At 59.7% G+C, this 57671-nt stretch carries 49 protein-coding genes (2 of these 49 running past the window's edge); 24 read left to right on the top strand and 25 right to left on the bottom strand.

Annotated elements, in window-relative coordinates:
• Together ruvX and HDF09_RS16115 are read left to right on the top strand one after the other, a co-directional pair.
• Nucleotides 1-143 carry the final stretch of a Holliday junction resolvase RuvX gene (ruvX, locus tag HDF09_RS16120; RefSeq protein ID WP_183768185.1) on the top strand. 352 nt of this gene lie to the left of the window's left edge, so only the last 143 of its 495 coding nucleotides appear in the window; its start codon lies off the left edge, out of view; it ends in the stop codon at nucleotides 141-143.
• 49 nt (nucleotides 144-192) lie between these two features.
• On the top strand, nucleotides 193-1359 hold the full coding sequence (locus tag HDF09_RS16115; RefSeq protein WP_183768183.1) for a glycerophosphodiester phosphodiesterase family protein: 1167 nt from the start codon (nucleotides 193-195) through the stop codon (nucleotides 1357-1359).
• A 442-nt stretch (nucleotides 1360-1801) separates the two neighbouring features.
• On the opposite strand, the gene ruvB is transcribed toward HDF09_RS16115, so the two are convergent.
• Nucleotides 1802-2869: a Holliday junction branch migration DNA helicase RuvB gene (ruvB, locus tag HDF09_RS16110; protein ID WP_183768181.1), complete on the bottom strand. Its 1068-nt coding sequence runs from the start codon at nucleotides 2867-2869 to the stop codon at nucleotides 1802-1804.
• Nucleotides 2870-3071: 202 nt separating this feature from the next.
• Nucleotides 3072-4418, bottom strand: coding sequence for a glycoside hydrolase family 27 protein (locus HDF09_RS16105; RefSeq protein WP_260181382.1), 1347 nt, complete (start codon nucleotides 4416-4418; stop codon nucleotides 3072-3074).
• Nucleotides 4419-4677: 259 nt separating this feature from the next.
• Between HDF09_RS16105 and HDF09_RS16100 the strand changes: the two genes are divergently transcribed.
• Nucleotides 4678-6363 (top strand): M28 family peptidase, encoded by a 1686-nt coding sequence (locus HDF09_RS16100; RefSeq protein WP_183768177.1) that lies wholly within the window; start codon nucleotides 4678-4680, stop codon nucleotides 6361-6363.
• Nucleotides 6364-6408: 45 nt separating this feature from the next.
• Here the strand turns inward: HDF09_RS16100 and HDF09_RS16095 are convergent, their stop codons facing one another.
• The gene (locus tag HDF09_RS16095) at nucleotides 6409-6585 is read right to left on the bottom strand and encodes a hypothetical protein (protein WP_183768175.1); all 177 of its coding nucleotides are present in this window, start codon (nucleotides 6583-6585) and stop codon (nucleotides 6409-6411) included.
• A gap of 108 nt (nucleotides 6586-6693) precedes the next feature.
• Here HDF09_RS16095 and HDF09_RS16090 point away from each other — a divergent pair, with 108 nt between their 5' ends.
• Nucleotides 6694-7116 (top strand): OsmC family protein, encoded by a 423-nt coding sequence (locus HDF09_RS16090; protein WP_183768173.1) that lies wholly within the window; start codon nucleotides 6694-6696, stop codon nucleotides 7114-7116.
• A gap of 212 nt (nucleotides 7117-7328) precedes the next feature.
• On the opposite strand, the gene HDF09_RS16085 is transcribed toward HDF09_RS16090, so the two are convergent.
• Nucleotides 7329-8282 (bottom strand): cation diffusion facilitator family transporter, encoded by a 954-nt coding sequence (locus HDF09_RS16085; protein ID WP_183768171.1) that lies wholly within the window; start codon nucleotides 8280-8282, stop codon nucleotides 7329-7331.
• A 208-nt stretch (nucleotides 8283-8490) separates the two neighbouring features.
• The gene (locus HDF09_RS16080; RefSeq protein ID WP_183768168.1) at nucleotides 8491-9015 is read right to left on the bottom strand and encodes a hypothetical protein; all 525 of its coding nucleotides are present in this window, start codon (nucleotides 9013-9015) and stop codon (nucleotides 8491-8493) included.
• A gap of 192 nt (nucleotides 9016-9207) precedes the next feature.
• On the opposite strand from HDF09_RS16080, the gene HDF09_RS16075 reads away from it, so the two are divergent.
• From HDF09_RS16075 to HDF09_RS16045, 7 genes are all read left to right on the top strand, one after another.
• Entirely contained in the window at nucleotides 9208-10803 is a 1596-nt protein-coding gene (locus HDF09_RS16075) for a hypothetical protein (RefSeq protein WP_260181381.1), read from the top strand.
• 112 nt (nucleotides 10804-10915) lie between these two features.
• Nucleotides 10916-11587 carry an ATP-dependent protease subunit HslV gene (gene hslV / locus HDF09_RS16070; RefSeq protein WP_406704861.1) on the top strand — a complete coding sequence of 224 codons (672 nt, stop codon included), beginning with the start codon at nucleotides 10916-10918 and terminating at the stop codon, nucleotides 11585-11587.
• 63 nt (nucleotides 11588-11650) lie between these two features.
• Complete coding sequence (hslU, locus tag HDF09_RS16065) at nucleotides 11651-13234, top strand: ATP-dependent protease ATPase subunit HslU (protein ID WP_183768164.1); 1584 nt, start codon at nucleotides 11651-11653, stop codon at nucleotides 13232-13234.
• 438 nt (nucleotides 13235-13672) lie between these two features.
• On the top strand, nucleotides 13673-15127 hold the full coding sequence (locus HDF09_RS16060; protein ID WP_183768162.1) for a glycoside hydrolase family 47 protein: 1455 nt from the start codon (nucleotides 13673-13675) through the stop codon (nucleotides 15125-15127).
• Between the two features lie 412 nt (nucleotides 15128-15539).
• Nucleotides 15540-16574 carry a hypothetical protein gene (locus tag HDF09_RS16055; protein ID WP_260181380.1) on the top strand — a complete coding sequence of 345 codons (1035 nt, stop codon included), beginning with the start codon at nucleotides 15540-15542 and terminating at the stop codon, nucleotides 16572-16574.
• Nucleotides 16465-17025 (top strand): hypothetical protein, encoded by a 561-nt coding sequence (locus tag HDF09_RS16050; RefSeq protein WP_183768672.1) that lies wholly within the window; start codon nucleotides 16465-16467, stop codon nucleotides 17023-17025. The genes HDF09_RS16055 and HDF09_RS16050 overlap by 110 nt, the downstream gene beginning before the upstream one ends.
• A 442-nt stretch (nucleotides 17026-17467) precedes the next feature.
• On the top strand, nucleotides 17468-18790 hold the full coding sequence (locus HDF09_RS16045; protein ID WP_183768160.1) for a GGDEF domain-containing protein: 1323 nt from the start codon (nucleotides 17468-17470) through the stop codon (nucleotides 18788-18790).
• A gap of 194 nt (nucleotides 18791-18984) precedes the next feature.
• Here the strand turns inward: HDF09_RS16045 and HDF09_RS16040 are convergent, their stop codons facing one another.
• The 4 genes from HDF09_RS16040 to HDF09_RS16025 all read right to left on the bottom strand — a co-directional run bounded on the left by HDF09_RS16040 (nucleotide 18985) and on the right by HDF09_RS16025 (nucleotide 22703).
• Complete coding sequence (locus HDF09_RS16040; protein ID WP_183768158.1) at nucleotides 18985-19386, bottom strand: hypothetical protein; 402 nt, start codon at nucleotides 19384-19386, stop codon at nucleotides 18985-18987.
• Between the two features lie 130 nt (nucleotides 19387-19516).
• Nucleotides 19517-20515 carry a transaldolase gene (locus tag HDF09_RS16035; RefSeq protein ID WP_183768156.1) on the bottom strand — a complete coding sequence of 333 codons (999 nt, stop codon included), beginning with the start codon at nucleotides 20513-20515 and terminating at the stop codon, nucleotides 19517-19519.
• 77 nt (nucleotides 20516-20592) lie between these two features.
• On the bottom strand, nucleotides 20593-21441 hold the full coding sequence (locus tag HDF09_RS16030) for a fumarylacetoacetate hydrolase family protein (protein WP_260181378.1): 849 nt from the start codon (nucleotides 21439-21441) through the stop codon (nucleotides 20593-20595).
• Nucleotides 21442-21449: 8 nt separating this feature from the next.
• Nucleotides 21450-22703 (bottom strand): fibronectin type III domain-containing protein, encoded by a 1254-nt coding sequence (locus HDF09_RS16025; RefSeq protein WP_183768154.1) that lies wholly within the window; start codon nucleotides 22701-22703, stop codon nucleotides 21450-21452.
• A gap of 214 nt (nucleotides 22704-22917) precedes the next feature.
• Between HDF09_RS16025 and HDF09_RS16020 the strand changes: the two genes are divergently transcribed.
• Nucleotides 22918-23763, top strand: coding sequence for a helix-turn-helix domain-containing protein (locus HDF09_RS16020; protein WP_183768152.1), 846 nt, complete (start codon nucleotides 22918-22920; stop codon nucleotides 23761-23763).
• 61 nt (nucleotides 23764-23824) lie between these two features.
• On the opposite strand, the gene HDF09_RS16015 is transcribed toward HDF09_RS16020, so the two are convergent.
• From HDF09_RS16015 to HDF09_RS15995, 5 genes are all read right to left on the bottom strand, one after another.
• Nucleotides 23825-24949, bottom strand: a complete 1125-nt coding sequence (locus HDF09_RS16015; RefSeq protein WP_311719728.1) for an A/G-specific adenine glycosylase — start codon at nucleotides 24947-24949, stop codon at nucleotides 23825-23827.
• Between the two features lie 153 nt (nucleotides 24950-25102).
• Nucleotides 25103-25738, bottom strand: coding sequence for a YdeI/OmpD-associated family protein (locus HDF09_RS16010; protein ID WP_183768148.1), 636 nt, complete (start codon nucleotides 25736-25738; stop codon nucleotides 25103-25105).
• A gap of 65 nt (nucleotides 25739-25803) precedes the next feature.
• Complete coding sequence (locus HDF09_RS16005; protein WP_183768146.1) at nucleotides 25804-26022, bottom strand: DUF7336 domain-containing protein; 219 nt, start codon at nucleotides 26020-26022, stop codon at nucleotides 25804-25806.
• A gap of 77 nt (nucleotides 26023-26099) precedes the next feature.
• Nucleotides 26100-27863, bottom strand: coding sequence for a L,D-transpeptidase family protein (locus HDF09_RS16000; RefSeq protein WP_183768144.1), 1764 nt, complete (start codon nucleotides 27861-27863; stop codon nucleotides 26100-26102).
• Between the two features lie 296 nt (nucleotides 27864-28159).
• Complete coding sequence (locus HDF09_RS15995) at nucleotides 28160-29362, bottom strand: hypothetical protein (RefSeq protein ID WP_183768142.1); 1203 nt, start codon at nucleotides 29360-29362, stop codon at nucleotides 28160-28162.
• 147 nt (nucleotides 29363-29509) lie between these two features.
• Here HDF09_RS15995 and HDF09_RS15990 point away from each other — a divergent pair, with 147 nt between their 5' ends.
• On the top strand, nucleotides 29510-29947 hold the full coding sequence (locus tag HDF09_RS15990; protein ID WP_183768140.1) for a DUF2251 domain-containing protein: 438 nt from the start codon (nucleotides 29510-29512) through the stop codon (nucleotides 29945-29947).
• A gap of 39 nt (nucleotides 29948-29986) precedes the next feature.
• Here the strand turns inward: HDF09_RS15990 and HDF09_RS15985 are convergent, their stop codons facing one another.
• Nucleotides 29987-30520: a 5' nucleotidase, NT5C type gene (locus HDF09_RS15985; protein WP_260181376.1), complete on the bottom strand. Its 534-nt coding sequence runs from the start codon at nucleotides 30518-30520 to the stop codon at nucleotides 29987-29989.
• 116 nt (nucleotides 30521-30636) lie between these two features.
• Here HDF09_RS15985 and HDF09_RS15980 point away from each other — a divergent pair, with 116 nt between their 5' ends.
• The 4 genes from HDF09_RS15980 (at nucleotide 30637) to HDF09_RS15965 (ending at nucleotide 37247) form a co-directional block, all read left to right on the top strand.
• Nucleotides 30637-32328, top strand: a complete 1692-nt coding sequence (locus HDF09_RS15980) for a M1 family metallopeptidase (protein ID WP_183768138.1) — start codon at nucleotides 30637-30639, stop codon at nucleotides 32326-32328.
• A gap of 101 nt (nucleotides 32329-32429) precedes the next feature.
• Complete coding sequence (locus HDF09_RS15975; RefSeq protein WP_183768136.1) at nucleotides 32430-33209, top strand: zinc ribbon domain-containing protein; 780 nt, start codon at nucleotides 32430-32432, stop codon at nucleotides 33207-33209.
• Nucleotides 33210-33473: 264 nt separating this feature from the next.
• On the top strand, nucleotides 33474-35144 hold the full coding sequence (locus HDF09_RS15970; protein WP_183768134.1) for a DHA2 family efflux MFS transporter permease subunit: 1671 nt from the start codon (nucleotides 33474-33476) through the stop codon (nucleotides 35142-35144).
• Between the two features lie 561 nt (nucleotides 35145-35705).
• On the top strand, nucleotides 35706-37247 hold the full coding sequence (locus tag HDF09_RS15965) for an outer membrane beta-barrel protein (RefSeq protein WP_183768132.1): 1542 nt from the start codon (nucleotides 35706-35708) through the stop codon (nucleotides 37245-37247).
• A gap of 106 nt (nucleotides 37248-37353) precedes the next feature.
• On the opposite strand, the gene HDF09_RS15960 is transcribed toward HDF09_RS15965, so the two are convergent.
• The 4 genes from HDF09_RS15960 to HDF09_RS15945 all read right to left on the bottom strand — a co-directional run bounded on the left by HDF09_RS15960 (nucleotide 37354) and on the right by HDF09_RS15945 (nucleotide 44156).
• Nucleotides 37354-38388 (bottom strand): aldo/keto reductase, encoded by a 1035-nt coding sequence (locus HDF09_RS15960; protein ID WP_183768131.1) that lies wholly within the window; start codon nucleotides 38386-38388, stop codon nucleotides 37354-37356.
• Nucleotides 38389-38466: 78 nt separating this feature from the next.
• Nucleotides 38467-40332, bottom strand: a complete 1866-nt coding sequence (locus HDF09_RS15955; protein ID WP_183768129.1) for a beta-L-arabinofuranosidase domain-containing protein — start codon at nucleotides 40330-40332, stop codon at nucleotides 38467-38469.
• Nucleotides 40333-40403: 71 nt separating this feature from the next.
• Entirely contained in the window at nucleotides 40404-41972 is a 1569-nt protein-coding gene (locus HDF09_RS15950) for a hypothetical protein (RefSeq protein WP_183768127.1), read from the bottom strand.
• 144 nt (nucleotides 41973-42116) lie between these two features.
• Nucleotides 42117-44156, bottom strand: coding sequence for an ATP-dependent DNA ligase (locus tag HDF09_RS15945; RefSeq protein ID WP_183768126.1), 2040 nt, complete (start codon nucleotides 44154-44156; stop codon nucleotides 42117-42119).
• A gap of 256 nt (nucleotides 44157-44412) precedes the next feature.
• On the opposite strand from HDF09_RS15945, the gene prfA reads away from it, so the two are divergent.
• The 5 genes from prfA to HDF09_RS15920 all read left to right on the top strand — a co-directional run bounded on the left by prfA (nucleotide 44413) and on the right by HDF09_RS15920 (nucleotide 48606).
• The gene (gene prfA / locus HDF09_RS15940) at nucleotides 44413-45489 is read left to right on the top strand and encodes a peptide chain release factor 1 (protein ID WP_183768124.1); all 1077 of its coding nucleotides are present in this window, start codon (nucleotides 44413-44415) and stop codon (nucleotides 45487-45489) included.
• Between the two features lie 116 nt (nucleotides 45490-45605).
• Nucleotides 45606-46463 carry a VOC family protein gene (locus HDF09_RS15935; protein ID WP_183768122.1) on the top strand — a complete coding sequence of 286 codons (858 nt, stop codon included), beginning with the start codon at nucleotides 45606-45608 and terminating at the stop codon, nucleotides 46461-46463.
• A gap of 35 nt (nucleotides 46464-46498) precedes the next feature.
• Nucleotides 46499-47314, top strand: a complete 816-nt coding sequence (locus tag HDF09_RS15930) for a hypothetical protein (protein ID WP_183768120.1) — start codon at nucleotides 46499-46501, stop codon at nucleotides 47312-47314.
• Nucleotides 47315-47321: 7 nt separating this feature from the next.
• Nucleotides 47322-48194 (top strand): peptide chain release factor N(5)-glutamine methyltransferase, encoded by an 873-nt coding sequence (gene prmC / locus HDF09_RS15925; protein ID WP_183768118.1) that lies wholly within the window; start codon nucleotides 47322-47324, stop codon nucleotides 48192-48194.
• 61 nt (nucleotides 48195-48255) lie between these two features.
• Nucleotides 48256-48606 (top strand): nuclear transport factor 2 family protein, encoded by a 351-nt coding sequence (locus tag HDF09_RS15920; protein WP_183768116.1) that lies wholly within the window; start codon nucleotides 48256-48258, stop codon nucleotides 48604-48606.
• A gap of 224 nt (nucleotides 48607-48830) precedes the next feature.
• On the opposite strand, the gene HDF09_RS15915 is transcribed toward HDF09_RS15920, so the two are convergent.
• The 4 genes from HDF09_RS15915 to HDF09_RS15900 all read right to left on the bottom strand — a co-directional run bounded on the left by HDF09_RS15915 (nucleotide 48831) and on the right by HDF09_RS15900 (nucleotide 53255).
• A complete protein-coding gene (locus HDF09_RS15915) occupies nucleotides 48831-50084 on the bottom strand; it encodes a molybdopterin-dependent oxidoreductase (RefSeq protein ID WP_183768114.1) in 1254 nt (417 codons plus the stop codon).
• Nucleotides 50081-51040, bottom strand: a complete 960-nt coding sequence (locus HDF09_RS15910; protein ID WP_260181373.1) for a cytochrome b/b6 domain-containing protein — start codon at nucleotides 51038-51040, stop codon at nucleotides 50081-50083. Before HDF09_RS15910 ends, HDF09_RS15915 begins: the two co-directional genes overlap by 4 nt.
• 113 nt (nucleotides 51041-51153) lie before the next feature.
• A complete protein-coding gene (locus tag HDF09_RS15905; RefSeq protein WP_183768112.1) occupies nucleotides 51154-51543 on the bottom strand; it encodes a hypothetical protein in 390 nt (129 codons plus the stop codon).
• A complete protein-coding gene (locus tag HDF09_RS15900) occupies nucleotides 51540-53255 on the bottom strand; it encodes an NAD(P)/FAD-dependent oxidoreductase (RefSeq protein ID WP_183768110.1) in 1716 nt (571 codons plus the stop codon). The genes HDF09_RS15905 and HDF09_RS15900 overlap by 4 nt, the downstream gene beginning before the upstream one ends.
• Before the next feature lie 160 nt (nucleotides 53256-53415).
• Between HDF09_RS15900 and HDF09_RS15895 the strand changes: the two genes are divergently transcribed.
• Nucleotides 53416-54468 (top strand): UbiA prenyltransferase family protein, encoded by a 1053-nt coding sequence (locus HDF09_RS15895; RefSeq protein WP_183768108.1) that lies wholly within the window; start codon nucleotides 53416-53418, stop codon nucleotides 54466-54468.
• The gene (locus HDF09_RS15890) at nucleotides 54465-56060 is read left to right on the top strand and encodes a glycosyltransferase family 39 protein (RefSeq protein WP_183768106.1); all 1596 of its coding nucleotides are present in this window, start codon (nucleotides 54465-54467) and stop codon (nucleotides 56058-56060) included. Before HDF09_RS15895 ends, HDF09_RS15890 begins: the two co-directional genes overlap by 4 nt.
• Nucleotide 56061: 1 nt before the next feature.
• Here the strand turns inward: HDF09_RS15890 and HDF09_RS15885 are convergent, their stop codons facing one another.
• Together HDF09_RS15885 and clpB are read right to left on the bottom strand one after the other, a co-directional pair.
• Nucleotides 56062-57387: a glycosyltransferase family 87 protein gene (locus HDF09_RS15885; RefSeq protein ID WP_183768104.1), complete on the bottom strand. Its 1326-nt coding sequence runs from the start codon at nucleotides 57385-57387 to the stop codon at nucleotides 56062-56064.
• Nucleotides 57388-57532: 145 nt separating this feature from the next.
• A protein-coding gene (gene clpB, locus HDF09_RS15880; protein WP_183768101.1) for an ATP-dependent chaperone ClpB crosses the window boundary here: on the bottom strand, nucleotides 57533-57671 show its 3' portion. The gene runs 2531 nt beyond the window's last position; 139 of the gene's 2670 nt are visible here — the last part of the coding sequence; its start codon lies off the right edge, out of view — the gene reads right to left on this strand; it ends in the stop codon at nucleotides 57533-57535.

The raw sequence follows: 57671 nt of genomic DNA, 5'->3' as shown, positions 1-57671 counted from the left end.
GCAAGTATGTCATCGATCAGGTCGCCGCAGTAGTCATCCTGCAGGGTTGGATGGAGGCCACAGCACAGGCTGCAGCAAAGGCAACCCTGCAGCAAAGCGACCTCAGAGACATCAACGATCAAGACCCTGCCGAAGGGGAATGACCATTCGCATTCACGCCCCGGCAACTTCAACCCACTATCATTGGTGGTCATGTTAACCTCGACGCGAACGGTTTTATCCGCAAGCCTCCTCCTCACCACCGCAACCCTCACCGCCCAGCAGCCCCCCATGCAAAATCCCTTCCTCGGACTCATGACCGCCGCCGACAAGCATGCCAGAGCGCACAACGCCCAGACGCCGGTGCTCTCCCCGCTCGATGCAACCCTCTTAGGCTCCAACCCACCGGTCAACGTGGCGGAGCTTCACAAAGCGCGTTTCAAGGTCGTTCCCTGGACCACCAACGATCCGGCGAAGATGCGCGCCCTCATCGATCTTCGCGTCGATGGCATCATCTCCGACCGTCCTGACCTCCTTCAACAGGTCGTGAAGGAGGAAGCCGCCGCACACCCCAGCGAAGCCGTTTACTTCAAGAGCTTCGACGTCTCGGCTCATCGCGGAGGCCGCGGTCTGCGCCCCGAAAACACGCTGCCCTCCTTTGAGGACGGACTTGATCATCTGAGCACCACGCTCGAGACCGACACCGGCGTTACAGCCGATCATGTGTCTCTGATATGGCACGATCAGTTCCTGAATCCAGAGTCGTGCCGTCGGGTGGATGGTGCCCCCTACACCCTCGAAAACCGCGTCTACACTCGCGACATCTCGCTCGCCGAAGCACAGAGCACCTTCATCTGCGACAAGCTGCATCCGCAGTTTCCCGACCAGAAGAACGATCCCGCGCTCTCGCCTGTAGCGGTAGCCTTCGCGAAACAGGAGCATCTCATCAGCCCCTATGTTCCGACCCACGCGGAACAACTCTTTCGCTTCACCCGCTTCTACGCCGGGTACTATCGCACTGGAGCGGGCAAGTCCCATCCCGAAGCGGCTGCGCGCGCGGCGAATGCGGAGAAGGTCCGCTTCAACCTCGAGACGAAGATCCTACCTTTGCCCAATGATCCAGCCGGGCCTAACCCGCCTCTAGTCAACGCCCACGCGGAACCAACGACCAATCACACAGTCGACCCGCAAACCTTTGTAAACACGCTGTGTGGGGCGATTGTGCGGAACCATATGGAGGCGCGAGCCGAGGTGCAGAGCTTTGACTTCCGGACCCTGATCCTGGTCGAGGAGCAGTTCCCGAAGATTCCCACCTACTACCTCACCGAATCGCCGAAGATGCTGAGCACGGAGTTCGTCCCGGCTGCCTTGCGGCAGTAATTTTGTGGTGCTGGTGCAGGATTTTTTTCTGCGTGGTGGTTATGGTGTTTTGCAGGGGTTTTTGCGGAATTGTGGTTGCGTAACGTGGTGTTTTGGCATGGTAAACGTGGTGTAGATCGTGGTGAATGTGTGGCTGGAAACACCACAAATTTTGCGACGAAAAATACGCCACGTTTTTGAACTTTATTTTTTGGTGCGCGTTGCAGTCGACTTCGAAAGGTTCTCTTGGATCTCTTGGGCAGACATCCCGCTGAAGTGCCAACAGATTATGGCGGTCAAAAACAAGATTCCGCCGATTGCGATTTGAACGAGTATCCCGGGCGCAAAGCTAGTGGAGAAAATGCCAGGGGGGCAAACAAACACTACCACTATAAGAACTCCCAACAGCTTAGCGACGCTGCGAAACTTACTTTTCATTTCATCTCACCACACGAAAGATAAGCTAGAAGAGGCTTAGTTTGCGGGGCATCTCGATGCCTAAGTGCTCGTAGGCCAGGCGCGTGGCTACTCGACCTCTTGGGGTGCGGTCCAGGAAGCCTATCTGGATGAGGAAGGGCTCGTAGACCTCCTCCAGCGCGTCCTGTTCTTCGGCCAGCGCTGCGGCCAGGGTGTTGAGGCCAACGGGGCCTCCATCGTACTTTTCGATGATGGTGCGGAGGAGACGACGGTCCAGCTCGTCGAAGCCGTGGGCATCTACTTCGAGGAGGGAGAGAGCTGCCTGCGCTGTGGGGCGGTCGATAACGCCTTTCGCTCGTACCTGCGCGTAGTCGCGGACTCGGCGTAACAGGCGATTGGCGATACGTGGAGTTCCGCGGGAGCGCATCGCGATCTCGGCAGCGCCGTCCTGATCGATGGGGACACCAAGGACTTCGGCGGAGCGCTCGACTACGAAGCGGAGCTGGTCGTCGGTGTAGAACTCGAGGCGCAGGAGGATGCCGAAGCGGCTGCGCAGTGGGGAGGATAGCAGGCCGGGGCGCGTGGTTGCGGCTACGAAGGTGAAGGGGCGAATCTCCATCACGTGGGTGCGGGCGGCGGGGCCCTGGCCGATGATGATGTCGAGCTTGTAGTCCTCTAACGCGGTGTAGAGCTTCTCCTCAAGGACGGGCTGGAGCCGGTGAATCTCGTCGAGGAAGAGGACCTGGCGTTCGCGCAGGTTGGTGAGGATGGCGGTGAGGTCGCCTTGAATCTGCAGCGCTGGGCCTGAGGTCTGCTGGTAGCCGACGCCCAGCTCGTTCGCGATGATGGTGGCTAGAGTCGTCTTACCCAAGCCGGGAGGGCCGAAGAGGAGGACGTGGTCGAGGGCTTCGCCGCGGGATTTTGCCGCTTCGAGGGCAATCGCGAGCTGCTCTTTGGCTTTTTCCTGACCGATGAACTCGGCGAGGCGCGTGGGGCGGAGCTTAAGTTCGAAGGCATCGTCGTCTTCGGCTTTGCCGGCGGAGACGAGACGCTCGGCTTCGGTCGATCGTGCTTGATTGAGATCGATCTTCGGTTTGTTTTTGAAGGAGTCCACTGAGGGCGATGGTACGGCGAAGGTGGTTTGGGATGCAAATGTTGCGGTGGACGCTTTGGGTGCGAAGCGGGGATGAGGACAACTGCAAATACAGGGATCTCTCCACTGCGCAACGGACGGTAAAACTGTCCGTTGCTTCGGTCGAGATGACGAGTTTTTTGGGGTTGATTGAGAAGGAGCAAGAGCAACTGCGGAAGAATGGCTAGTCGTGGAGGGAGTAGACGACGGAGCCGTGCGGGGGGAGATCGACCTGGAAGGAGTTCACCAGGCCTAGCTCTTTTCTCTGCCAGAGGTCGCGGACCTTGTACTGTGCCTTGTCGATGTAGCCGTACTCGGCAAAGGTCTTGTCGACGTAAACGGGCGCGTCGCTCAGATTGAAGATGGCGAGATAGTGCTTGTCTCCGCGGATGGAGTGCGAGGTCCAGGTGACGAGGGGTCCGTCCTCGGTGTTCTTCTCGCTGGCTGTAGAGTCGCGGTCCATGTCGATGACGGCCTGATTGGTGAGAAGCGACCTGAGCGCATCATCCATCTGGGTGAGATTTCCGCCGACAAAGAGGGGCGCGCGCGCGATGGCCCAGAGGGTGATCATGGTTCGTTGCTCGTCTTCGGTGAGCCTTGAGTTGCGTGGTTTGCCCTCGCCCGGGTTTGGGCGGAGCTGGCCGATAGGGAGCATGTCCGCATCCGGCCACGCTCCGGGTCTTGTCTGATCGGCCCACTTCGCGAGGATGGCGAACTGACCCTTTACGCTCTGCGACCATTCGGCCTCGGGGTCTTTGTCCCAGTGGTCCCATACGTCGGCTGAGATGCGCCACATCTGCGCGTTCTTTGCCACCTCGCCGGCGTGGTCGAGCGGCGTGGGGCCGGGGGAGAGGCTGAGGACCATGGGACGGCCGGATCGCTCGATGGCTTTATGGATCATGCGAATCTCGGCGCTCTTGTAGGGGTTTGCGATGCAGTCGACCTTGAGGTAGTCGACGCCCCAGGAGGCGTACTGCTTGATCAATGCGTCGTACCAGGCTTGTCCGGCGAGGTTGGCTTTGACGCCGAAGTTGTCCGGGTTCCAGGAGCAGGTATCGGTGGTGTCCGCGGCCATGCTGGCGCGGTAGCGGGTGGCGCCGATGTGCGTGTTGGCGAAGACGGTCTTTTTGGGTATGCCTCGGAGGATGTGGATTCCGAACCTGAGACCGTCGTCGTGGACGGTATCGCTGAGTGGTTTGAAGCCGTTGCCGATTGCCGAAGAGGGGAAGCGGTTGGGGGCGGGCTCGTACTGTCCCCGCAGATTGACGGTGTAGCGCAGAGCCTGCGGCATGGAGATGTTCTCGGGGTTCTGCAGGTACCAGCCTGCGTCGATGACGACGTACTGCCAGCCGAACTCCTTCAACTGCGCGGCTAGAACGACGGTGTTGGCGCGGAACTGGGACTCGTTGATGGCGGGACCGTAGGCGTCCCAGCTGTTCCATCCCATGGGCGGTGTAGGGGCTAGCGCTTTGTCCTGGGCGGTTGCCGGGATTGCGAGGAGAATCGCCAGAGCTGCGCTAAAACGCTTCATCACCATGCGAATAAACATATCAAAGTAGGAGCGAGGCTAGCTGCTGTCTCAGGGGCAGAGGCGCGAAGACAAATACAGGGATCCTTCGATTGCGTTGCTCAAAAAATGCCGTGAGCAACTTCGCTCAGGATGACGGTTCGATGACAACGGTAACGACGGCTTCAACATCGGCCTCAAGGAAGCAGAGCTGGATATCTTCATCGTGGAAGATGCGATTAGACTGGACGGATTCGTGAAGTCTTACGCCAGGAGTAGGAACGTGATCAAGATTCGCTTGGGCATCTGTGTGGCAGCCTCCGTTATTTCTTTCTCTACAACTCTGATCGCCCAGTCGATTCCGCCTGCGGTGAAGGCGGCGGAGGCCTCGATTGACGGCGAGAAGATTCGCGCGCAGGTGCGCTTTCTTTCGGACGACCTACTGGAGGGACGCGGGCCTGGGCTGCGCGGGAGCGAGATTGCGGCGAAGTATATTGCGACGCAGTTTGCGCTGTATGGGTTGAAGCCGGGTGGGGATAACGGGACTTTTCTGCAGCAGATTAATTTTGTTGGGATGAAGGTGATTCCGGAGAAGACGACGATGTCGCTAATTCCGAAGAAGCCTGCGGGCATGTCGATTGATCTGCATTCGATCGATCTGACGTACGCGGACGACTATACGGTGAGCAATCGGATGCTAACGCCTAGCGTGGATATCGATGCGCCGATTGTGTTTGTTGGCTATGGTGCGATTGCGCCGGAGTTTCAGTGGGACGACTATGCGGGCGTGGATGTGAAGGGGAAGGTGATTCTTTGCATCGTGGGTGATCCGCCATCGGATGATCCGAACTTCTTTGGTGGCGATGCGCTGACTTACTACGGGCGGTGGACTTACAAGTTCGAAGAGGCGGCGCGTAGGGGTGCGGTGGGGGCGCTGATTATTCATCGCACGGATCTGGCGAGCTATGGCTGGGATGTGGTAAAGAACTCGAATACGAGCGAGAAGACTTATCTGCGGGATGACAAGGATCCGCAGCTGGAGGCGGCTAGCTGGATTCAGCTGGATGTGGCGAATAAGATCTTTGCGGCGAGTGGGCTGGATGCGAATGCGGAGATTGTGGCGGCGGGCAAGCGCGGGTTCAAGGCGGTGGAGTTGCCGGTGCGGTTGCAGGCGCATGTGGAGAGCACGGTGCGGCCGTTCCAGTCGCCGAATGTGGTGGGGATTTTGCCCGGAGCCAATGCCGGGGGCAAAGACCAGGCGGTGATGTATACAGCGCACTACGATCACCTGGGGTTTGTGCCGGGGATGGCTGGGGACAATATCTATAACGGAGCGGCGGACAATGGCACGGGCTGCGGGATGCTGCTGGAGATGGCGCGGGCGTGGGCGCAGTCGGGGGTGAAGCTGCCGCACTCTCTGATCTTCGCTTCGGTGACGGCGGAGGAGCAGGGGCTGCTGGGGTCGGAGTATCTGGGGCAGCATCCGCCGGTTCCTGCGGGGCAGATTGCGCTGGATATTAATTACGACATGATTCTGCCGATCGGTGTGCCGCTGGAGACGAATGTGAATGGGGCGCAGAGGACTACGTTCTTCCCGACGGTGGAGGCTACGGCGAAGAGGTTTAATCTTGCGATTGTGCCGGACCCGAAGCCTTCAGCGGGGAGCTACTATCGCTCGGACCACTTCAGTTTGTCGCGGGTGGGGATTCCGGCGTTCTCGATTGAGACTGGGAATCTTTATGAAGGGCATGACGCGGCGTGGGGACACAAGCAGCATGAGGAGTTCACGGCGCATGACTATCACAACTTCAGCGACAACTTCCATGAGGATTGGGACTTCAGCGGGAATGCGAAGCTCGACCGCTTTGGCATGGAGCTGGGGTGGGAGGCTTTGAGCGCGCCGGCGATGATTCAGTGGAAGGCGAAGGATGAGTTCGAGGCGGCGCGGAAGGCTAGCCAGGGGAGGTAGGGCGCGCGTATGGCCTGAGGGGCTCTGCGGGGTTCAGGCTCTGGTTCAGTAGAAGTCGGCGCAGCTTAGGAAGTAGCCGCAGGTTCGGCAGATGAGCTTGCAGCGACTGTCTTCGAGGCGCGAGGAGCAGGTGGGGCAGAAACGGGAGTGGTGCTCGGTGGCGATGGGGCAGGCGGGTGGAGGCGGCCCGGCTGCGGCTTCGGAGGCTGAGATCGGCGGCATTTCGAGATGCTACCGCAAAAGAGATTTTTTCAAGGTCCTTTGGTTCAAGCCGCGCATCGAAGAAGGTACTGTTGACACGTAACAGTTGAAAACAAAAGGAGAACTACGATGGATCGCACTGGCAGCGCAGTATGGCATGGCAAGATTATGGACGGCACCGGCACCATTTCCACACAGAGCGGCACGTTGAAGAACACGCAGTACAGCTTCAAGACTCGTTTTGCTGATGGTGTTGGGACTAACCCTGAGGAGTTGATCGCGGCGGCACATGCGGGCTGCTTCACGATGGCTCTGAGCGGCCAGCTTACTGAGGCAGGCTTTACTCCCGACACCATTGAAACGACAGCGACGCTGACGCTCGATGTTCATGGGTCGCCTACAATCACCAAGATTCACCTGACCACGAAGGGGAAGATTCCTGGCATTGATAAGGCTAAGTTCGATGAGCTGGTGCACAATGCGGAGATCGGCTGCCCGGTGTCGAAGGTGTTGAAGGCCGCGACGATTACTGTCGACGCTACGCTGGTTTAGAGATTGGTGTCCTGCCGGACGGGCCTCCTACGCGGAGGGCGCCCACTTCGTGGGGCGTATACCTTCTCGGCGGGTTATCGGCATGGGTCCTCCCGTTGGTCGGAATCATCTTCCCTCCGACCAACGGGAGGAACAGTAATCTTCATTCGGCACAACAGGGTATACCCGTCACGAAGTGACCGCCCCGCGCGCAGCGGGCCCGTCCGGCAGGACTAGTGAGCGTGGCCGTGATGGTCATGCCCGTGGCTATGGGCGCCGATTGCCTCAAACTCTGGAGGCGCAGCGCAGCCATAGGTGGTCTCGCAGCCGGTGATTTCAAACTGGATCGTGGTGTGGGTGATGTGAAAGCGGTCGCGCAGAGCGCACTTGATGTCCGCGAGGATGCTGCTGCACTCGGACATGGGCATCTCGGCGATGGTGACGTGACTGGCAAGCGCGTGGGACTGTGAGCCGAGGCTCCAGACATGGAGGTCGTGAACGTTGAGGACGCCGCCTACCGAAGCCATGGCCTGACGGATCTCGCCGAGTTCAAGGTTGCGCGGAGTGCCTTCCAGCAGAATATTCAGCGTCTCGCGAATGATTCCGATGGAACTATAGAGGATCATGCCGGCGATGAGGATGGAGAGCACCGGGTCGATCCACGACATGTGGGTGAAGAAGATGGCAGCGCCGCCTGCGATGACCGCGGCGGTGGAGAGCGTGTCGCCGAGCATGTGCAGGAAGACGCTGCGGATGTTGACGTCGCCGGAGAACTTCCAGAGCAGGGTCGCGATGGTGCCGTTCATCAGCACACCGGCGGCGGCGACGTACATCATCAGCTTAGGCTGCACTTCGACGGGTGCGCTGAAACGGTGGATGGCGGCAAAGGCGATCCATAAAGAGAGCACGACGAGGGTTGCGGCGTTGACGAACGCGGCGAGGACACCGGCACGCTGGTATCCGAAGGTCTTCTGATCGGTTGCGGGACGTGCCTGAAAATAAACGGCTACGAAGGACAGCACAATGGCGAGCAGGTCGCTGACGTTGTGCCCGGCCTCGGAGATGAGGGCCAGGGAGTGTGCCCGCAGACCGAAGTAGAAGGTCGCTCCGACATAGGCCAGGGTGAGCACCATGGACAGCTGCAAGACTCGCTGCATCTTGCTGTTCGGAGTGGCGACCATGTGCATATCTACAAGTGTAGTCTCTCCCGGGAGCAGGGTTCAATGAAGATCCCTGATAGAGAGGGAGAATGCTGGTGCCAGAACGGATATCTAAAGAGTGGGTCCTGCCGGACGGGCCTCCTGCGCGGAGGGCCCGTCCGGCAGGACAGTTTCTCAACGGTCTTTAGGGTGGCTCCTTATGGAGCACGCATCTGCCAGGAGGATGGCTCTGCACCTAAATGGTTTCGTCCGGAGGTTCTGTCTGTTGGAAGTTCGTTGGGTCGAGCCGGAGGCCGCTCCAGGTCTCGGCTACGATGATGCTGTTGGCTGGATTTTGCGGGGCGTAGCGGACCTGGATGGGGAGGTCGGTGCGAACGCCGTGGACCAGGTCGGCGAGCATGGTGACGTCCTGCGCGCACTCGTAGGTTACGCCGGCGATGCGGTAGACGTAGACGATCATCTCTGGTGTTAGCGGGCCGTGGGGAATGGGCTGAGGATCGTCTGCGAGGTCGAGCGCGGGGCTGCGGACCTCCGCGATCATGGTGTCCATGATGGTTCCGTCGGTGATGCGTCCGATGCGGGCAAGAAGATCGCGGCGTTCGCGCTCCAGCTCTTCGGCGGAGGGTTTTTTGCGCGTGAGGACGTAGGTGACGACGCCGATTGCTGTCGCGGTCGTTGCTCCCATGGCGATGAGGACTCGCGGCGAACGGAGGGCAGGCAGCAGGTGAGTTGGAATCAGCGAAAACACAGTCTCTGCCAAAAAGCATAGCCCATCACGGAGGGATCGGGAGGGGGAAGGTGCTATGTCAGTAACGTTCTTTTGGGGGATTGCAACGACGATCAGGTGCTCAAAAAAGAAATTTAAATAGAGATTTCCCCATTCTTATCCGTTGGGAGTAGAATTCCGGCGAAGTTCAAACTAAATGGCGCGAGTGCCCCCGGAGTGATGAAGATGAATGGAAAGACATGGTTTAGATCCCTGCTGGGGCTTGCGTTGACCGCACCCGCCTGGCCGCTGACTCTCACAGCTCAAACACCTGCTGCAATTACCCCTGCGAAGATGCCGAAGGTCGGCACGGTGGGGGAGCGCTTTCAATCGTTCAACATCGAGATGGTTGAGGTGACTGGCGGGCGTTTCTGGGCTCCTTACAAGAAACAAGGCAGCGCCGAGCAGGATGTGCCGGCTAGTGCGAAGAACTCTGCGCCTGCGGGGATGGACCCTTCCGCGTTTCGGTACCGCGAGCCGATCAACCTGGCAAACCCGCGGCTGCGCAAGCTTGCGGCAGGGCTGGCGCCTTCTTACGTAAGGGTCAGCGGGACGTGGGAGAACACGACTTACTTCCATGATTCGGACGAGCCCGCACCGGCGACTCCACCAACAGGTTTCAACGCCGTGCTGACGCGGCCGGAGTGGAAGGGTGTCATCGATTTTTCGAAGGCTGTGGATGCGGAGATCGTGACATCTTTCGCGATAAGCCCTGGGGTGCGCGATGCCGAGGGCGTGTGGACTCCGGTGGAGGCGAAGAAGGTGCTCGCGTATACGAAGGCGGTCGGCGGAAGTATTGCCGCGGCCGAGATGTTCAACGAGCCGACGTTTGCCGGGATGGGAGGCGCGCCGAAGGGCTATGACGCGGCGGCGTATGGAAGAGACTTCAAGGTGTTTCGCGGCTTTGTGAAAGAGGCCGCGCCGGAGATGGTGATTCTCGGCCCCGGGTCGGTGGGAGAGATAGGGCTTGCGGTGGGCCTGCCGCCGAATTCCATGATCAAGACTGAGGACATGATGGCGGCGTCCGGGCCTGGTGTGGATGCATTCTCGTATCACTTCTACGGGGGCGTCTCGCAACGATGCAAGATGATGGGCGCGGCGATGCAGACGACGCCGGAGGCTGCGCTGACGGATGATTGGCTGTCGCGAACGAATCGGGATGAGGATTTTTATGCGAAGCTGCGCGATCGCTTTGCTCCGGGCGCACCGCTTTGGCTGACCGAGACAGGGGAGACGGCGTGTGGCGGCAATCCGTGGGCTTCGGACTTTATCGACAGCTTCCGTTACCTGAATCAACTTGGAACTTTGGCGAAGCGGGGTGTGCAGGTGGTGATGCACAACACGCTTGCAGCGAGCGATTATGCGCTTGTGGATGAGGCCACGCTGCTGCCGAGGCCGAACTACTGGTCTGCTTTGTTGTGGCGGAAGACGATGGGGACGACGGTGCTCGATGCGGGTGCTTCGCCTTCGCCGAATCTGCATTTGTACGCGCACTGCCTGCGAAATCAGCCTGGAGGAGTGGCGTTGCTGGCAATCAATGCCGATCGTACGACGCCTCAGGAGCTTAAGGCGCCTGCGAAGTCGAAGCGTTACACGTTGACGGCGAAAGACCTGATGGACAACAAAGTCGAGTTGAATGGGGTGGAGTTGCAGGTGAACTCCGACGGGGATCTTCCTTCGCTTGAAGGAGAGGCGCAGGCTGCAGGGACGGTTCGCCTTGCTCCGGCGAGCATCACGTTTCTGGCGTTTCCGAATGCGGGGAACGCGGCCTGCCGCAGATAATCGCTGCGGTTGGGACTTGGCATCGATCTGTGGTCGACCTGGTTGAGGATGTGCGATGCGCCGGAGTCGAGGGTAGAGGAACGGAGGATTGACGATATACTGAAGGTTGCCCATGAAGCCGCCTTCTTCCTCTATCTCCAAGTCGTCCGTTCCCGCTAAAATCTCCACTCTTCCGCTGGGCATTGCTCACCCGCTGGGCGTTGCTCACCCGCTGGATCTGGGCGACGGGCGGCGGATTCGCTCGACGACCGTCATCTGTGTGCGCCGCGGCGACTCCGTGGTGATGGCTGCCGATGGGCAGGTGTCGCTTGGCGCGACGATTATGAAGGGGTCGGCGAAGAAGATCCGGCGTCTGTACCAGGACAAGGTTCTGGCGGGATTTGCGGGATCGACTGCCGATGCGTTCTCGCTGTTTGCCCGGTTTGAGACGAAGCTTGAGCAGTATGCAGGCAACCTGGGGCGCGCGGCGGTGGAGTTGGCCAAGGACTGGCGCACGGACAAGATGCTGCGGCAGCTTGAAGCGCTGTTGATTGTGGCGGATTCGAAGCATACGTTTCTGCTGTCGGGGACCGGCGATGTGATCGATCCGGATGAGGGAATCGCGACCATCGGCAGCGGCGGCAGCTTTGCGTTGGCCAGCGCGCGGGCTTTGATGGAGAACACGGATTTAAGCGCCCGAGAGATTGCCGTGAAGAGTCTAAAGATTGCTGGACAGATCTGCATCTACACGAATGACCAGATGACGGTGGAAGAGCTGAAGTCCGAGACGGCAGAGAACCAGTAGCCTCGACAGTTCGTAGAAGTTTAAAGATTCGTCGCCGAGAGATGCGACAAGGAGTACAGCACTATGGCAATTTTTCTACCTGGAGCCGCTGAAGATCAGGCGCTCGCACTCGATGAGATGACGCCGCGCGAGATCGTCACAGAGCTGGATAAGTACGTGGTAGGACAGCATGCGGCCAAGCGGGCGGTGGCGATTGCGTTGCGTAATCGCATGCGCAGGCAGAAGCTCCCCCCGGAGCTGGCCGATGAGATCATGCCGAAGAACATCATCATGATCGGGCCGACCGGCGTGGGGAAGACGGAGATTGCGCGAAGGTTGGCGAAGCTGACGAACTCGCCGTTTCTGAAGGTGGAAGCCTCGAAGTTTACCGAGGTCGGCTATGTTGGGCGCGATGTGGAGTCGATTGTGCGCGACCTGGTGGAGATCGCGATCGATATGGTTCGCGAAGAGAAGATGGAAGAGGTGGAGGATAAGGCGGAGCTTGCGGCGGAGGATCGTCTGATCGATCTGCTGCTGCCTCCGACGCCAACGGCTGCGACTGCCGCTGCGGCCACGCATGAGCCTGGAAGCAATGTGATTCAGCTTCCTGTGGCTGGGGCGGCGGATGACTCCGAGGAGAAGCCGGGGGATCGTGAGCACCGGACGAGAGAGAAGCTGCGGCAACAGTTTCGCGAGGGCAAGCTGGATGAGCGTACGGTGGAGCTGGATGTGCGCGACCGCAACCAGCCCAGCTTTGAGGTGATCTCTAATCAGGGCTCCGAGGAGATGGATATCAACCTGAAGGACATGCTGCCGGGGCTGTTTGGACAGCGCACGAAGAAGCGCAAGATGAAGGTGGCAGAGGCCTTCGACTACCTGGTGCAGGAGGAGGAAAGCAGGCTGATCGATATGGATCAGGTGAATCGGCTTGCGGTGGAGCGGGTGGAGGATTCGGGGATTGTGTTTCTGGATGAGATCGACAAGATTGCGGGGCGCGAAGGCGGGCATGGGCCGGATGTTTCGCGAGAAGGCGTGCAGCGGGATATTCTGCCGATCGTTGAAGGGACTACGGTTAGCACGAAGTATGGGATGGTCTCGACTGATCACATCTTGTTTATTGCTGCGGGCGCGTTTCATGTGTCGAAGCCGAGCGATCTGATTCCTGAGCTGCAGGGGCGTTTTCCGATTCGCGTGGAGCTTAACTCGTTGACGGTGAACGACTTTATTCGCATCTTGACGGAGCCGAAGTCTTCGCTGGTGAAGCAGTCTACGGCGCTATTGGAGACGGAGGGGTTGAAGCTGGAGTTTACGAAGGAGGCGATTGCGGAGATGGCGCAGTTTGCTTTCAGGGTGAACGAAACCACTGAAAACATTGGGGCTCGGAGGCTGCACACTATTCTGGAGCGTGTGCTCGATGAGATCAGCTTCCAGGCGCCGGATCTGTTCAAGAGTCCGCGGGCGGAGATTACGGAGGAGGGCGTGGTGGGCGAAGTGCCTGTTTCTGCGTCGCTTACGTCGGAGCCGCAGATGCCCTCGCCGCCGCTGCCGGTGATCGAGCGGCAGACTGCCACGGGCGTGGAGAAGGTCATCGTGGTCGATCCGGAGTATGTGCGGCAGCAGGTGGCTTCGATTGTGAAGGACCAGGATCTTTCGCGTTATATTTTGTAGTTTTTTTCCTCGTGTGGTGGAGTGGTGTTTTGCAGGGGTTTTTCACGTTTTTTGGTGTCCAAACGTGGTGTTTTGGATGGTGAAACGTGGTGGCGTTGTGGTGTTTTGTGTGGCTGGAAGTGCACGAAAAAGCTGGCGTATTTTTACGCCAGCTTTTTTGTAGATTTTTTGATTTTTTTGCACGCGAGAGTTCTAGGGGGGCCGCTGATCAAGCCGGAAGTAGGAGATTTGGCGCGTGCTAAGAATCCGGAAGTGAGGGTAGAAAGGCTTTGATGGTATGGGGGGATGAAGCCTATCGGGATCCTTCGCTCCGCTCAGGATGACGGCAAGAACAGGCAAAGGCAACTGCAACAGCAGATCCCTACGGGATGGCAACAAAAAAGACAGGCAACAGCAAAGGTCGAAGAGACGATGACAGGCGGAATCAATCGGAGGAGCATGAGGTTTCTCGGAGTTGTTGGGACCATAGTGCGGGTGTGTGGAGCGGCGTTACTGGGCTCAGGGCTGTTACTGGGCTCAGGGCTGTTGTTGATTGGCTCAGGGGTGTTGAACGCGCAGGTTGCGGCGGCGGGGGCGGCGCAGGAGCCAACCTTTGGGACGCCAACCTTTGGAACGGCGATCGATCGTGCGGCGATGGCGGAGCGGGTGAAGCAGGAGTATCTGCATGGGTGGAACGGATACCGGCAGGCTGCGTGGGGACATGACGAGGTGATGCCGCTGACGGGCAAGCCGCACGACTGGTACGGCGTCTCGCTGCATATGACCGAGATCGATGGGCTGGACACCATGCTGCTGATGGGGCTGACGACGGAGGCCACCGAGGCGAGAGAGGATCTGGATAAGAACCTCAGCTTCGATCAGGACATCTATGTGAAGAACTTCGAGATCACGATCCGGTGTCTTGGCGGCCTGGAGAGTGCGTATGAGATCAGCGGAGATAAGCGGCTGCTTGCGCTGGCCGAGGACCTGGGCGACCGGCTGCTGCCGGCGTTTCATTCGCCGACCGGAATCCCTTATCCGTTTGTGAATCTGAAGACGGGTAAGGTGAAGGGCGTGGAGACCGATCCTGCGTCGAGCGCGCTGCTGCCGGAGTTTGGCACGCTGAGCAAACTGACGGGCAAGCCGGTGTACTACGACGCGGCGAAGCGGGCGATGGTGGAGATTTGGAAGCGGCGGTCGGGCGTGGGGCTGCTGGGCGGCGCGATCAACGTGGATACGGGCAAGTGGACCGATACGACCGCGACGGTGGGGAGCGGGACCGACTCGTTCTACGAATATCTGCTGAAGTGCTGGCTGCTGTTCGGCGACAAAGACATGCAGACGATGTGGCAGCAGGCGACGGGTCCGATCCATCAGTATCTGGAGGATGAGGTGCGCAGCGGTCTCTGGTATGGAGAGGCTGAGATGATGACGGGCAAGCGGACGGAGCAGAACTACGGGGCTCTCGATGCGTTCTTTCCGGCGCTGCTGGCGCTCGATGGAGACATGAGCAGAGCGCAGAGGCTGCAGCTTTCTAACTTTCAGATGTGGACGGCCTACGGGATTGAGCCTGAGGTGATGAACTACGCGACGTTCGAGGTGAGCGATGGGGGGTATCAGTTGCGGCCGGAGATTATTGAGTCGACGTACTATCTCCACCACCTGACGGGCGATCCGCTGTATGAGCATATGGGGCAGATGTACTACGACTCGCTGGTGCGATGGTGCCGCACGCCGAATGCGTATGCGGCGCTGAGCGATGTGCGGACGAAGGCGCAGAAGGATGATATGGAGAGCTTCTTCTTTGCGGAGACGCTGAAGTATCTGTATCTGCTGTATGCGCCAGATGCGACGGTGGATTGGAGGCGTACGGTCTTCAATACCGAAGCGCATCCGCTGAAAAGATTCGATTGATGCGTGGTCCTGCCGGACGGGCCCGCTGCGCGCGGGGCGATCACTTCGTGATGCGTATACCCCTTCGGTTGGCGCTCCCGTTGGTCGCGAAGGAAGTTTGTGCCGACCAACGGGAGGAGCTGGCGAAGCTCTAAAGAGGCGTGCGAACGCCCGCCCCACGCGTAGTGGGCCCGTCCGGCAGGACAGTCTCTAAGAGACATAACTTTTACAACTGACTTTGAAGGCTGTTTTCGGTGCCGGAAGACTGGTTTTCGACGGCTTTGATGAAGTCTTGTCCCGGCCTTGTCATCCATGCGTCAGCCTTTGGTCAGTGATAGCAACTTATTGAACTGCATGGGGTTCAATGGTCAGGCACGATTTGAAGGCAATGTGACGTTTCCCCTTCTGTTTCATCTAAATGGACAGAGGTTTTATGAATATGTCAGGGCTCAAATCGGTACTTCTTCTCTCCCTGGCGACTCTGTTTACGCCTGTCTTTGCTCAGCAGCAAGGCGCGAACCCAGCCCGCCCAGGAACTCTCAACTATGTCGAAGGTCAGGCCTCGATCGATGGCCGCCAGGTGACGGCGCACTCTGTGGGCCAGGCCGAGGTGGAGCCGGGCCAGTATCTTGCGACCGCTGACGGCAAGGCGGAGATGCTGCTGACGCCGGGCGTGTTTCTGCGGCTGGATAAGAACAGCACGGTGAAGATGATCAAGCCGGACCTGACCCACACCGAGGTAAGCGTCGAGCAGGGGCGCGCGGAGGTGGAGGCGGACCAGCTCTACCCGCAGAATATGATCCTGATCGATCAGAAGGGGGGTCAGACGCAGATCCTGAAGAACGGCTTGTATGAGTTCAATGCGGATGCGAATACGGTGCGCACGTTTGACGGGAAGGCGTCGGTGTATCCCGGCAATAATCTTGAGAGCAAGGTGAAGCCGGTGGAGGTGAAGGGCGGCAGGCAGATCACGCTCGTCGGCGAGACGGTAAAGCCTGTGAGCTTCAACAAAGACCGTTCGCAGGATGATCTGTATCGCTGGAGTCAGCTGCGGTCGCAGTATCTGGGTGAGGCGAACGTCGATCTGGCGGCGCAGTACGCCGGGTATGGTCCTGAGTACGGCTATGGCGGGTTTGCGCCTGGCTGGGCTTGGGACCCTTATCTGTATGGGTATGACTGGCTGCCGGGTGGTGGGCCGTTCTTCAGTCCGTTCGGCTACGGCTTCTACTCGCCTTACTACCTGTATGGTGGTGGGTTTGTGTATGGCCGTGGCTTCTATGGACGCGGGTATGGCTACGGTGGCGGCTCTGGGTTCCGTGGTGGCTCTGGGTTCCGTGGCGTGAGCGGCGGAGGCTACCGTGGCGCAACTGTCGCGGGTGGAGGCTCCCATGGCGGTGGCGGATTCCAGGGCGGCGGTGGTGGCGGTGGGTTCCACGGCGGTGGCGGTGGTGGTGGAGGCCACCGGTAAGTCCGGGTTACACGCGCGAGAGAGGGCTGGATGGTCGAGGACGATCTCCAGCCTTCTTCTTTTTGGCTCGACTGAGCACAGGCAAACTGCGTCCGGAGGCAGCAGCATCTTGCCAACGCGTGAAGAGGCCGGTGGAACGGGACGAGCGGTTGGCAGGACCACAGTTCGTCGGGATCCTTCGCGCGCTCAGGATGACAGCGAAGGCCTAATACGCCAGCTTGATACAGCCGTCAGCTCAAAACGGCTTCGCCAACTCAAGACAAAGGGACGCTGCGGAATGACAAGCTCCCTTCGCTGGAAGAAGTTGTGTAACGGTCTTGGGCTTTGGGTCACTACTATGGCGTTGCCGCTCTTTCGCCAGTCTGGTGTCTTAGCGGAGCAGGCTGGCGTGAAGGAGTGGCGGCTTTCGCGGTTATCTCGAGGCTTCGGCGTGACGGATTTTTATGTATAAATTCGTCGCGGATACCGCATAATTGTCCAACAAACCGCGTTTGAACGTCTGTAAGGCAGAGGCGTAGCTGGTGAGTATCAGGGTCCCCGCTTAGTGAATGCGACTAGTGCGAAGACCCCAGCGGGAGGGTCCGGTATTTTGGTCTGTAGTCTTTTCCGTTGTCTTCAGTAGAGTTGGTCCAGGCAGCGGTTGGCCCATCGCAGGATGGTCTGCGCTGAGTTCTCATTCTGGGCTGTCGTTCCTTATAAATTTTTGTTCCGTAAAAATCTCATTCGCTATCGCGCGAACGATGGTTTGTGGACTATTGTTCTCATTCAGGGTTTCAAGGTTTCAGGGCTTTACGGTGATGGCCAGGTTGCCGTCATCGGAAGAGGTAACAAACGCATCCCGCCTGGCCTCTGGGTCAAGGCCAAATCCAAGTGCGACGATGCCCGGGTCCCCGATGAACTTTGCCTTTCTTCCCGATCTTCTGGCGTTGTTGATCCTGATTGTGATCCTGATGTTGCTGCGCAAACGGCATCCTCAGGAGCGTGCCGACCTGTGGCTGCTGGGCCTGTTCTTTACGCTGGTGGAGGCGGCGGCGCATACGTTCTACGCGTCGAATGGACCGCCGCAGAAGATTCTGCATGTGGTCGTGATGGACTGCTATCTGCTGACGGGCATGATCTTCGTGTGGGCGTCGGGAGTTTACCCGGTCTCGAAGACTGCGCGGATGCTTTATCTCTCGCTGAATACATTGCCGCTGCTGGCGCTGTGCACGGTGTATGGGCTGCACCTGAATCAGGGGATTGTCTTCTTTCCGTGCATGGCCGCGGGGATGGTGATCGGGGTTTCGAGCTCGCTGTATCTTCGCCGCAGCTGGATAGCGGCTGTGCTGCATGTGTGCGGGTGGATGGCAATGGGATATCTGATTCACATCTCCGACTACCGGGCGGCCGTGTATTGGAGCCTGTGCTGCGTGTACGCGACCGCTGCGTTGAACTTCCAGCGGCGGCTGCCGGCGGGAAGCACGGGCAGGCTGGCGATTGTGACCGGCTTTACGATCTGGGCGCTGTGCCTGTTGCTGCATCCGTGGATCGTGCAGTATCGCGCGTATGCCGATATCGCTTCGCATATCTGGAATATGCAGAAGTCGCTGATCTCGATCGGGATGATCCTGGTGATGCTGGAGGAACAGATCTCGAGCAACGAATGGCTGGCGCTGCATGATGAGTTGACGGGGTTGCCGAACCGGCGCCTGTTTGCCGACCGGCTGACGATGGCGATCGACCGGGCGGACCGCACACGCAACCGGCTGGCGCTGATCGTTCTGGATCTGAACAGCTTCAAGAAGATCAACGACACGTTGGGACACCAGGCGGGCGACGAGGTTCTGCTCGAGGTTTCGAAGAATCTGCGCCGGGGGGTGCGGGCGTCGGATACGCTGGCGCGGCTGGGCGGCGATGAGTTTGTGATTGTGGCGGCGGATGTGGAGCCGGAGCAGGGGCTGGATCAGCTGATGGAGACGGTTCGCAGAGTGCTGGAGCGGCCTCTGGTGGTGGAAGGAAAGCAGATGGTGGTGTCGGCGAGCGTGGGCATGGCGGTATATCCGCACGATGCGCAGGATGCGATCCGGCTGCTGCGGGTGGCGGACCAGAGGATGTATGCGTCCAAGCAAAGGCCGGGAGCCCAGTCGGCCAAGGGTGTGGGCGGTTTGACTGCGGCGGTGGTGGACTCGCAGATGGCTGCGGTGGCGAGCGGCAGAGGTCGAGTTTCAGCACTGTGAGATGTGCGAGGTGAAAGGAAAAGGGCAGGGACTTTGAACGGTCCCTGCCCTTTTCTTTGGTCGCAAACCTTTTTGTAACTGTTTTGGTTTTATGTAACTGCTTTGGTTTTATGTAACTGCTTTGGTTTTATGTAACTGCTTTGGTTTTATGTAACTGCTTTGGTTTTATGTAACTGCTTTGGTAACGAATCGAATTAATGGTGTCCGCCGCCTGTATGGCCGCGGCCGTCGCGCACCTCATTGCCGTGGAAGTTCTCCATGTGGTCGACGTGGTTCTCGGGCCGTGCGGCCTCGCCACGGGCTGGGTATGGGCCGCGATATCCGTGCTCGGGATGGAAGTGGTTATCGACGTGACCGTAGAAGTGATCGGGGCCGTGAAACCAGGGGCCCGCGCCGATGAAGACACCGCCGGTGAACCACTCCGGGCCGTAGTAGCCGTAGGGAGTGCAGTTGTAGGGCGCGTAGTCGTAGTAGCCGTAGGGGCATGCAGGAGCGGGCCCTATGTTGACGGTGACTTGAGCCTGCGCTTTGGGAGGTGCCACCGCAAAGCTGACAGCAGCAATTGTGGTTGCGGCAAGGATTTTTGTGGCGTGCATTTTTCACCTCGCTTCGTTTAGAGCGAGGCAAAGGTGGGAGAGGTTGGCCGAAAAAAAGTTTTGTTCAAGGCAACTCGGCGGCCCCTTTATGAGAGGCCGCCGAGAGGAAAAACGTTGAATCGGTTGAGGATTAGCGGGTTGCTGCGGCTGGTTCGCTGATCTCGCTGAGGCGTTTTTCGAGGATCACTTCGAGATCGACAATGGCCTTGGAGAAGCCGTCGATGCCTTCCTTCAGCTTGTCAGTGGCCATGCGATCTTCGGCATGCATCTTGTCGAAGGTGGCTTTGTCCATGGGGATCTTCTTGATGTCCAAGCTCTGTGCTTTGGCGGGATCGAGCTTGCGAGGCAGCGAGCCCTGGGCTTTTTCAAGCTCGTCAAGCAGCTTCGGTGCGATGGTGAGAAGGTCGCAACCGGCGAGCTCAGTAATCTCACCGATATTGCGGAAGCTCGCGCCCATGACGACAGTCTTGTAGCCGAATTTCTTGTAGTAGTTGTAGACGGTGGTGACGGAATGAACGCCGGGGTCATCGGCAGGAGCGTAGTCCTTGCCGGTGTCTTTCTTGTACCAGTCGAGAATGCGTCCGACGAAGGGCGAGATGAGGGTAGCCTTGGCTTCGGCCGCAGCGATGGCCTGGTGAAGACCGAAGAGCAGCGTCATGTTGCAGTGGATGCCCTCCTTCTCGAGAATCTCAGCGGCACGGATCCCCTCCCAGGTGGAGGCAAGCTTGATGAGAACGCGGTCGCGCGAGATGCCGGCCTTGTCATAGAGAGCGATGATGGCGTGGGCCTCGTCGATGGACTTTTTGGTGTCGTAGGAGAGGCGGGCGTCAACCTCGGTGGAGACGCGGCCGGGGACTATGTTGAGGATCTTGAGACCGAAGGCGACTTCGAGAGGTCGGAAGGAGGCTGCGGCGACTTCTTTGTCCGAGGCGTTGGGGCCTGCTTCTTTGCGTACTGCTTTGAGCACATCGTCGACGACGGCCTGGTATTCAGATTTCTCGGCGGCTGCGGCGATCAGAGATGGGTTCGTGGTCGCATCCTGTGGGCGGAACTGCTGGATGGCGTTGAAGTCTCCGCTATCGGAGACGACGGTAGTGTATCCGCGAAGCTGTTCGAGTAACGATGCCATAATCTTTCTCCTTGGCTGTTGTACAGATTTTATCAAGCTCTCAGGAATTGCGTTGTCTCTAGGATGCTCGGTGGGTGTTAACCGGCGGCAAATTGATTTTCGAGGACACCCAAGCTGTCTATTTCAACTTGGATGCGGTCACCGGGCTGAACGGCTCCTACTCCTGCGGGAGTTCCTGTGGGAATGAGATCGCCGGGCTCGAGGGTCATGGTGGCGGTGATGTAGCGGAGCAGGTCGGCGATGGGGAAGATGAGGTCGCGGGTGCTGCCCTGCTGCTTGACGACGCCGTTGAGCCGGGTGGTGATGGTGACCGGGGACGGGGCTTTGTCGGCGAATCCGACGGGGTCGATCTCGTCCGAGACGATGGGACCGACGGGGCAGAAGGTGTCGAAGCCCTTGGCGCGGGTCCACTGACCGTCGGACTTCTGGATGTCGCGGGCGGTGATGTCGTTGACGCAGACGTAGCCGCGAATGTAGGGGCGGACGTCTTCGTCGGGGCCGATCCGGTAGCAGCGGCGGCCGATGACGATGCCTAGTTCTCCTTCGTAATCAACGCGGTTGGAGATGGCGGGCATGCGGATGGTGCCTTTGGGGCCGAGCAGCGAGGAGGGCGGCTTGAGGAAGAGGAGCGGCTCTTTGGGGACTTCGTTACCTAGCTCGGCGGCGTGGTCGCGGTAGTTGCGGCCTACGCAGAGGATCTTCGAGGGCGTGACGGGAGGCAGGAGATGCAGGTCGTCGAGCGGGGTGGGTTCGAAGTCGACCGCGAGGGTGGGGATGGGGACGCCGCCGAGGATGCGGGTGTTGAGGTCTTCCTGCGGTGCTTGCATGGGAAGCGTGGCCCAGAGGATGCCGTTTCGCTTCTCTACCAGGGCATAACGTGGGAGAAAGGTGCCGTTTTCAGACGACAGATACTTACAGTAACGCATGTGTTTTTTTATTGCTCCCTTAATGTTTCCTGCACGTCGGCGCTTGGAGCGCTCTCGTTTCCTGTGGCATCGACCGCTGTGACGCGATAGGCGTAGCGATGCCCTGGGATGGCGGTTTGATCGCGGTAGGCAGGACCGACGATCGGGGATGGGTTCAGGCGCGTTGCTGGTCCCGCAACTTGGCCTGTCGGGGTAACTTCCTGTCGATACACACTATACCCGGCGAGATCGGCATCTGTGTTGGGGGTCCATGAAAGATCGATGGATCGGTCGGATGCGGTGGCTCCTCCGGGTACGGCTTCGAGGCCGGTGGGGATGGCGGGGGGGAAGGTGTCGAGCATGGTGATGGTGATGGGGGCGGAGACCTCGCTGCGAACTTCGAGCGCGTGGCCGGCGAGGGATAGCGTGCGAATGCGCCTGGCCGTGTAGCGGTAGCTACCGCCCTTCTGGGTGGTCTGGTCGATGGTGCCGCCTGCGTCTGCTGCTTGTTTTGGAGTCTCCAGCTTCACGTCGTCCGGGGTCTTCGGCGAGGTTGATAGTGTCGCCTGAGGCTTGGCGGAGGCGAAGGCGGAGGGAGGCGAGGCCTTTCTGGATTTGCTTCGCAGTGCAGGCTTCGGTGCGGTGGAGGAGGCTGAATTAGCTGGGGCGGGAGTTGGAGTGGTGGTGGTGGACGCGACCAGATGGCGGTCCAGCTGTACCTGCGAGTTGCCTGGGGAGACTCCTTTCGGCTGCTGCCACTCGAGCTGAATGCCCTCCCGGACGGACGTCGCCCGGAGCTGCTCGACTGGCGGCGGGGCAGCGCCGGCGGCGGCGAAGGCCTCGGAGGAAGAGCCTGCGGAGCGGTTGTGGGCGTTGAAGAGTTGGACCTTGTAGGCGAGGAGCGAGGCCGGATCCGCCGTCAGCGCGGGGGGAAGGGCCTCGTCGGCCTGGCTCGGTCCACTTTTTACCGGCAGATGCTTCACCACCGTGCAGGCAGGAGTGGAAGTGGGGGCTGGGAGAGTGGCGCGGCAGATCTCCGCGGTGATTATGCCTTTGATTGCAAGGTGATCGGTGGTCTTCTCGGGGGTCGTCCAATGAAGTGTGACGCTGTCGCCGACTCTTTCGGCGGTGAGGTCCTTTACGACCTCGGGCAGATTGAGGGAGGGGGCATGGGGCGGGCCGGGACTGGCGCAACCCAGGGCGAAGACGATCGGCAGCGCGGCGGCTGCGAGGGGGAGCCATCGCCGAGTCTGCGAACGGCTGGGGATGAGCAGAGACTTCATTGGTCTGTGACCATCATAGGTCATAGGCTAGAGCGTCGAGTCCGATAGACCGGAGCGTCGGAGAGCGTGGGGGCTGGGACTGGCACTTCGCGGAAGATCTTTTTCCGAAGAGCGCCGTGTGCAGATTAAAAACCTGCATCCAATCCAAGAAATGAGGCCATCCGTACATCTTTTGACTGGGTATCAACGTCTGTTGGCGTAGCGAATAAAATCTATGAGCAAAACTATCTCCTCCCCCCTTCTGCCCCCCGCTGAGATTCCCGCTCTAACTGACAGTCTGATTCCAGGCGGCGAGGCAAACCCGTCGTTAGGCGTTCGCTCCCTTCAGGGCGTTCGCTCTCTTCAGATCGATGGAGAGGCAGCCGAGTCGTTCATCGCCGAAAAACGCATTGGGGAGCGCATCAAGCACCTGCGGCTGAAGAAGTCGATGGGCCTGGTCGAGCTGGGTCGCCACACAGGACTGTCCGCCAGCTTTCTGTCGCAGCTGGAGACCGGGCGCGTAGTGCCGACGCTGCGTAACCTGGCGCGCATTGCGATGGTGTTCTCGAAAGACCTGAGCTACTTCTTCGATCCGGAGCCGCAGACGCTGTTCCGGGTGCATCGCCGCGACGAGCGGGTGCGCCTGCCGCAGACCGGCGCCGACGACCCCGCCTACTTCTTCGAGAGCCTGGGATATTTGGTTCCCGACCGCCAGCTTGACCCTTACTTCGCGGAGTTTCTGCCGGAGAAAGAGGGCCGTTCGCCGCGCGCGCACCAGCACGTTGGCTGCGAGTTTCTCTACGTGCTCTCGGGCACGCTCGCGGTCCGGCATGGCGAGACGGTTCACCACGTGGAAGCAGGGGATGCGGTCTACTTCGACGCGAACACGACCCACAGCTACATGTGCACGGGCAAGACAGCGGCGACGGCTGTGATCGTGACACTGCAGCATCCGCTGCTGATGCAACTTGGGAGTGGAGCGCGGGCAGCGAATGGAGCCAATGGCAAGGTTCGCGGTCTTCCGGGCTCGATGCTGCCGCAGGCTGCTGCCGCCAAGAAGGCGTCTCCACAGATGCACTAGGGGCTCGCGGTGGCATTGGCTCGGAAGGCGTGGTGCGGCCAGGCTTTGTGAGCAGGGTCTCTCAGCGGGCCTGCGAGATCGGCTTTGCCGCTGGTAGCTTCGTTACTGCCGGTAGCTTGGGAAGGTTGACCTTCATGACGTCGAGGCGCTGAAGCACTTTGCGAGCCAGCCCAGTGAGCGGCCTGGAGTTCAGCCTGCTGGTCGGGACCCAGTGCAGATCGCCCTTTGCGGCGGGAACGGAACGGCGCAGGCCGCGGTCCTGCGGTCCACTGGCGGCGTAGACCTGCACATAGTAGTTCGTGTTGGTGATGGCGTGGCGCAGGCGCAGCAGAGGTTCGCGGCCCTGGACTGCATCCTGCGGGAGCGGCGGCAGCTCGTACATATTCGGCATCAGGCTGGCGTCTTCGGCGCGGAGTTCGAGGAGAACTTCGGTGAGGGTGCCGCGCTTTCGCAGGCTGAGCAGATACGCGGCGGGACGGCTAAGCTGCGCGACGCGAGGCGGTGTGAGGTGCTCGCCGCGGGTCTTGCACATCGCATAGACAGGGCAATGCAGGCAGAGCGGAGCCTTGGGCAGACAGATGGTTGCGCCGAGCTCCATCATGGCCTGGTTGTGATCGCCGGCGGCGTTGGTCTTTTCGCCGATGCGCCGGTTCGGCATAAGGGCAGTGGCCTGTTGCTGGACGAAGGCCCGGCCGGCGGCGTCTCTCTGCTCCGGCCTTCCGGTGAGGCGCAACAGGACGCGCTCCACGTTGCCGTCAACTACGGCAACGCTCTCTCCAAAGGCAATGCTAGCGATCGCGGCGCTGGTGTACTCGCCGACGCCGGGAAGCGTGCGCAGCTCCGCGGCGGTGCCGGGCAGGATGCCGCCACGCTCTTCGATGAGGAACTTCGCAGCCTTGTGCAGCATACGCGCCCGGCGGTAGTAGCCAAGGCCCGACCACAGGGCGAGAACTTCAGCCTCGGGCGCGAGCGCGAGAGCGAGGATGGTGGGGAAGCGTCGGAGAAAGCTCTGGTAGTGTTCGACGACGGCGGCGACGCGCGTCTGCTGCAGCATGACCTCGGAGAGCCAGGTGCGGTAAGGATCGCTGACGTGACGCCAGGGGAGCTCGCGTGCGTGGGTGCGGTACCAGCTCATCAGCCTTCGCCGGAAGAGGGCGGCGTCGAGGGGTGAGCTTCTGGGATGCACTCGATCTTCGTTGATGATTGCTGGCCTGGGTAGGGAAGACATCGCTGCAAGTCTATAGCTTCGTGGAAGGATGCATACTGAAAACTTAATGGAGGAGATAACCCACGGTGCGTTCGTGGGGTTAGAGGCAGAAGAACAGACCGTATCGGGACGCTAGCAGTTCTGATACTTCCAGTTGCGCTGCTTGCCCTCGGCGATCCATTCGATTGCAGTTGCGACGCGTTTTTCGCGAGTCTCAGGGCGCTTGGCGTCGGCGATCCACTCGGTGTACTCGCGCTTGCAGCTGGGGCTGAAGGCTGCGAAGACTGCGGCGGCTTTCTTGTTCTTCTTCAGGGCGGCGGCGAGCTCCTCGGGGGCTTCGACCGCGGCCTTCGAATGCTTTACCAGTTTGTTTCTGCCTGCCATGGGGCTGGTGTACTCGCCACGGTCGATGAAGCCGGTGGCCTGGCGGATGAAGGAGAGCATCTGTTTGTCGGAGGGCAGGTCCTTGACGGTGGTGATGCGGCCGAGGGTGCCCATGCCACCACGCTGGACGATGCCTGCCTCGTGCAGGACCGCGGCGATCTCTTTGCCCCAGAAGCCGAAGCTGCAGTGCTCTTTGAATGCCGCCATGTTGCCGAGGTTGACGCCGCCATACTCGAAGAAGGGCATGCTCCATTTGATGGTCTCTTCGACGTTGGGACAGGCTTTGTGGATGAGACTGCGTAGATGCTCGAGGATTGGCTGCGCAAAGGGCTTCGACTTCGCGACGTACATGTCTACCCTGGGGTTGAAGTTTGCAGCGGGCATGCTTTGTCTCCCTGTTTTCGAGGACAGCAGTTTACACGGGGCAATGAATAGAGACCTCACATCCACTAATCGACGATGAATCCCTCGGTCCAGCTGTCCTCTCCTAATTCACGCAAATGGATCTGGAAGCCTTTCGTAAACTCGCTAAACCCAGCTTTGTTACTCAAACGCTCAATAGCTGATTCTGCATCCTTTTCAGTTGCATAAACCCCGATCAACATACCGTTATCCTCGTCCACATCATCCTTTGTATGAAACCACAAGAGATAAACACAGTTCTTCATTTTTAACCTCACTGAATCCAAGCCAAGTCAGTTGTAGTTTCGGCTTTAAATTCAAAACTTATCTCATAACCTTGGTGCTAGACCGTCTCGCCCTCCTTGGTTTTGGGCACGATGGGTTCGGGTTTGACCGGGTACGGCGGCCCCTTCGAAAAGACCTTCTGCATCTCGGTGTCGTAGTTGTAGATGTCGTCGAAGAAGTGGACTTCGTTGTCGTCTTCGACGATGGCGGTGAGATAGAAGATGACGATCGGGAGAGGCGTCTTGAGGCTGACGGTCTTGTTGTCCGGGCCGCTGTTCATCGCCTCGTTCACCTTGTCGAGATCCCAGTCGCCCTGACCCTGGAGAACCCAGGCGGCGAGGTCGGCGGGCTTCTGGACGCGGATGCAGCCGTGGCTGAAGTCGCGGCGGGTCTGCTCGAACAGCGAGATGGCCGGCGTGGAGTGGAGATAGATGTCGTACTGGTTGGGAAAGATGAACTTGACCAGGCCGAGCGAGTTCTTGGGGCCGGGCTTTTCGCGGACCATCACGGCGCCCTGGGCTACCTGGTGGGCGGTGTAGTCGGTTTGGATGACGCCCTTGTTGTTGGTGACCTCGAAGTTCTTGCTGGCGAGGTAGCCGCGATTGGACTCGATGTGCGGCACCAGCTCCTTGCGGGCGATGTCGACCGGAACGCTCCAGTAGGGACGGAAGACGAGGTACTTCATCATGTGCGTGAAGACAGGGGTTTCGTGCTGGCCCATCACTTTGCCGACGACGACGCGCATGGTGAAGTCGAGCTTGTGGTCGGGGTCGAAGCCGCGCAAGACGAACTCCGGCAGATTCACCATCAGGCGGGCGTGCAGATAGGGCTCGGGGAGCCAGCGCCAGCGTTCGAGAGAGTCCTGCAGCTGGGCTACGCGGAGGTCCATGGGGACGTTGAGGGACTTGATGGTTTGCGCAGTTAGTTTGCCGTCTTCGGTGAGGCCGTGGCGATGCTGGTAGTGCTTGACGGCGTCCGAGAGGGTGGAGTCGAACGTCATGGGCAAGGGTGGTACGGGGTCGCCTGGCGCTGGCAGGTCACCCTCAAGTCGAAGCCGCATCACCAGAGCGCTCGCTGCCGGATAGGTGCCGCCTACCGAAACGGCCTTGGCCACTGTTGGAAGCGGGTCTTCGTTTGACTGCGCCTGCTGCTTTGCAAGGTCCATGTAGTGCGCCAGGGCAGCTTCGGTCTGGCGATATTCTTCGGAGTTGGGTTCGACACCTGCGATGAGCTTCGGCACGTCGGTGGCGTCTACGGCGTTGTCGGAGACGAACTCGGCGAGGTCATACTTCTTGTCCTGTACGGGGATCTCGAAGTTGAAGTGCGATGGATTGACGCGGCCTATGCGCAGATCGGAGATGTAGCGCATTACGTTGACCGTCATCGCGACGTCGAAGAGCGAGATGGCGTCTTCAGATTTGCTGTTGAGGGCCTGAACGCGATCGGCCCAGCGAGGCGCGTCGTAGTCCTCGGGGATCAGGCCCTTCGATGCGGCGCCCTGGAAGGCCTGGATGAAGCTCTTCGCCGAGTCGGTGGGTGCTCCGTCGCGTGTCCATGCGACCTCGTAGTTGCGGTCGTCGTAGAAGGTGGCCACGATGGATTGGTAGTCGGAGAAGTTCGGCCAGCGCAGATTGGGAACTTTGGTGGTGTCGACCTTCTCGGGCGGCAGAACTTTTTTCTCGACCATCTCGTGCAGCTTGTCCGCGTACGCCGTCGTGTTGGGCTGCGACTTCGACTTGCGGTGACGGTGGCATCCGCCCACCAGCAGCAGAACGGTAAGGGCAGATGCGGTGCAGGCAGTGCGGAGAGAGACTTTCATCATTGCGGACTAGACCATCCTTCAGGGCGCAGCAAATTATGAGGGTGCGGACCCATTATGCCGTATCTCCCGACAATTCCGCGATGCGGATACAGTTCGGCTTCGCAACTGCCGGGTCCTGCCGGACGGGCCCGCTGCGCGCGGGGCGATCACTTCGTGATGGGTATACCCCTTCGGTTGGCGCTCCCGTTGGTCGCGAAGGATGATCATTCCGACCAACGGGAGGACCACGCGAAGCTCTAAAAAGGCGTGCGAACGCCCGCCCCACGCGTAGGGGGTCCGTCCGGCAGGACCAGTTTCTAACGCGCGATCTCGGGCAGCAGCGAGAGGCAGAGAATCGCCTGCATGAAAAGGATTGCACCGGAGAGCGCGAGAAACATCTTGCGCTGGCGCATCTCCAGCACGTCCGCGAAGACTCCGCCGACGAAGGTGAAGAGAAATGGCAGCGCCCACAGCCAGGGTTGCGATACCGTCTGCGTGGTGACCAGCGGAAAGAGCAGCAGAACCATGACCAGCGGCGCGGTATTGCCAAAGTAGCGGCAGCGCCGGGCGGAGACGTAGAGCAGGAGCGCCACGAGCGTGGCCACGATGATGGGTGCATTCGCTGGGCTCAGGAAGAAGCGTTTTGCTCCATCAAGCGCAAACCAGAGACGCGCTCCGCCGCCGGTGAAGATGTAGCTGAACGGCGCGAGGCGGAAGGCATAGAACGCGAAGAGAATCGCTAGTGCGCCGACGGCTGCGAAGACGAGGATCTGCATGACGTAGCTGCGCCGGCGCTCGGCGAGATACATCATCCACACGACCGCCATGACAAAGCCGATGATCGCCGCCAGCAGATGCGCGGCGGCGGTGAGTCCGAGGGCGAGGGTGAGCAGTGCGATTCGCGGTCGCCATTTCCGCCGTGGACCATGCATGGCATGAGCGACCCCAATTGCGGTGTAGACGAGCCCGTAGAGTCCCCACATCGCCAGGACTTCGTTGTTGGGTGTTACGGCGGATCGGACGATGGCGGGACAGAAGCAGTAGAGCCCGAGCGCGAAGAATCCGCCTTCGTTGCCGAAGAGCCTGCGCGAGACCCACCACAGGCCGCCGCCAAGCCAGATGGCGAAGAAGAGGAAGGGCAGATGCAGAAGATATTTGACGCTGAAGAGCTCGTGCCGCGCCTCCCACGTCGAGCCGTTCAGCGAGCCCTGCGCATAGAGCCGGTTCTCCGGCTTGCGAAGCTTATCCGCGCCGAGCATCACCAGCCGCTGCACGGTAAGGGGAAAGCCGGCTACGCGATACGCAAAGGTGCCGTCGCCGTTGAGATTGCCGCAGGTGGTGAAGTAGCCGGCGAGCGGCGAGGGGCGCTCCCACATCTCGCGGCCGCACTCGGCGTAGCGGTAGTCCTGCTGGGAGAGCTGCTGCCGGCTGACGACCCAGAGGCACTCGGCGAGAAAGACGAGCAAGAGCAGCGCAGCCAACTGCTGCGGTCGTCCGAACTTGATGCGGGGGAGCTTCATTCCCATTCTGAGGTATGCCGGCCTTTATCTTTCCTTGAGTCTGATCTCGCATCCGGCTGTCCGGGTGCAACTGGCGTGCACTTTGCCGCGTGACCTGCACCGCCGGAGGGGTTCGGCAGCCGCCTCATCGAGTGTATCGTGAGAGATATGCAGTCGCTTTCTTTTACCCCTGGCCGTGCCTTTCTCTCAGTCAACTCGCCCGTCGTTCCGTGGACCGTGGTCTTTGAAGACGAAGGTGTCGCTGGATACTTTTATGCCTGCGATCGCTCGCAGGAGGTGCATGAACACAGCATTATGGACGCGATGCTGATCTACAACGTGGCCGCGCTGGCTAAGAGCGACGCCGAGCTCAACCGCCCTGAGCCGCAACGCATCGCCTCGGTGGAGTGGTCGCGCGATGGCCTGCAGGCCGTGCTCTATCTCGATGGAACCGCGCAGGCACTCTATGATTTTCAGGCACGCTGCGGATACTGCCGCATGGACTTTCCGAACTTCATGTCGGAGCAGGGCGATACGTGGCGTAAGTCGAGCCATGCCTGGTCGGATGCCGCGTTGCAGCGCTTTGAGTCGAGTCTGTACGCGTGAGGAAGCGGCTTCGAGGTTAGCTTAGAAACAGCTTCGCGGTCAGCTCAAAAACAACTTCTCCACGTCGAGCCAGTCATTGACACGCTTGTAGCCGGTGACCCCGGCGTTGTGGGGTGAGCTGTAGAGGATGCCTTCGCCCATGAAGCGCCGCAGCTGCCGCGGGTTGTCGTCTATCAGATAGTCTGCGCGGAGGATGCTTTTGTCGCCACAGTAGACGATGTTGGATGCGGGGATGAACGGGAAGTGCTTCGCCAGCCAGCGGTACTTCGCCTGGAAAGAGGTGGGCACCTCCATCGCGGCGGTGGCGATAAAGACCTCGTAGCTGCCGTGCAGCCGCTCGAGGACACGCTGCGACTCCGGCATCACGGCCAGCACCTCGAAGAAGTCGTCGGACCGCAGATAGGCGTCGAGTATGGCGTGACGGTCTGTTGAGACGACGTCCCACAACCACTTACCTTGCAGGTCTTTGAGGGTGACGTTCTCGCCGAAGTGCTGGTTGTAGCGCAGTAGATGCTCGCCGAGCGCATCCGCCATCACCTCGTCCATGTCGATACAAATTCGGGAGAGTGCCATTCCAGTCTTTGTTTTAGCAGGTGTCCGCGCAGGTGTCCAAAAAAGCGGACGCGTGCCCTTCGTGTCCCGTTCTTTGGTTGCTTCGCGCGCGCGGAAATCGCGATAGGCTAAAGTCAATGCTCACGATCGTCCTCCGCAACCGGCTCCTCAGGCTTTTCCTGGTGTCCTCAAGTCTCTCGCCGCTCTTCGCCCAGACGTCACAGCCTGCTGCCAACGCAACGACGACGCCTGCGATCAACGAACCAACGCACAAAGAACCCACCCACGCCGACCTTCTGCGCGGAGCCTACGGGCCTTATCGCGCCAACAACGATCTCCTCTTCTATCGACTCGACCTGCGCGTCGATCCTGAAAAAAAGTTCATCAGCGGCACGAACACCATCCGCTTCAAGATGGTTGCCGATGGCACGCGCATCCAGCTTGAACTCTTTGCTACGTTGCAGATCGACAAGATATCCATGGGCAAGACCACGTTGAAGTATGAGCGAGACGGCGGGACCTTCTTCGTCGACTTCCCCAGGACGCTGCGCAACAGCCACACCTACTCGATCGACGTCCGCTACTCGGGAAGCCCTGTGGAGACAGGCCGTTTCGGCTGCTTCACCTTCAAGCAGGACACCGTCGGGCATCCCTGGATCAACACCGCCTGCGAAGAGACCGGCGCGAGCGTCTGGTGGCCCAACAAAGATCAGTGGCGCGACGAGCCGCAGGAAGGAATGGAGATCAACGTCGCCGTTCCGAACGGCCTGATGGATGTTTCGAATGGAAAGTTTATGGGGAAGAAGGATCTCGGCGACGGCTACACGCGCTGGGACTGGAAGGTGCACTACCCCATCAACAACTACGACGTGGCGCTGAACATCGGCAACTACGTCCACTTCGACGACAAGTTCGGCGACCTCCCCCTCGACTACTACGTTCTGCCCGAGGATCTCGAAGGAGCGAAGCGCCAGTTCGCGCAGGTGCCTGGCATGATGAAGACGTACTACCACTACTTCGGCGAGTACCCGTTCAAGAAGGACGGGTACAAACTCATAGAGGTTCCGTACGCGGGCATGGAGCACCAGAGCGCCGTCGCCTACGGCAACCACTTTCACAACGGCTATCTGGACCGCGACTGGACAGGCGTCGGCATCAGCCCGCGCTTCGACTTCATCATCATTCACGAGAGCGGCCATGAGTGGTTCGGCAACGCCATCACAGCGGCCGACAAGTCCGATATGTGGATCCACGAGGGCTGGACCACTTACCTCGAGTGTCTCTACGTCGAGTACAACTACGGCCACGAGGACGAGGTGAAGTACGTCAACGCGCTGAAGAAAAAGGTGAAGAACGACCGGCCGATCATCACCGCACGTGGCACCAACGCCGAGCCCCCGCAGGACCAGTACTTCAAGGGCGCGCTCTTTATCAACACCTTGCGCAGCATTGTGGATGACGACGCCCGCTGGTTCGCACTGATCCACGACTTCTATCAGCACTTCCAATATCAGAACATCATGATCGAAGATGTCGAGCAATACTTCAACCAGCAGACCGGCATGAACCTGACGCCGGTCTTCGATCAGTATCTGCGCCACACCGCGATCCCCACGCTGGAGCTGAAGTTTGACGAGCCCGCAGGCACGGTCCAATACCGCTGGCAGGCCGACGAAAAAGACTTCGCCATGCCGGTGCGCGTAGGCTTGAAGGAACACTGGGAGATGATCCATCCCACCACCGAGTGGCAGACCATGAAGACGCCGCTCACCAAAGATCAGTTCGACGTGGCGACCGATTTGTATTACATCAACGTCTACAAGCAGTAGGGCGCATACTTAACAACTAGCGAGAGCAGTGCTAGACTTCGAGTTTTCCGCTGTAGTTGAGTTTTTTCAGCGATCGAAGTGAGTGGAAAGAGAGACGTCAAATGCATCCGGATCTTGAAAAGCTGATCGTATTGCAGGCGCACGACGTCGAGGCCAAACGGCTTCGCGATGAGATGGTGGCTTTGCCGAAACACGTGGCGGCGCTGGAAGCCAAGGCGAAGGCGTTCCAGGGTCAGCGCGCAGTCATCGTCGACCTGATCGCCAAAGAGGAGGCGCTGCGGCGACGGCAGGAGTCCGACGTGAAGGATCAGAGGGCCAAGATCGACCGCACGCGCAAACACATGGACCTCGCCACGACGACCGTGCAGGTGACCGCGTTCGAGCACGAGATTGCCTTTGCGCAGGCAGAGATCAGCAAGCTCGAAGACGCCGAGATCGAGAGCATGGAGCGCAGCGAGGGGTTGGAGTCGCAGAAAAAACTCGCGGACGATGCCGTCACCGACGCGACCACCACGTTGGAGGGCGAGCGAGTCCGAGCGACCGACACCATCGCCGCGGATAAGACACTGCTGGCTGCGGTTGAGGAGAAGCGCATCGCCGTGCGTGCTGAGATCGGCGAGGCCGCGCTCTCCACCTACGACCGCATCGCAAAGGCGAAGGGAACGGCCGTAGCCGAGGCACTCAATCAGAAGTGTATGGCCTGTCAGATGATGGTTCGGCCGCAGCGCTGGAATGACCTTCGCGACCGAGGCAACGACGAGACCATGATGACCTGCGAGAGCTGTGGGCGCCTGCTCTACTACGATCCGGCGCGGGACGCTCCGCAGCGCAAGACGGTTCCAGTAGAGAGCATAGCGGCGTCAATTATTCGATCGCTCTAAAACCAGCAAGCATAATACCGGCAGCGGTCAGCGCGAGATATTTTCAAGCGGGCGTTTGTGCGGTCAGTCTTGTCCGTGGCAGTGCACCCCATTTGCCTCGCGACCAACGGGAGCGCCAAGTGAAGCGGTATACAAGTCACGAAGTGACCGCCCTCCGCGTAGGAGGCCCGTCCGGCAGGACACAGCTTTAAAACGGCTCCCGCTCAGCATTTTGTCCGAAACTCTCTGAATCCCGGCCTGGTCGATACAATCTAATCTCCACACATGGCAGCTACAGTAGTCGACCTCCCCGAGGCCCAGCTCTCTGAAGCGAGTAGTCCCGAGCACCACCCAGCTGTCGAACGCCTCTGGCGTCCGCGGATCAACCCGTGGATCATTGCCATGACGGTGACCCTGGCGACGTTCATGGAGGTGCTTGACTCATCGATCGCCAACGTCGCGCTGCCGCACATCGCCGGCGGTCTGGGCGCTACGCAGGACGAGGCCACGTGGGTATTGACCGCGTATCTGGTCGCGAACGCCATCATCCTGCCCGCCGGCGCTTATATGACGACGTTCATCGGGCGCAAGAAGTTCTACATGATCTGCGTCGCGCTGTTCGGCATCAGCTCGGCTCTCTGCGGCTTTGCTCCTTCGCTTCCAATTCTGATCTTCTGTCGCATCCTTCAGGGCGTTGGCGGCGGCGGTCTCGCGCCGTCGGAACAGGCGATTCTTGCCGACACCTTTCCTCCCGAGAAGCGCGGGCAGGCCTTTGCGATGTATGGCCTCGCTGTCGTCTGCGCGCCTGCGATCGGGCCCACACTGGGCGGCTACATCACGGACAACTTCGACTGGCGCTGGATCTTCTTTCTCAACGTCCCCATCTGCCTGATCTCGCTGTTCCTTACCTCGCGCATCGTCGAAGATCCGCCTTATGTGAAGAAGCAGGTCGAGCTCTCGCAGAAGGGCGGCATCAAGCTCGACTTTCTTGGCTTCGGCCTGCTGGGTCTCACCTTCGGCTCGCTCGAGTTCATTCTCGACAAGGGCCAGGAGGATGACTGGTTCTCCTCTCACCTCATCACCTTCTTCGCGGTGACCATGGTCATTGCGTTCATCGCGATGATCTGGTGGGAGCTCAAACAACTGCGCGAAGGCCATCGCCCGATCCTCAATCTCACGCTCTTCAAACGCCGCAACTTCGCCATCAGTTTTCTGCTGATGTTCGTGCTGGGCTTCTCACTCTATGGAACGACGATCCTGATCCCGCAGTTCGTCCAGACACTGCTAGGCTACACCGCCGAACTGGCCGGGCTTGTCCTATCGCCCGCCGGCCTGATGATGATGTGCATGATGCCGATCGTCGGCGTTCTGGTGGGCAAGGTCGATCCGCGCAAATTGATTGGCTATGGCTTCGTTATGCTGACGCTGTCACTCATCACGATGCATACGCTGAACCTTGGAGTCAGCTATGGCTATCTGGTCTTCGTGCGTTGTTTCCAGGCATCGGGACTCGCCTTCCTGTTCATTCCGATCAACACGATCGCTTATATCGGCGTGAAGCAGTCGGAGAACAATGATGTGTCCGGCCTGACGAATCTGGCGCGAAATATCGGCGGCTCTGTGGGAACGGCGTTCGTCGCCACCATGCTGATACGCCGCACGGCAAACCATGAGACGAACATGGTCCGCAATCTTACGACGGGCAATGCTTCCTTCATGGACCGTGTGGCAAAGCTGAAAGGAATGTTCGGCGGCCATACCAGTGGCAACCCCATGACAGGCACCGGCTCCCACACCGCCCAGGCTTATCTCTACAACGAGCTGCACCGTCAGGCAGGGATGCTCGCCTATCTCGACATCATCCAGTACATGGCAGTCTTCTGCGCCTGCATGCTGCCTCTGCTCTTTTTCATCCCGCGGCCGCCTAAACACGCGAGCCCATCCGCCGGCCATTAGACCTGTGCAAGTTACAAATTGCCGATTCCTAGCCCGGGATAACTCTACGCCCTCAGAACCGGCGGCTCGCTCTCCGTCGAGAGCCGCGGCTAGCAGCCCCGGTAAAGGCTGATCGCAAGATTGTATGCACGAAATCGCACCTTCGAGGGAACCGCCCCCGCAAACCCACCTCCCAAGACCGCGTTCATTTCCCCCTCGAAGCCAACGCCGACAGCCTCTCTCATCCGAAGCAGACGCTCCACATTGACATTCCTCTCGGCGAAGCGCACCATCTTTGCGTTATCAGGAATCGCAGTATTGCACCAATAGGTCGTGTATCAGACTGATGCGGCCTGATTGGATTGCAACTCCGTAGGCGAGCAGTCCTTTACGAATTCATTATGCCTTCTTGACGAACTCGTTATAGCCGTCTCGTTAGGCTCTGAATATCAGCGTCCTGCGGCCTGGCAGCTCCTTTCTACCAGCCACAGCGGCTGTAAGGAATGGAGAGCGTCAGTGAAAAACAGGATAACGTCATGCGGCCAGCGATTCGGTCTCGCTGCATTCACCTTTGCAGCGGGGATGGCTCTTTGTACAAGCGATCTCCGGGCTCAGACGACAGAGCCGAATCTGCAGACGGCCGTAGAAAATACTCAGGCCACACCGGAGCATCAGACAGCTCAGGATCAAAAGATTCAGCAACTGCAGGACAAGCTCGAGGAGATCCAGAAGCAATTGATGGAGCTCAAACAGGCTAGCTCCTCCGCTCCGGAGACCCATCACACCACGACGGCGAAGGCCTCAGTTGCCGCGGCCGATCTGAGTGAAACGGAGCCGGAGGTCACCGACCCAGCCAGCCCGCACTCAGAGCCGTTCGCCTTTGCCGACTTCACCTGGCTCACCGGCAACCCACGGACCAAGGACACGCCGTATGCCACCAAGTTCTTTACGCCGGATATACGTTCGGACGTGAGTTACACCTACGACTTCCGCCATCCGCAGGACGACACGATCGTCGGGTCGAGCGAAGTGTTTCGTTCCAGCGAGGTTGCTCTGACGGACCTTGGCATCGGCGGCGACTTCCACTATAACAACGTGCGCGCCCGCGTTTTGAGCCAGATCGGTCTTTACGCCACGGCCACGCCGCGCAATGATGCCAGCCCCTCGCGCGGTCAGTGGGACCTTGCCAACGCCTATCGTTATGTAGGTGAGGCCAACGCCGGCTATCACTTCAACGTGCAACACGGCCTGAACGTAGATGCGGGCATCTTCCTCTCCTACATCGGCCTGTTCTCGTTTTACCAGTTCGATAACTGGGCCTATCAGCCGTCCTACGTGTCGTCCAACACGCCCTGGTTCTTCAATGGTGTGCGCGTGCAATGGTTTCCCACTGCCAAGCTGAAGATCGAACCCTGGTTCATCAACGGCTGGCAGTCCTACGGCCGGTTCAACAATCGGCCCGGGCTGGGCGGATCGATCCTTTATCGGCCAAACGGAAATTGGTCGATCGTCGGAAATCAGTACGGCTATGGAGAGGATGCGCTGGGCGTAGGGTCACGTACCCGCTACCACACCGACGATAGTGTTCAGTACAAGTACTACGAGCGGCCCAACTCCTTCGTCAGTAAGGCCGCCGCAACTTTGACCGGCGATGCAGGCTGCGAGAGCGGAGGCGGCGTAAGCTGCTTTGGCAACGGGAAGACTGGGCCAAAACAGAGCTTTCTCGGCTTCATGGCCTACAATCGCCTCTGGTTTGACCATGACATTTTTGGCCTGACCCTTGGCGGAGGACGCATCAACAACCCTGGCCGCTACCTCGTCCTTCTCCCGCCGATCAATGGAGCTACTGCGGCTTCAGGAACACCCTACTTCACCGAGAACCCGGGTGATCCGTTCAAAGCGTGGGACGCCTCCGTGACAGCCGACTACATGCCGAGCCAGTACTTCACCTATCGGCTGGAGTACAACCACCGTGCGGCGAACGTCCCCTACTTCGCCGGACCCGGTGGCGTCACTCCGCCCGGAGGCAACACCGGCGCGGCGGGTTCTCTCGTCTCAGGTTGGAGCCCGGATCTTCGCAACAGCGAGAACCGCGTTACCTTTGCGTTTCTGATGAAGTTCTAATCGCAGATACAACCGCAATGCAGTTCAAGGGAGCCTCCGGCAACGCGCCAGAGGCTCTCTCTTTTTATTGGAACGATCTCACTGGTGGAGCGAAGTATTGACGTGTCTAAACCGGGAACGGGTTCCGCTCATGGAACTGAACCTGGTGCCAGTACGGATAAGTCTTTGGCAACTCGCTCGCCTTATCGAGCTTGGCCACCTGCTCTTTGGTGAGCTCCCAGCCGATGGCTCCGAGGTTCTGCTTTAACTGCTCCTCGTTTCTTGCTCCGACGATCAAAGTTGAAACCGTAGGCCTGCGCAGCAGCCAGTTCAGCGCGATCTGCGGCACGGTCTTGCCGGTCTCCTTTGCGATCTCGTCGATGGCATCGACCACCGTGTAGAGATACTCCTCAGGAACCTGCGGCCCCGCATCGTTCACGATGTTTGAGTTCAGACGACTGTCCTTTGGGATGCCGGTCTCGCGGCGGATCCTGCCGGTCAACCGTCCCCAACCCAGCGGAGACCATACCAGCGCGCCCACACCCTGATCGGCGGCTAGTGGCATCAGCTCCCACTCGTAGTCGCGTCCAACCAGCGAGTAGTACACCTGATGGCCAACATAACGCGACCAGCCATAGCGCTCGCTTACGCTCAAGGACTTCATCAGATGCCATCCCGAAAAATTGGAGCAGGCGATGTAGCGAACCTTGCCTTGGCCCACCAAGTCATCGAGCGCACGCAGCGTCTCCTCCACCGGCGAGGTCGCATCGAACGCGTGCAGATGATAGATGTCGATGTAGTCAGTGCCGAGCCGCTTCAGCGAGCGCTCCGCTGACTGAATCAGATGGTAGCGCGACGAGCCTACATCGTTCGGCCCCTTGCCAAGCCGAAAGGTCGCCTTGGTCGAGATCATCACATCGTCGCGATTGTGCTTGGCCAACGCCTTGCCCAGTGCCTTCTCGCTCTCGCCATCGGAGTATACATCTGCCGTATCGAACAGGTTCATCCCCGCATCCATACAGATGTCAACGATCCGATTGGCTTCCTCCTGCGTCGTCTCAGACCAAGCTTTGAAAAACTCGTTGGCAGTGCCAAACGTACCCGCACCGAAGCAGAGCTCCGGCACCTTCAAACCCGATTTACCAAGCTGTCTATATTCCATGCGGATTAAGATGCAGCCAACGCCCTTTCCGCTGTTAATTTTCGGCTGCCGTATTTGAGTTTTTACTTTACCGCCGGGTCAACCAGGCATATTGAGATACGTCGAATAGGCGCGGCTACCGACCGAAGTAAACGGAACCATCTTTACCGGGGCGTTGGCACTTTGGATCGTCCACTCATCACGCGCGGACTGTTGTATTGCGAGCACATGCGCCTTGCTTGTTATCACCAGCTCAGAGGCCAGTGCAAACAATACTCTCGGTCCAAACATTACTGCTACAGTCTCCGGATGCACCTCATCCAGTATCTCGATTCGTGGCTTCATCGGCAGTTGCAGCTTCACCGTGTCACCCGTTCGCCATCTGCGTTGAACCGTCGCAAAGCCCGACCTGACCGTCATCGGAACAGGGCTTCCATTTACTTCTAGTGAGGCTGCATCCGCCCATGCCGGAATTCGCAGCTTCAGCCCAAACAAGGCCGGTTGCGAGGTCTTCATCCGCAGGCGAATCTCCGGCGACTCCGGGTAAGTTCCTTCCTGCTCCATCTCTATTTTTGCTTCACCCTCGGCCCACCGCAGAGTAGAAGGAAGATAGAGATTCACCCACACTGCTCCGGGCTCATGAAAGTAACCGTTGATCCAGTAGTCTGCGACAACCTGCGGCAGTGTACCCGAACAGCAGGGCCATCGGTGGACCGAATAAACTCTCTCCCCGCCAGATCCCTGTTTATTCGATGAGCCAGCGACGTCGCCGGACGAAGGACGTGAGTGATAGTCCGAATAGTAGAATGCCTGCCCATCCTGTTGTAGCGGCATCGCTCCGAGGACGGTGTTGTACATCACCCGTTCCATACTGTCGCCGTAGCGTCCTTCGCGTGTGCATCGCAACAGATAACGGGTCAGCTTCATGTGCGCATACGATCCACAGGGAGTCTCGAAGCTGTTATGGCTCGTCGCGAGACTCTCAAAGACCTTGCCCGAACCCGGCGCCTGCAACATCTCATCCGGTCCCCACCCGCCAGTCGCAAAGCTCTGAGCAAGAAGCATATCGAAGCCATTCTTCGCGGCGCGCAGATGTTTTTCGCTTCCTCCAACCATATAAGCCTGCATGGCCGAACACAACGCATTCACGTAGCTGTATGCGTGCTTGCCGCCGAGCACGTTCTCTCCGCGCGCGAGAGGGTCGAAGTAGGTCGCGTCATCCATATAGCGCTTCGCCATCTCACGATATTCGCCTCCCTCGGCTCCCATCTGTGCCGATACGAGATACAAATTCTCCGGAAGCGTATAGCTCTCGTCCCAGGTCCAGGAAACATCCTTCCTCGTCCGCCAGGTCACTTCGCGATCCACTGCGTGCCCCGGCAGCTCAGGTAGTGCGGCCTTGCGTGTGCGCTCAAGAATCGCGAGAGCGTCCTCGTCGCCGGCCAGCCTATGAGCATCCATCAAGCCGCAGACCAGCTTGTCGAAGCAGTAGGCCGGAAATCTATTCTTCGCGAAATATTCGGTTGCAATCGTCTGTGAGTAAAGATGGTTCAGATGCACTACTCGCTCACGCAGCGCCGGATCGCCCGTGATCGCATGCATTCGCGACAAGGCCGAGACCCACTGTCCAAACGTTGCACTCGGCGCCAGCCCCGCGTCTTCTTTCTTGTAGTCGTAGTCCGCCCGGTACTGATACCACCCGCCGATATCTTCGCCCGGCGCATCCTGTCCCACCATCTTTCGGAACGGCATCAGCAGACTGTCATCACTAAGCCCCATCAGAACAGTACGTACGTTCTCGATCTGGGCTAGATGCGGCGTACTAGTCAGCGTCACCTGACCGTAGCCCACCTCTTCAAGCGGCTGTGCACCGACCGCGGCGAACCCCACTCTGTGCAGCGCTTCGCCCGCGGCTACGGCGGCTCCCCCCTGCAATAACGCGCGCCTGGAAATCCCAGCTCTCACTCAAACATCATCCGCCTGAGCAGACACATCTGTCACCAGCCACACTAGGAGTAAACTCCGTCGGCGTGCAACTAATTCGGCTGCTCCGAGCCACTTCGCGTATTGCGCATGTTGATCTTGCAGGTGGCGGACTCCGGCGGATGCCGCCACCATATCTGGAAGTCGCGGGTGACGTCGGTCAGGCACATCGAGCGAAGCTGAGCCTGAACATCCGGATCACGGTCGGTAAAGTACGGGACGTGCGTGGTGTCCTCGACCACCACCTCGGCCGCACGAACACCGGCGAGGATGCGCTCGCGGTCCGCAGGAAGCTGCTGGTGCGGCATTAGAAACCATGCGTCCGGAGAGCCGATCGTTGGATAGTAGCCGTGGACTCCCGTCGCGTTCGACATCATCAGGACCTTATTCGTCGAGGCAATCTCAAGAATCTTCGCCATCTGCGCAGCATACTCGGGCTCTGCGTAGAGGTTCTTTGTAATCGGGGAGCGCTGAGTGCCCCTCCACGCGGCCAGAGTGAGCCGAGCCTGCGACAGCTGCGCACAGAGTCCGATGCCGATAAAGAGGATCAGAGCGCGATTTTGCCAGCGAGGAGCCGCGAGCAGCGAGATGCCAAGGAGCACGCCCGCCACAACGATTGGATCGTAGATGATGTGCTGCCCGTCACCTTTGTAAGCCGCGAGTGCAAAGAAGATCTGCAGCGCAGCGCAAAATGCGACGGCGGCGTGCCTGGGATCGAGTCTACCGCTGCGGATCATTACGGCGATCGCCCGGGCTCCCATAACAGCCAGTGCGAGCGTGCTGAGGATCCACCATGTAATCGGTGTGACGATGTAATACGCGAGGTAGTACTTCAAACTGTGGCCGGCGGGGTGCAGGAAGCCCTTCAGGTCGTTGTAATCCATTTTGCCCGCCGACCCGTAGTAAAACTTCAGTCCCAGCATGGGGAGCGCGGTTGCCAGAGTGGATTGAACCCCGAAGTAGGCGCTTAGACCAACGAACAGGACAACGTACGTTAGAACGCCGGGAGCAAAGCGCCGAACCAGAAGCCGGATCGAACGGTCGCTGTTGAACCACCAATCCGCTGCGAGATAGACAGCGAGAAGGCCGGTGAGAAGCAGCGGCAGCGAGGGAACGCTGAAGCAGCCAATCACGGAGACGGCAAGTGCCGCGTCCGCTCGTCCTTCCACGAGAAGGAGCAGGGCAAACAACATCGACAATTGCACCAGCGAGTAAGGAAAGTTGGGATTGACCCACAGAAGAAGAGGAGCAACCGCGACCACCGCAGCGAGATACAGCCATCGCGAGGAGAGGCCACGCAGGAAAGACGCCCAGAACACCACCATCAGGATCAACACGACGACCGTGCAACCGATCATCGGCCAGTAGCCGCGGCCGAAGATCGCAAACAGGACGCGCTGAATCAGGACTGGAAGAAGCCCGTACTGATAAAAGGCATCCACCCCCAGGCGAAGATGTTCGGCCAGCATGTAGTCGAGGTTGAGGAAGTTGCTTCTGTCCGCAAAGACCCAGAGGTAGTACGAAAAAAAGATGGGCAACGAGAGAAGATCCAGCAGGACGAAGCTGGCGAGTAGGACGACAAATTGCGTTACCCTGCCTGGCGCATGACTGTCTTCGATCATCGTCTCCCCGGCGAACTAGGTGGCTGTGGAACGCACTCTAGCAGGCAGAGGGAGCTATAGCAACCAGGAAATAGGTTTCCGTCATTACGATCGGCGAGCACCGAAGACTTCTTTCGCTCAAGTTCTTCCCGGCGCGCGTTCGCTCTACTCCACCGGTTTGTCGACCTGAGACTGATATACCTCTTCCACCCGCGAGACGGTATCAATCTCGCTCACCGGCTTGTCCGTCCGGATCTTCAGGATGCGCGGGAAACGCAGCGCAAATCCGCTCGCATGACGACCGCTGCGCATGATGTTGTTGAACGCTACCTCCAGCACCATCAACGGTTCCACTGTGCGAAAGAACCCCTGGTCTTCGAGAGTGTGTTCCATCATCCACGCGCTCATCTCGCCGATCTCGACGTCCGTCAGGCCCGAATAAGCTTTGCCGACGTTGAGCAGCTCGCCCTTATCGCCGCGCACCGCAAACGTATAGTCGCTCAAGATACCGGCGCGCCTCCCATGCCCAAACTCCGCCCCCGTCACCACCACGTCCAGGGTCGCCAGCTCGCGCTTCAGCTTTACCCACGCCAGCCCGCGCCGGCCCGGCTGATAGACCGACCCCGCAGCCTTCAACATCACTCCCTCGTTCGCCCGGGCCCTGGCATCGGCATAGGCCCGGTCGATCTCTTCGGCCGACTCCACCAGCCGCGACGGCGAGATCATCAGCCTCTCCACTGGGGCACTCTCCTCGACTGCAAATAACACCGCCTGCGAATCACGCGCCCGCTCGTCCACCACCAGCGGAGAGGCCACGCGCTCTACCAGACGCTCCACCACCGCCTCCAGCCGATTGCGCCGCTCCCGCAACGGCAGCTCCAGCAACAGTTCACCGTCGGCGCACATCAAGTCGAAGGCCACAAAGACGACCGGCACCTGCTGCCGCCACTCGTTCGAGACGCGCTTGCGTCCAATCCTCTGCCCCAGCACGGCGAACGGCAGAGCGCGCCCCTGCTCGAAGTCCCACCCCAGAATCTCTCCATCCAGGATCAGGGAGCTCGGGATCAGCGAGCCCGCAGCCGCATCCGTCTCCGCACGAATCTGCGCAAACGCCTCCTCAAGCTCCGGAAAGCTTTCGGTCACATCTTCTTTATTGCGCGAGTAGATCGCCACGCGCCCCGGCTGACCGGAGTCTCCGCAGTGTATCTGCGCCCGCATCCCGTCGTACTTGTCTTCGAGAAATGCTTCCACGCCCTGTGTGGCTGCGGCGTTCGCAAGCGTCGTATCACCCCCCGCCTGCGTCTCTTTTGCAATGACATCTTCCGGCGGAGCATCGGCAAATTCTTCGGCATCGGCATAGAAGCTTTGCGCCTGCACAGCCTCTCCAGGCTTATGGTTCGCTGCCTCCACGACGACCACCTTCTTGTCTTTACGAGGCTTCTTTGTCTTTACCACCGGCACCTTCGCAGGCTTTTCGGTGAACCGCTCCACCGCCTCCTCCGGCGTCTCCACCGGCGAGGCCAGCATAAATCCCAGTGGATGAAACAGCCGCATCCTGGACTCATGCAGGGTTCCAGAGAAGGCTCGCCGCACTGCGCCGCCGAGATCCGCCTCCAGCATCACCGCTCGCCGCACAGCGTCGACAGAAGCTCCAGCCGCAACGGCAATCGCCTCCTCCACAAGGCTCTGCTTCACTCCAATCCGCATATCGCCAAGCATCAGCTTCAGCAGGTACTTCGCTTCAAGCGGAGTCGCCCGCCGCAGCAAGCCCTCGACCAGAGCCGCACGAATCGCCGTCGTCTTCGCCACCGCCATCGCAGCAAACGCCTCGGCCACGGCGGCCAGCGTCAGCTCTGCGGTCTTCTCTGCCCTCGCAGCGAACAGCAGATCGAAGGCCGCCGCACCCATGTCTCCGTGGCGGCGGTAAGCCGCAGTCAGCATCTGGTCGCTGGCTCCGCTGACCGCCAGCAGCGCCTTGGAGAGTAAAGCCCCGCCGGCGTTCAGCTTCCGCGAATCCGCCTCAGCGAACGGCGTTCCAGCAAGATAGAGCGCCAACAAGCCCGAGTCGTCGCTCTCCGGCCCACTCTCCGAGCTTGCCGCGTGCACCTTCGAGATCGTCTCAGCGATCGCCGCGCGTTTTTTCAGCTTTCCGGCCTCCTTCGCCAACTCGTCCGCCAGCTCCGCGACCACCGCAAACAACGCCATACCTTCAACCTCGCCCCGCGTGCCCGATTCCCCGTTTGGTATCAACTGATTCCACTCCAGTAAAGATGCCAAAAAGGGGCTGGCTGCACCCTGCGCACAAGGAGTAACATCTAAACAGATATGAACGCAGTCGCAAATACGGTGTTTCTCTCCCGCGTGGCCCAGTCTCCCGACCGCCACGACTTTGCCTAGCTGCGCCTCTCCTCGACCCCGACTCTTCTGATCCCCTAATCCCTTTTTACTCAATGGAGTAGCTATGTTCGACCGCCTCGATCAACTTGAAGCCCGTTACGAAGACCTCGGCAGGCAGATGTCCGACCCCACGCTGGTCAACGACCAGAAGAAGTTTCAAGCCATCGCGAAGCAGCACCGCGACATGGAGCCCACCGTCGAGAAGTTCCGCGAGTACCGCAAGATCAGGGACGGCATCGCCGATGCCAAAGCCATGCTCGCCGACCCGGACCCCGAGGTAAAAGAGATGGCGCAGGCCGAGCTCGATACCCTTGAACCGCGCCTCGAGCCAGTTGAGGAGCAGCTCAAGGTTCTGCTCCTCCCCAAAGATCCCAACGACGAGAAGAACGTCATCCTCGAGCTGCGCGCCGGCACCGGCGGCGACGAGGCCGCACTCTTCGTCGCAGAGGTCTTCCGCATGTACATGCGCTTCGCCGAACAGCACAAGTGGAAGGTCGAGATCCTCTCCCAGACCGAGTCCGGCATCGGTCACGGCCTTAAGGACATCACTGCCATCATCGAAGGCGAAAACGTCTACTCGCAGCTCAAGTACGAGTCCGGTGTCCATCGCGTACAGCGCGTTCCGGCAACCGAAACGCAAGGCCGCGTCCACACCTCTGCCATCACCGTCGCCGTTCTTCCCGAGGCCGAAGAGGTCGACATCAAGATCGAAGCCAAGGACCTGCGCATCGACACCTTCTGCTCCTCCGGTCCCGGCGGCCAGTCGGTAAACACGACTTACTCGGCCGTGCGCATCACGCACCTGCCGACCAACACCGTCGTCAGCTGTCAGGATGAAAAATCGCAGATCAAGAATCGCGAGAAGGGAATGCGTGTTCTCCGCGCCCGCCTCTATGAAGTTGAGGCCGAACGCATTCACCAGCTCCAGGCCAAGGATCGCAAGCAGCAGATCGGCTCCGGCGACCGCAGCGAGAAGATCCGCACCTACAACTTTCCGCAGAACCGCCTCACCGATCACCGCATCGGTCTCACCAACCACCAGCTCGCGATGGTGATGGAGGGCCAGATTCAGCCCACCATCGACGCCCTCATCGCGCACTACACCGCCGAAAGACTCAAGGCCGACGCAGAGGCTGCCTGAGGCTGCTTCCCACCGACGTGGCAAGGAGCATGGCAAAGAACGACGAGACGGCTGACTTGAAACTCCTAAAACTTGAGAGGAGGATTTCACGTCAGTCTCTTCCAGAGGATCGACCTATGATCAGGCAGCACCGGAGCGCCCACCGCTCTGCCCGTACCGCAATGCACGTCGTCATTCTCGCCGTTGTTTCAGCCCTCTCAGCACCCCTTCTTCACGCACAGCCCGATACCAGGACACCACCCTTCAACGGCATCGCCCACGTCGCCCTTCGCGTCCACGATCTTGCCACCTCCGTAGCCTTCTACGAGAAGCTCGGCTTCGAACAGGCCTTCGACCTGCGCAAAGACAACGTCCCCTACGAGTCCTTCCTCAAGATCAACGACACCCAGTTCATCGAGCTCCACGCGGCCGCCCCAACCGAGCCCGATACCGGCCTCCTGAGCCTATGCTTCGAAGGCGCCGATCTTCAGGCGATCAACGACGACTACCGCAGCCACGGCCTTAACCCCACGCCCATCCTTAAAACAAATGCTGGGAATCTCCGCTTCATCCTGGGTGGCCCCCTTCAAACCTCTAGCCCACAGACCATCGAGTACACCCAGTACCTCGCTGGCTCGCTCCATAGCGAAGACCAGGGCAAGCACCTCGGCCCCGACCGCGTCGGCGAAAAGCTGATCGCTGTCTCGGTCCCAATGGCAGACCCCGCCTCGGCTCGCGACTTCTACATCAACCAGCTCAACTTCAAGCCCATCGCCAACGATCCGATGAGCCTCCACATGCCTGGCGAGAGCGGCCAGGAGCTTGAAATCATACCCGCAACCACCGGCACGCACGCTCGTATGACGCTCGAATCGAGCAACCTCGCCAAGGCCGCGCGCCACCTGCACAAAGAAGGCATCTTCGCCGTCAAAAACGGAGCCACCCTCACCGTGATCGACCCCGACGGCAACGTGCTGATCCTCGAAACCCGCTAGCGAACCATCTCCCCTCTGCTAACGTAAAGTCACGCATGCGCCTCTCTCCACTTCTCGCACGCCTGTCTCCCGTCTGCCTTCTTGGCTGCTTCGCCGCTGTCCTGGCCCAGCAGCCCGCCCCCGCACTCGAACAGATCCTCTCCCGCATCGAAGCCAACACCGAGCAGTACAAGTCCACCGTCCCCAGCTTTCTCTGTGACGAGCACATCACCTCTCAGGAGATCCATGACGGTAAGCTCAAGCACGAGACCACCGTCGAAGCACTCTTCCGAGTCGCGCGATCGCCTTCGCCAGACGGCACCCTCGAAGAGTCTCGTGAAGTGAAGGCGATCAACGGCAAACCATCGAGCAGCAAAAAGCTCGATATGCCCATCTCGTTCAACGGAGGCTTCAGCGGCGCACTCGCGAAGTTCCTCTCCGCCGATCGCCGCGAGTGTTTCGACTACCAGGCCGATCGCTCCTCCCCAGCATCTCCCGGCACCGAAGCCTTCACCTTCACCGCCCGCGAATCCGCCGCGAAACAACCCGCCTGCGTCACGATTCGGCCCGAAACCACCGGCAAGTTCGTCATCGACTCATCCACCGCGCAGGTCACACACATTGAGCGCACGGTTCCGCATCCCATCGGTAAAGATCAGGCAGTTCTAGGCACAGCCTCTGTTGACTTCGCACCCGTCACCCTCAATGGAAGATCCTTCTGGCTACCCATCACGGTCGTCGCCTTCACCACCGAGACTCCAAAGACCAATGCCTTCCGCTTCACCGCGAAGTACAGCAACTACCATCGCTTCGCCGCCAGCTCCACTATCCTCCCCACAACCTCAGACTCCACTCAGCCCCAGTCAAGGTAGCCGCAGCATGACCTTCCGCCAGGCCATCACCAACGCCGCAGCCGAGCTGGCCGCCAACCCACACCTCAGCGAACACGCCCACCGCGACGCCGAACTTCTTCTCCTCCACACGCTACAGATCTCCCGCGTCACCCTCATCGCATATCCCGACCGCGACCTCTCCCCCGCCCAAGACGCGCTCTATCAGATCGCCATCAGACGCCGTATCCAGTTCGAACCCATCCAGTACATCACCGGCGAGCAGGAGTTCTACGGTCTGCGCCTCCACGTCACCCCCGCGGTCCTCATCCCCCGCCCCGAGACCGAGCATCTCGTCGAGGCCGTCCTCAAGCTGCTCCCCACAGACCGGGGTGTAAAGCTCGTCGATATCGGCACCGGGTCGGGAGCCATCGCCATCGCACTCGCCGTCCACCTTCCACTGGCCACGATCACCGCCGTCGACCTCTCCCTCGATGCTCTCGCCATCGCAGAGCAAAACGCCCGCGAGCACAACGTAGCCAACCGCATCCAGTTCCTTCCCTCCGATCTACTCGCCGCCGTCGAATCTCACGGCAAAACCTTCGACGCCATCGTCAGCAACCCACCCTACATCCCCACATCCGACAGCCTCACACTGCACCCCCAGGTTCGCGAGCATGAGCCCGCCGCCGCACTCTTCGCAGGCGAAACCGGCCTCGACCTCTACCGCCGGCTCATTCCGGAGGCCCTCGGCGCGCTCAAACCAAACGGCATACTCGCGCTCGAGATTGGCCACGGCCAGCAACAGTCGCTCACCCGTCTGCTCGCCGGATGGAACGACGTCACCTTCCTCAACGATCTCCAGCAGATTCCGCGTGTCGCCCTCGCGCGCAAGCCGAACCCATTCGACCCGAACCGATAAAATCTGTCACAATGAAACCCACGACTCTGTCGTTCGTATCAACAGTTGGAGTCCTTGTTTCATGAATAAGTCCGAACTTCAAGACCATCTCTACGCACTCGAAGAGCGTCTCCTCCATCCCGACCGAGAGGCTGACCGCACCGCCCTCGTCCCGCTCTTCGCCGAGGAGTACAGGGAGTTCTGCACCTCTGGCCGTGTCTTCAATCGCCAGCAGACCATCGACGTGCTCCTGTCCAGCACAGCTCGCGCCGCGACCATCCACCACTTCTACATCGCACAACTTGCAGAGGATGTCGTCCACGCCACCTATCGCGCCACCACCTCAGTCGCCGTCTCCCACCGCTCCTCCCTCTGGGTCTTTCGCGATAACCGCTGGCAGCTCCTCTTCCATCAAGGCACTATCGCCAGCTGACAGTGTCCTGCCGGACGGGCCCACTACGCGTGGGGCGGTCACTTCGTGACTTGTATACCCTGTTTCGTTTGACCAAACACCATTGGTCCTCCCGTTGGTCGGAGGGAAAAATTGATTCCGACCAGCGGGAGGACCATAGAAGCTCACCCTGCCCAGACCGGGACACGCGTCACGAAGTGACCGCCCTCCGCGCAGTGGGCCCGTCCGGCAGGACATAGGTCCCTCTAAAGCCCCGCGTACCAGTCGTACCCCAGCTTCGTCCAGTAGTCGTCAGGCCGCCTGTCGGTGTACGCGATCAGTCCAATCCGTTTGATCTGTTTGTAACCGTACTTGATCGGCATATGTAACCGTATCGGTGCACCGTGCCACTGTGCCAGCGGCCGACCAGCCATCTCAGTCACCAGCAGACTCTGCGGATGCATACACACCTGCAGGCTGAACCCACAGTAGTAGTCCCCATCCGGCGTCTCCATGTAGACGTACTTCGGCAGCGATCCATCCGGCTTCCTCTCCGGCGGATACTTCGCAATCAAATCCGCCAGCCGGTACCCACCCCAGTGCACTACCTGGCTCCATCCTTCGATGCACTTGAACTCCGTCACCAGCTCATGGTGCGGCAGGCTCGTGATGTTGTCCAGCTGCAACAGCAGCCCCGGCGTACCCGGCATCAGCGTGCTGCGGGACATGCCCGCCTCTTCCTGTCCACGCGGTCTTCTATTCATCTTTTTCATCGCCGCTTCAAGCTCCGACGAAATCCTCTGCGGCTTCCCCTTCGCACCGCTGCCCACCATCGTGCTGGCCTGGCCACCCGTCATCATCGGCCCCAATCCGGCACCTCCGTCTCCGTTCGGATCGGGCTTCACCGTCGCATCTACAGACCCCGCCGTCGCACTCTTCGGGCGAACCTTCGTATCGTGCTCCACCGGCCCAGCTTCCTTCTTCATCTCGTACTGATACTCCCACGCCGTCACGTCCTCCACGTACTGAGGAAGCCTCTTCGCGCCCTCCACCCCCACCATCTGCAGCCGATAACTCTCCGGTACCAAGTCCATCTTCAACCCATAGTTCCCGTTGGTCCGAAGCTCCATCGATCGCGCCACCGGATAAGTCGGTGCCATCCCGCGCTCGTCGAAGACCGCACGCGACACCCTCGCATTGAGCCGGAGCATGTGGCGCAGCGGCTCCTGCAGCCGCATATTCATTGGGCTACGATCGATCCACCGGTAAAATCCATACCCTCCCGCAGCCGTCGCAGCCGCAACCAGAAAACTCCTGCGAGTCCTCTGCCCCGACTGCGCCCTCACCTCCGCATCCAGCGCCTCTACCTCTGCGGCGCGCGAATCTCTCCGCTCCCGCTCCCCATCGCGCTCCCAATCACGTTCCCAGCTGCGGTCCAGATCGTCGCCGCGATCCTTCTTCTCCTTCTCCCACTTGCGCCTCTCCTCCTGCTCCTCGCGCTCCTCCCGTCCGTCGCTCATCCCGCCCTCCTCTCCTCTTCTAGCGAAGCCTTCGCCACCGGAACAATCTCATACCCACTCACCATCGAGCGAAAGTTATTCCACCCCGCAAGAATCACCTGACCCACATGCACCACAAAGAACGCGCAGAAGCCCATCGTCAGCCAGAAGTGCTCCCACCGCGCCATCTCATAGCCGCCCAGCAGCGACGTAATCCAGTGCACCTGCGTCGGCTTATAGATCGAAAGCCCCGTCACCAGCGACCCCAGCCCCATCAGAACAACCGACGTATAAGCAATCTTCTGCGCGCCGTTGTACTTCTTCTGCGGCGGCAATCCCTTGCGAAGATGCAGATCCACCAGCGTCACCTGGATCGCATCCAGAAAAGATCTGCGCTCCGGCACCAGCACCCGCCACTCCCCCGAGATCAACAGATACAACACATACAAGATCCCATTGATCGCGAAGATCCACATAAAAAAGAAGTGATACCCCAGCCCCTCAGTCACCCGATAGGGCGCATTGATCAGCTTCCAGAACCACGGAGGAAACAGCCGCACCACCGTCAGCGATCTAACGCCCACCCGATACACCGCATGGGGATGCTGATAGGCGTTATCAGAATCATTCCAATAGATCAGCAGCCCGCTCCAGATCATCGTGAACAGCACCGGGAAGTTCACCCAGTGCATCCACCGAATCGCCAGAGGATGCTTCTTCTCAAGCCGTATCGTCGCCACCGCAGGCTCGCTTGCTTCTACCGGCGTGACGACAGCATCCGCTACAACTGGCGAAGCCGGATCCGTCGAAGGTGCAGAGACAGCCGCAGCAACAGACTCATCCGCCGCTTGATCACTCGCCTCCACTATCGGAGCCGCAGAGATCTCCGGCGCAGCCTCGACCCTCTCATCTGTAGTCTCAGCGGCCGGCGGCAGCTCCTCGATCGGCTCACGTCTGTCTGTAGATTTCTCAGGCATTTGAGCTCCCATCGTGCACTCTCGCGCACAGCTTTTCAACCCATGAACTTCCGCATCGTTAGAGCTTTTCTCGCGGCAAAGGTTACGCGAATTTATTTTGTGTAGTGGCTGACCTACCTCAACTGCACCCGAATCCGAGCATCCGTCTCATCCACAAACGTAATCTCCTTTGCGCTCATCACCGCACGGGCCCCCGCCCCACGTCCATCCAGCAGAAAGACGGTCGCATGATCCGCATCGGTCCAGCACGCCAGCCCCTGGACGCAACCCAGAATCTGCGGCACCCCCGGAACCCCACTCCACCTCTGCACCAGGTATCGCCGCTCCGTCCCCGGCTCTTCTACCAGCACATCGTTCAAAAAGTTGATATACAGCCGTGCCCCATCCACTGCTACGCCATTCCGCTCCATCTTGCCCAGCGGATCGCGCAGAAAGATCCGCTGCCGGAACACCCCCACGAAGATCACCAGCAGCAACGTCCCACCGACCAGAATCCTATTCACTTTTTCTCCTCGTGGTACTCCTGCTCCGTGTTGATCCCCCACAGCGCAGCTTTATCTACATGCCCAGCAACAATACCATCCACGGCCGTCATCGCAGTCAACATACTGTGATCCTGGTTGTTGTACTTATGCATTCCGTTTCGCCCCACAAGAAACAGATTGTCGAACCCATCGGTAAACTCTCTCAACTCGTCGAACCGGTCATACGTGCCAAAGTACGCCGGATAGGTCTTCGGCACCCGCACCACATGCCCATCCGAAACATCCTCTGCATTCAAAATCCCGATCTTCGCCACCTCGTCAATCGCGAACTTCTTCAGCTCTTCATCCGGCATCTTCCACAGATCGTCGGTGTCGTAGCAGAAGTACTCCAGTCCAATCCAAACCTTCGTCGGGTCCGCCACCAGGTACGGGCTCCAGTTGTTGAAGATCTGTAACCGTCCCAGTACCACATCCGGCTCCTGCACGTAGATCCAAGTATCTTTCAGCAGCCCACCATCCGGCTCCTTCACCTTCAGCCGGTCCACCAGCAGCCCTACCGTAATAAAGTCGCGATACTGCAGCCCTGCACTTATCTCACGAACATTTTCGGGAATCTCTACCTCTCCCGGATCCATCGCAGATATGAGCTCTCTCATCGGCATGGTCGAAAAGAAATAGTCCCCTTCGAATCGTCGCCGACCGCCAGCAATATTTACGGCTTCAATCGCGACGATTTGTCGCGCTGCATGGGTATTCGGATCGCCACGCTTCGTAATTATCCGATCCACCTTCCAACCCATGTGAATCTCGCCGCCGCCGTCGCGAATGAGGTCCGCAACATGCTCCCACAACTGCCCCGGCCCGAACTTCGGATACATGAACCGCTCAATCAAGCTTGTATCCGTGCCCTTCTGCGCCAGGTCGCTCGTCTTTGCCTTGCCTCCAAACGCCTTCTTCAAAAAGTGCTTCACCGCCGTCGTCAGGCTCAGCCCCTTGATCCGCTGCGCCCCCCACTCCGCCGAGATCTCATTGCAAGGCGTGCCCCAGACCTTCTCGGTATAGCTCTTGAAGAACGTCAGGTAGAGCTGCCGCCCAAACCGGTTAATCAAAAAGTCTTCAAGACTCTTTTCCGGCGTAATCTGGCTCACCTGCGACTTCATGTAGCTCGTGCCAACGCGAAACGTCCTGACGATTCCCAGATTCTTCAACGTAGTCGCGGTCAACGTAATCGGATAGTCAAAAAACTTTCGCAGATAGTAGATCCTGCTCTTGCGTGGACGAATCAGCATCACCAGGTCCGGATCAGGATCAGGCGTCGCAGTCACCATCATCTCCACCGAAGCTGCTCCCTCTGATTCGTCTTCTGTCTCCTCCGAGGCATGCGGATCAATCGGCCCCACTCCGCGCAGCACAGGCTCCTCCATCAGACGCGCCGGCACTGCGACGACTCGCTTCTTCCCCTGATAAGAGATCTCCGGCTCCGATCCCGCATCGCCCACATCAGGCGGCATCAGGTCCACCCACCACTGCATCACGCGGTCGCTCTTGGAGAAGAACCGATGGCCACCGATATCCATCCGGTTGCCCTTGTACTTGATCGTGCGCGAGATTCCACCGATCTCTTCGCTCGCCTCCAGGATGATCGGTTTCACATCCGACCGTCTCAGCAGCTCCAGCCCTGCGGTTAGCCCTGCAGGCCCCGCTCCGATAATCACTGCTCTCCGCGACATGCGCCTGCCCCGCTCCAGACGCGCACACCGCGCCAAACCCAAGCTTATCGTAAACAAATCGCTCACTCCAGAGGTCAACATCATCCACTGGCTTCATCGCCATTTGCTACACTGTGCCCGTAGCCCCAAGGCAGCTGGCGAAGGAGCCCTTACAAAAAACATGCCCGAGCCTCCCCCGCTCAACGTCTCCTTGTCAGAGCGACTCCGCGCCCATCTCGCCATCGCCAGACTCGATCATTCCATCAAGAATCTCTTCGTTCTGCCCGGCGTCATCGTGCCGCTGAGCGTCTATCCGGCGCTCTTCACGCCTCATCTCTTCATTACGCTGCTCCTGGCATTTGCCGCGGTCACCCTCATCGCCTGCAGCAACTACGTCATCAACGAAGTCCTCGACGCACCCTTCGACCGCCTTCATCCCACCAAGCGCAACCGCCCCGCCGCACGCGGCCTCGTCAACATCCCCGCCGCCTACGTGCAATGGCTCCTGATGATGGTCGCCGGAATCGCCATCGGCCTCACTATCTCGCGCATGTTCGCCCTCGTCGCGCTCATCCTCTGGATCATGGGCTGCCTCTACAACTTTCCCCCCATCCGCACCAAAGACGTGCCCTACCTCGACGTCCTCACCGAGTCCATCAACAATCCTCTCCGCATGCTGCTCGGCTGGTACGCCGTCACCAGCGTCCTCGTCCCACCCGTATCGCTGCTCATCGCCTACTGGATGCTCGGCTGCTACTTCATGGGCCTCAAGCGCTTCAGCGAGCTCTCCGAGATCGGCGACCGCGCCGTCGCAGGCGCCTACCGCGCATCCTTCAAGCGTTACACGCCCGAGTCGCTGCTCGTATCGGTAGTCTTCTACGCCTCCACCGCGATGCTCTTCCTCGGAGCCTTCATCATCCGCTATCGCATCGAGCTCATCCTCGGCTTTCCTCTCGTAGCCTTCACCATGGCCATCTATCTCAAGCTCGCCTTCAAGCACGACAGCGCCGTCCAGAACCCCGAAAAGCTCTATCGCGAACCTCTCCTCATGGCCTCCTTCGCGTCAACTGCCCTCGTCATGGGCCTCCTCCTCTTCATCCGCATCCCACGCCTCGAGATGTTCTTCACCCCCACGCTACCCTCCGCCACGCCGCCAGTACTTCAGCCCGCGCCGGTCAGATACACTCAGCACGGCTCAGAGCAGCAGCGGCTTAGAACCTCCGTAAAGATATGATTTCGTCGCAGAGTTCCAGCATTGAAAGCAGATCCGACAGCCTTGCTCTCCCTTGGACGGCCGTCGCCTTTCTGATCCTCACCGCCGCCCTCTCCCTCCTCTGGTCGCACCACAAGCTCATGTCGCAGGACGAGTTCTTCGTCCTCCAGACCGACAGCGTGCCCAGCTACACCCAACTCCTCCACATCCAACGCAGCTATCCCATCTCGCTCGATCCCCTCGTCTACCACACCCTCGCGCACCTCGCGATCAGCATCTTCGGTGCAGGAGCCTTCGCCCTCAGGCTGCCCTCGCTGCTCGGCTATCTCCTCATGCAGCTCTGCCTCTTCTACTTCGTGCGCCGCATCGCCAACGACCACGCCGCAATCTTCGCAATGGCCTTTCCCGCAATGACGGCGACTCTCTTCTACTCCGCCGAAGGCCGCCCCTACGGTCTGCTCCTCGGCTTCTACGGCCTCGCCATGGTGAGCTGGCAGTGTGCAACCCGTCGCCAGTCGCAACGCACCGCCTCCCTCATCGTCCTCGCACTCGCCGTCGCACTCACGCTCAACACGCACTACTTCGGCGTCCTGTTGCTCCTTCCCCTCTGCGCCGCAGAGCTCTTTCGCACCATCCAACGCCGCCGCCTGGACCTTCCCGTCGCCGCCGCCATCCTCCTCGGCATGGCCTGCATCGGCTTCGCCCTACCGTTTGAAAAGTCCGCCGCCGAGTTTCGCAAGAACTACTACAACGCCGGAGACGTCGGCTACCACGCCATCACCCAGGCCTATCGTTCGCTCTTCCTGGACTACACCCACGCGAGCCTCAGCATCCAGCACCTCGCCGCCATCGGCCTCATCGTCTTCGCCGCACTCCTCGTCTTCGGCAGCGTGCGGCAACTACGCAACAAAGAACTCCATCTCCCAGACGCAGAGTTGGTCTTCGTCCTCGTCCTCGCCGGACTGCCCTTCTTCGGCTTCCTGCTAGCCTTCTTCGTCACGCACTCCATCGAGGTCCGCTACGTCCTCGGCGCAATCCTCGCGCTCAGCATTCTCCTGGCGATCGCCCTCTTCCCATTACTTCGCCGCACCAACACCGCCATCCTTACGTTGTCCGCGCTTGCGATCGCCATCGTATTCACGGGAGCCATTCGCATCCACGCCGAGCAGGCAAAGACCAAAGACTTCATGGCCTCGCTCACACTAAGCCCGCAGATCAAAGCCGCAATTCTCTCCAGCCCCAGCGGTCTGCTCTACCTGCAGGAGATGGGCACCTTCGAAGTAGCCAGCTACTACGAGCCCGACCCCGACGTACGCTCCCACATGGCCCTGGTCTACTCCAGCCCACAGGAGCTGCTGTGGAGCCGGCGCGACACCGAGTCGCTCACGGCGGAGCACATGCGCCACTTCACCGGCTTTCCCATCCTCTCCTACGAGCAGCTCGCCACCGAACCCGGCAACCACGTCTTCGTGCTCCTGCACAGCGGCTGGAACTGGACCGATCAGGCCCTCGCCGCCGCGCACGCCGAGATCACTCCGTTAGGGCCCGCCGTGGGAGGCGACGCAGCCTCCGTGCAATTCGCACCCGGCTCCCAATCGCAACCCTCAAAATAATCTATCCTTCAGCCACTGACGAGCCATCAAGCAGCACAGTCTCGTCAGCTTCAGCACGATGAGCCAGACGCATCAACAACACAACCAACAGCAGCGCACCAAAGTACATGTACGACTGCAGCACATTCCACCCGCGCCTGCCTGCCAGCAGATTCGTCGCCGCCAGAAAGTTGTCGCAAAGAAAAAACGACAGCCCCCACAACCACGGCCTCTTACTCTCCCAGCACCCATACGCAAACCAGAACCACGCAAAGATTCCGAACACAATGCCGTAGTGGTGCTCCCACGCCATCGGCGAGGCCGCCACCGACGCCAGCCCTATCGCAGCGATATCCGCCGTCGATCCGCGCAGCCTTCTCCATGGATACAGCAGCACTCCACCCACCAGCACCAGCGAAGTCAGCACCGTCATGCGGTACACCCACGCAACGTAAGGGGTGTAAACATGCGGCGTGTACCCCAGGTTCTCGCCGTTGAAGATCATCCGGTTCAAAGTCCCGAACATCGACTGATTCGCATCATGCGACTGCGCCTTATGACTCAGACTCGCCAGCACGCCCACATAATCAAGGTTGTTATGCCAACCAAAGACCGCCACCGACATCGCCACCAAAACAACAGAGCAGATCAGGAACGCCCACATCGCGCCCCATCGCCTGCGCACCGCCATCCACACCAGCAGCAGCACATATTGCGGTTTCACAAACGCAAGCAGCGCTGCCACCACACCCGCCTCGCGCTCGCGCCCCGACGTCCATAGGTAAAGCATCCACGCAAAGCCAAAGGAGAGCATCGTCTGGGCATTCCCCAGCGCATATCCTTTGATCAGCGGATAACATCCCAGGCAAGCGAGGATCACAGCAAGGATATCCATCCAGCTCAGATCCGCGCCGCGCCTCCGCAACAACCTGCGCCCCATCGCCAGCGACGCCGCCGCAACCCCAACCACCGAAAGCCAAGAAAACACAGCCAGTAGACGAAGCATCGCCGCATCGCCCACCCCAAGCCTGCGCAACGCAACCAGCGGCAGCTCGCTCGCCAGCGAGTAGATCAGCGTGTCATACAGCGGAGCCGCATAGATCGGCTTCGTAGGATTCGCGTCAAAGTAATCCAGCGACTTCATCATCGGCAGCCACGAGTCGGTCCACTGACGCAGGTGGATAAAGTCAGCGACATCACCCTTGATGCTGCCAGGATTTCCCAGATGCAGCGCGCGGCACAGCCCCCACTGAACGACATTCGCAAGAAGAAGACTGCACACCACAAAAAGAAGCAGCCTTCTGCTGTGCGTGCCCCCGCTGGAGTTGTCCACTGTTTTGACCGTCACGCTCTCACTCTATCAAACGGTCACACGCCATCAGGAGAACCAATATGGAGCTTCAACATAACGCCGCAAAAACTCACTCGCAGCAAGCAAAAAAAATGGGCCCGCCATGGCAGACGGGCCCATCATCCTTACTACGCACTTCACTTCACGAAACCGCAACCTCGCGCCCCTGCACCTCGAACTCAAGGCCATTCTTCCCCGCGGTCACCACCACATGGTCCCCATGCAGCACGCTGCCGTCCAGAATCTTCACCGCCAGCTTGTCCTGCACCAGCCGCTGGATC

The sequence above is a fragment of the Edaphobacter lichenicola genome (genome assembly GCF_014201315.1).
Lineage (GTDB): Bacteria > Acidobacteriota > Terriglobia > Terriglobales > Acidobacteriaceae > Edaphobacter > Edaphobacter lichenicola_B.
This window is presented reverse-complemented; position numbering and strand designations above follow the sequence as displayed.

What these genes read in the sequence shown, in the direction of transcription:
- HDF09_RS15910 (WP_260181373.1), bottom strand. Translation starts at nt 51,040, where the DNA reads ATGCCTGAGAAATCTACAGACAGACGTGAGCCGATCGAGGAGCTGCCG.
- HDF09_RS16040 (WP_183768158.1), bottom strand. Translation starts at nt 19,386, where the DNA reads ATGCACGCCACAAAAATCCTTGCCGCAACCACAATTGCTGCTGTCAGC.
- HDF09_RS15980 (WP_183768138.1), top strand. Translation starts at nt 30,637, where the DNA reads ATGCTCACGATCGTCCTCCGCAACCGGCTCCTCAGGCTTTTCCTGGTG.
- HDF09_RS16035 (WP_183768156.1), bottom strand. Translation starts at nt 20,515, where the DNA reads ATGGCATCGTTACTCGAACAGCTTCGCGGATACACTACCGTCGTCTCC.
- HDF09_RS15965 (WP_183768132.1), top strand. Translation starts at nt 35,706, where the DNA reads ATGGCTCTTTGTACAAGCGATCTCCGGGCTCAGACGACAGAGCCGAAT.
- HDF09_RS15930 (WP_183768120.1), top strand. Translation starts at nt 46,499, where the DNA reads ATGCGCCTCTCTCCACTTCTCGCACGCCTGTCTCCCGTCTGCCTTCTT.
- HDF09_RS15920 (WP_183768116.1), top strand. Translation starts at nt 48,256, where the DNA reads ATGAATAAGTCCGAACTTCAAGACCATCTCTACGCACTCGAAGAGCGT.
- HDF09_RS15995 (WP_183768142.1), bottom strand. Translation starts at nt 29,362, where the DNA reads ATGAAGCTCCCCCGCATCAAGTTCGGACGACCGCAGCAGTTGGCTGCG.
- HDF09_RS15985 (WP_260181376.1), bottom strand. Translation starts at nt 30,520, where the DNA reads ATGGCACTCTCCCGAATTTGTATCGACATGGACGAGGTGATGGCGGAT.
- HDF09_RS15890 (WP_183768106.1), top strand. Translation starts at nt 54,465, where the DNA reads ATGATTTCGTCGCAGAGTTCCAGCATTGAAAGCAGATCCGACAGCCTT.
- HDF09_RS16055 (WP_260181380.1), top strand. Translation starts at nt 15,540, where the DNA reads ATGAATATGTCAGGGCTCAAATCGGTACTTCTTCTCTCCCTGGCGACT.
- HDF09_RS15970 (WP_183768134.1), top strand. Translation starts at nt 33,474, where the DNA reads ATGGCAGCTACAGTAGTCGACCTCCCCGAGGCCCAGCTCTCTGAAGCG.
- HDF09_RS16005 (WP_183768146.1), bottom strand. Translation starts at nt 26,022, where the DNA reads ATGAAGAACTGTGTTTATCTCTTGTGGTTTCATACAAAGGATGATGTG.
- HDF09_RS16115 (WP_183768183.1), top strand. Translation starts at nt 193, where the DNA reads ATGTTAACCTCGACGCGAACGGTTTTATCCGCAAGCCTCCTCCTCACC.
- HDF09_RS16095 (WP_183768175.1), bottom strand. Translation starts at nt 6,585, where the DNA reads ATGCCGCCGATCTCAGCCTCCGAAGCCGCAGCCGGGCCGCCTCCACCC.
- HDF09_RS15935 (WP_183768122.1), top strand. Translation starts at nt 45,606, where the DNA reads ATGATCAGGCAGCACCGGAGCGCCCACCGCTCTGCCCGTACCGCAATG.
- HDF09_RS16090 (WP_183768173.1), top strand. Translation starts at nt 6,694, where the DNA reads ATGGATCGCACTGGCAGCGCAGTATGGCATGGCAAGATTATGGACGGC.
- HDF09_RS16030 (WP_260181378.1), bottom strand. Translation starts at nt 21,441, where the DNA reads ATGCGTTACTGTAAGTATCTGTCGTCTGAAAACGGCACCTTTCTCCCA.
- HDF09_RS15975 (WP_183768136.1), top strand. Translation starts at nt 32,430, where the DNA reads ATGCATCCGGATCTTGAAAAGCTGATCGTATTGCAGGCGCACGACGTC.
- HDF09_RS15950 (WP_183768127.1), bottom strand. Translation starts at nt 41,972, where the DNA reads ATGATCGAAGACAGTCATGCGCCAGGCAGGGTAACGCAATTTGTCGTC.
- HDF09_RS16020 (WP_183768152.1), top strand. Translation starts at nt 22,918, where the DNA reads ATGAGCAAAACTATCTCCTCCCCCCTTCTGCCCCCCGCTGAGATTCCC.
- HDF09_RS16000 (WP_183768144.1), bottom strand. Translation starts at nt 27,863, where the DNA reads ATGATGAAAGTCTCTCTCCGCACTGCCTGCACCGCATCTGCCCTTACC.
- prfA (WP_183768124.1), top strand. Translation starts at nt 44,413, where the DNA reads ATGTTCGACCGCCTCGATCAACTTGAAGCCCGTTACGAAGACCTCGGC.
- HDF09_RS16060 (WP_183768162.1), top strand. Translation starts at nt 13,673, where the DNA reads ATGAGGTTTCTCGGAGTTGTTGGGACCATAGTGCGGGTGTGTGGAGCG.
- HDF09_RS16025 (WP_183768154.1), bottom strand. Translation starts at nt 22,703, where the DNA reads ATGAAGTCTCTGCTCATCCCCAGCCGTTCGCAGACTCGGCGATGGCTC.
- HDF09_RS15990 (WP_183768140.1), top strand. Translation starts at nt 29,510, where the DNA reads ATGCAGTCGCTTTCTTTTACCCCTGGCCGTGCCTTTCTCTCAGTCAAC.
- HDF09_RS16010 (WP_183768148.1), bottom strand. Translation starts at nt 25,738, where the DNA reads ATGCCCGCTGCAAACTTCAACCCCAGGGTAGACATGTACGTCGCGAAG.
- HDF09_RS15915 (WP_183768114.1), bottom strand. Translation starts at nt 50,084, where the DNA reads ATGAGCGACGGACGGGAGGAGCGCGAGGAGCAGGAGGAGAGGCGCAAG.
- hslU (WP_183768164.1), top strand. Translation starts at nt 11,651, where the DNA reads ATGGCAATTTTTCTACCTGGAGCCGCTGAAGATCAGGCGCTCGCACTC.
- HDF09_RS16075 (WP_260181381.1), top strand. Translation starts at nt 9,208, where the DNA reads ATGAATGGAAAGACATGGTTTAGATCCCTGCTGGGGCTTGCGTTGACC.
- HDF09_RS15945 (WP_183768126.1), bottom strand. Translation starts at nt 44,156, where the DNA reads ATGGCGTTGTTTGCGGTGGTCGCGGAGCTGGCGGACGAGTTGGCGAAG.
- HDF09_RS16045 (WP_183768160.1), top strand. Translation starts at nt 17,468, where the DNA reads ATGAACTTTGCCTTTCTTCCCGATCTTCTGGCGTTGTTGATCCTGATT.
- HDF09_RS16085 (WP_183768171.1), bottom strand. Translation starts at nt 8,282, where the DNA reads ATGCACATGGTCGCCACTCCGAACAGCAAGATGCAGCGAGTCTTGCAG.
- prmC (WP_183768118.1), top strand. Translation starts at nt 47,322, where the DNA reads ATGACCTTCCGCCAGGCCATCACCAACGCCGCAGCCGAGCTGGCCGCC.
- HDF09_RS15960 (WP_183768131.1), bottom strand. Translation starts at nt 38,388, where the DNA reads ATGGAATATAGACAGCTTGGTAAATCGGGTTTGAAGGTGCCGGAGCTC.
- HDF09_RS15895 (WP_183768108.1), top strand. Translation starts at nt 53,416, where the DNA reads ATGCCCGAGCCTCCCCCGCTCAACGTCTCCTTGTCAGAGCGACTCCGC.
- HDF09_RS16105 (WP_260181382.1), bottom strand. Translation starts at nt 4,418, where the DNA reads ATGAAGCGTTTTAGCGCAGCTCTGGCGATTCTCCTCGCAATCCCGGCA.
- HDF09_RS15900 (WP_183768110.1), bottom strand. Translation starts at nt 53,255, where the DNA reads ATGTCGCGGAGAGCAGTGATTATCGGAGCGGGGCCTGCAGGGCTAACC.
- hslV (WP_406704861.1), top strand. Translation starts at nt 10,916, where the DNA reads ATGAAGCCGCCTTCTTCCTCTATCTCCAAGTCGTCCGTTCCCGCTAAA.